The following is a 56628-nucleotide window of genomic DNA, read 5'->3' on the forward strand; positions in this document are numbered from 1 at the left end:
TTGGGGGCGGCATCTTCGAGGCGGTGCCGTTTGGCGGAGATGAGGGCGAATTCGACGGCGACGAAGAAGGCACTCAGTGCGATGAGAGCGACGGTGATGGCGATGACGATCCAGGGGTTGCTCATCGGTTCTCCTCCGCGGTTTCAGTCCCGGCCATCTCGGTGAGGTCGAGGCGTAGTCGTAGTAAGGCGGGGACGTGCCGCTTGACGGTCAGGACATCGATGACCAGTGAATGTCGGGGTTGTTCGTCGTCGGAAATCAGGTCGGCGGGATCAGGTGGCAGTTCGACGCGGATCCGGGTTCCCTCGGGTGGGAGTTCGCCGTGATGGGCGATGGTGAAGCCGGCGATCGTTTCGTAGTCACCACTCGGGAGGTCGTGTCCGATGGTGCGCTCGATCTCGTCGAGGTGCACGCCACCGTTGACGGTCCACGATCCGTCCTCGCTGGGGAGTTCGCGTGGAAGATCGGGGTCGTGTTCGTCGGTGATTTCGCCGACGAGCTCTTCAGCGATGTCCTCGAGGGTGATGACACCGGCGAATCCGCCGTATTCGTCGATGACGCAGGCAAGTTGGTTCTTGCTGTCGGTGAGTTCGGACAAGGCCTTCGGAAGGGGAAGTGTGGTCGGGAGGATCAGTGCGGGGCGGGTGAGTGCGCGCACGGTCAGATCAGTGGTCGGCGTCAGGTCGAGAACATCCTGGAGGTGGATGACTCCGACGATGTCCTCGGAATCTGCCCCCACGACGGGATATCGGGAGTGCCCTCGCCCCATGAGAGTGAGGATGTGGTCGAGGGAGTCGTCGGCGCGGACGGTATCGACATGGGTGCGGGGGATCATCGCGTGCTCAACTGGGCGCGTGGGGAAATCGAGAATGCGATCGAGCATCGTCGACAACTCGGGCGGCAGAGTCCCGGTTTCGCGGGACTCGGCGACGATGTGCTCGAGATCGCGGGCGGAGGCGGAGTGCTCGACGTCGTGCACCGGCTCGATCTTCAGTGCGCGAAGTAGCAGGTTCGATGCCTGGTCGAAGATCCAGATCAGCCAGCCGAACAGTTTCAGATAGAGGGTGGTCGAGCGAGCCAGCCACCGGGCCACCGGTTCGGGACGGGCGATGGCCAGGTTCTTCGGGAACAGCTCACCGAAGAGCATCTGGACCAGGGTGGAGAACAGCAACGCCAGCACCGCACCGATCCCGAGCCCCACTGCGGTGGGGATGCCGATGCCGCCGAAGATCGTTCCGAACGATTGACCGATAAGAGGTTCGGCGACGTAACCGACCAGCAGACCGGTGACGGTGATGCCCAGTTGAGCTCCGGAGAGCATGAATGAGGTGCGGCGGGTCACCGCAAGGGCCCGCTTTGCACCAGAATCGCCGGCCTGGGCGAGAGAATTGAGCCGGGATCGGTCCACGGCCATGTAGGCGAACTCTTGTGCAACGAAGTAGCCGGTGACTGCGGTGATCAGCAGAACGACCAGGACGCCCAGCAGGAGTGTCAGGGCGATCATCATGAGCCGGACACCTCGCCATCACGCGCGGTGACGTAGTGGGGTGTGTCCGGCCTGGGTCTGTGACTGTCCATGGGTCTCTCTGTCGATGCGGAAGAAGCCTTGTTCTTTAATCTACGTTTACCTTGCCGGGAAAGTTCCCAGCGCCATGCGGTTTCCCCGAAAAAGTCGCGGTGAACGAATGACGTACCTGACCCAGGCAGGCCGATAGCCGATCGATCATGCGTTCACAGCATGGTCGTCTCCCCGGGGATCGCGCCCCGGTTGGTGTGGGCGTCGGTCGAGTCCGAAGCGCCGCTGATCGGCGGGTATCCAGGACTCCGGTGGTTCGTACGGCGGAGATGCAGGTTCACTGATGTCAGGCGGGCGGGCTGCGTGTCGGGATTCGGTGTTGTTCACCCAATGTTCTGCGGGCGCTTGGTTCGCCGAGGTTTTCGATCCACTGCGACAGCCGAGACTTTCTTTCATGGCTACCACGAGATCGGTTGTCGACGCACTGATCGCCCGACACCCCGTGCTGACGGTGCAGCAGGCTGCAGCGATGGTCATGGAGGATTCCGTGTCGATCAATGGGCGCCCGGTTCGTCACCCCGGACAGCTCGTTTCCGAATCCGATCGAGTTGAAATTGTACGTTTTGGGGGCCGCACCGCGTAGCTCGACCATCACATGGTCCAGGGTAGTCAGGAAGTGGGTGGGCAGTGGGTCGTCTGCGAACGAGGCTGTCACTCCTGATCAGCAGTACGTCGGGAGTATCGATGAGGGCAAACCCGAGCAGTGTCCCGATCGTCGGGACTAACGCGCACAGGAGTTTTCACTACACAAGCACGTTCCGTCCGCGACACTGTTTCCATCGCTTGCTGTGTACGTCGTCGTCACAGGAGTGCCGTGACGCCGTATAGGGCGACGGCTGAAATCGTTGCTGCTGCAGGAAAAGTGGTAACCCAGGCGATGAGCATGTTTCCCGCTACGCCCCACCGGACGGCGCTGAGACGTTTGGTCGAGCCGACACCCATGATCGCCGACGAAATCACATGTGTTGTCGATACCGGCGCCCCCATGCCGGCAGAAGCGACGTAGAGCACCGAGGATGCGGTCAGTTCCGCTGCAAAACCCTGGGGAGGATCCAATTCGATGATCTTGCGCCCAAGAGTCCGCATAATACGCATCCCACCTGTTGCGGTCCCGAGGGCAAGAACAACTGCCGTCAGCAAGAAACACCACCACGGAATCGAGTAGTCGTCTTGTCTACCCGAGACGACAAGAGCCAGGACCACGATGCCCATGGTTTTGGCTGCGTCTTGCATCCCGTGGCCGAAGGCCATGGCCGCCGCAGAACATGTCTGGGCCTTTCGAAACCCTCGACTGGTCGATGCCGGAGATGCGTGTCGAAACAGCCACATGATGCCTGACATGGCCATATATCCCAGGATGAAGCCGACGATCGGCGAGACAACCATCGGGATCAGCACCTTTTCGATCACACCACCCCACAGCACAGTCATCCCGCCGGCCAGCGCGGCCCCGACCATCCCGCCGACAAGAGCGTGCGAGGACGATGACGGTAATCCGTACCACCACGTGATGAGATTCCAGCCGATCGCACCGACCAAGGCGCACCCGAGTATCAGTAAGGCGTGAGTGCTGACGTCGAGCTCGATTATTCCCTCTCCCACTGTGGCAGCGACTTTGGCGCCGAAGAAGGATCCGAGAAGGTTGCCGATTGCGGCCATCAGTAATGCTGAACGCAATGTCAGTGCACGCGTGGACACTGATGTCGCAATAGCATTGGCCGAGTCGTGAAAACCGTTGGTGAAGGTAAATGCCATAGCGAGTGCTATGACCAGGAGCAGCATCAGCACAGCTGGTCACGATTCCTTGAGGACGATGGTTTCGATCACATGCGAGACCTTTTCGAAAGCATCGGCTGCGTCTTCGAGTTCGTCGGCGATGTCTTTGAGTTTCATGACGGTCAGGGCATCGAGATGGCCGTCGAAGAGGTTGGCGAGACATGTTCGATAGAGGTGATCGGCCGTATTCTCGAGTTCATTGATTTTGATCCAGTAGCTTTCGAGTCCCTGCATCGATGCCAGTTTGGGCATCGCTTCCGCCGTTATCTTTGCGCACGCGTCGAGGGTGTCGATCACGTCGCAGAGATGGTGCGGTAGTTCGCGCACTCCGTACAAAGACACGAGATGCGACGCCGCTTCCATGTGGTCCATCACGTCGTCGAGAGTTGATCCCAGCGTGTAGATATCAGAGCGGTCGAACGGAGTGGCGAAAGTTGAATTCACGGTTCGGAACAGCTCGCGCTTTATGCGGTCGCATTCGTGCTCGAACTCGACCATGCGTTCGGCAATGCTGGCGGTATCGGCTTGTGGGCTGGCCAATTCGGTAAGAGTTTTGGCCCCGAATTCCAGATATTGTGCCGTGGAGATGAACAGTGCGTAGAACAGTTCGGACTTGGGTTTGAAACCGGAGAACATGAATGTGTCTTTCGCGTCGCTGCAGGGAAGACCAGGGCAGTGGCAGCGTGGATGAGGGACACGGTGCCACTGCCCTAGTCAGTTCAGGGGGTTTGCAGTTCGTTCAGCGCTGATGTGCGCTCGACGATCCACGTGCGCATCTGATCGATGCTCGACTGCAGCGTCTCTGCGGTCAGTTCGTCACTGGTGGGGATGGACGTCGCGAGTGAGTCGAGAATTTCGGTCGCGCGGCCGCTTTGGTACATCTGCTCGAACAGGTTCCAATACGTCTTCTCGTACAGCTCGGCGAAAGCAGGCGATTCGAGGAAACGCTTCTTCAGAGAGTTCGTAGTACCGAGTGGACCCCCGGGAAATCCCTGTTGACCAGGAGCTGTCGCATCCGCGCCTTGTCGAGGGGCGCCGCCTTCCGGCATGCCTTCTGGGGCTTCACCAGCCGGTATGGCCCCCGGCCCCGCGCCGCCCCCGGGTCCTCCGCCGCCGGCTGGGCCCATAGCGATCGAAACACTGTCATGAGGGCCGGTGGCGGCATCACCTTGCATGGCGAGGTTGAGATCCCAGGACACCACGGAGATCCTCTTGGTGTCCAGGTCGTACCAGAGGTAATAGTTCTGACCGGGGCCGCTCATGTCATCGCCGTTGACGATGAGGTTTTGCGTGGCAACGTATCGAGCGAAGGATTCGACGTCGATCCAATCGGAGAGGTGCGCGTCGAACTCTTCCGAGCTGGCTGCATCCATCCACTTCAGAAAGCTGATGACCGGTTGTAGGTTTCCGTTGTCGACGGCATTGATTTGTTTGAACTGGCCCGCATAGGCGGTCTGGTCATCGCCCACGTACGCAAATCGTGAGCTCGCATCCGCCTTGTAAAGGTACCCGTCCGACTCGAAGAGTGAGTTCGCATAAGTGTCGTCCGGATGTTCGAGTACCAGACGAGTCGACGTCGCACTGTCATTGATCGAATACGCCGTGTACGCGTAACGCTGCGTCGGTTGATCACTATCGGCAGTCAACGACAACGCCATCGCTTCGTTGACCACCGGCGATCCAGGCCGGACCGACAACTCGGTCATCCCCTGATACGCGCGGCCCTCGGAGTTCTCATCGAAACTGATGAGCAAGGGAAGTGACGTCGGGTCATCGGCCGAGGCCGTCGACCCCATTCCCGCCATCATGTCCTGTGGGTCGAAATCTGTTGGTAGTTCCAGTCCCTCAGGAATCTCGAATCCGTCAGGCGGCGTGAACCCTTCCCCTCCTGGCATCACCCCATCTCCTCGAACACCCATGAGGGTGGAGTTACCCTTCAGCCGCACCGAGGCATCGTTGACGAAAGTTCCGTCGATGGTGATGTCCGCGGTGATCCATTTCTTGTCGCCACTCTTCCGGAACGAGGAGATCATGTCGTTATACTCGGAATCGGTTATCTCCAGTGACAATTGATGCGAGACCGAGGGGTCGAACAATTCCACGGTGCCACTGATGTTGTCGGTGATCTCGGAGGCGATGACAGATGTGTCACCAGTGATGTAGGGACGAATTCGTGTCTCACCGAACACGAAGGCCAGGACGGAGACGAATGCGACGAACACCACCAACAGCTTCCAATGCTGACGCAGCGTCTTCGGTATCCGATGTTTGAACTTGCTCCGCGGCGGCGAAGAGCCGGTGCCCGTCACAGTCATCAGATGTCCGTCTGGTCGTATCCGGTCAGAACGGTCACGCGCTGACCTGCATTGACGGCGCTCAGTGCAGATATCAACTCTGCAGATTTATTGCCCTTCTTCATTTGCGCGGTGTAGTACAGCTCATTGAGCGCACCCGATCGCGCCGAATCAGTAGAGACCAACTCGAACTCCGAGCAGTGTTTGATGAGTACGTCCTCGACGTATGCGACGTATTCCTGTCCAGGCGGAACCTGAACCTTGACAACCTGACGCTGGACATCGAGCTTGAACCAGTTGAACTTGTACATGATCAACATGACAAGACACACCGCTACAGTCGCAGCGATCGCCAGAACATAGAAGCGGGTGCCCGTCGTCATACCGATCGCCATCGCCAGGAAAATGAACCCGACGTCCCGGGTTTCCTTGATCGCGTTGCGGAATCGGATCACCGACAACGCGCCGACCAAAGCGAATGCGCGAGCGACGTTGGACCCGACGACAAGCATGATCAGCGAAACGATCATGCCCACCATGACCAGTGTCTGCACATACGATTGGCTGTACGAGACGTTCTTGTGTGTGTATCGATAGACCCAGCCGATGATGGCGGAGAGAACGAACGCCAACGACAACGATACGATGATGTCGAAAGTGGAGAATGTTCCACTCAGGTCCTGTATCTCGAAGTTCATGGTTTCCTGTTTCGGTGTTGGGAGTGGATGCTCAATAGTGCTGTCGGATCACGCGATACGTGTGCGGTGCCGAAGTAGATCTTCCGGTGCGCGACTGTCGAAACCTGCGGGCATCGCCAATTCCGGTGCACCGCTACGTGATCGAGGGGCCATGTCGAAGGCCTCGATCGATTGACAATATTTCGATACTCGAATGATGGACATATTCATTCGCGCCGTCATATCCGTAGCCCAATAAGGCACTCGTTCATTGGCTTTGAGTTCCACGATCGCGAGCTTCGGAGGGATGATGAACCTGTTCTCCGCTCCCGAAGCGAAGTGGAAGTCTCGGTCCCGCCCGTGCACCTTGTGATCGATGGTCACACGCAGCCCGAGATCGGCTTCCGTACCGACGTACGCCTCCCGCAGATACCCAGTGGTCACTATCGGACGAAGATCAAGATTTCCCATCAGCGTTGTCACTTCGTTGACGAATGGACGTTGCGAAATATCGACATCGATTTCTTCTCGACCGTCGAGCCACCGCTGCGCGGTCCCGTACGGCAGCGCGATCCGTCGCTTCTGCGTAACTCGATTGACCCGCTGCTTGATCTCGATCTGGACCGGTGTGTCATCGACACAGTCCGACGGCTCTCCGTAGAGACGAAGTCGCACTTTGCGTCGAAACTTCAGCCCCTCGATCTTTTCCCAGTAGAACAACAGATCAGGTGTGTCGTAATACAGCGATGTCACCGGATACCCGCCCTTCGGCGAGTAAGGGTCGGTCTCCATTCGTGCCACTAGCTCTCGGCGCAACTCCGGCACCTTCAACTCGTCGACGAAGTATTTGATCTCGTAGCGGTTGAACGAGTGCAGCTTGCTGGCGGTCTGCTGAAAACCATTGGAGGGGAGAGCAGTCGGAATGTTCACCTCTTGCTGCCTCGAGGGAGGATCTCGGAACCGGTCGAAAATGCTCATGCCTCAGGTTCTCCTGGATTGGAAGTCGGATATCTACGTGGTGGAGTGCTCGAAAATGTGGTGCCGTCGGATCTGTAGGCCTTGTGCAGATCCCGTACGGAAATCAAGGGCGTCGCCGTCTGGTTGTCTTTCATGGAGGTCGTTTCGGCGTCGAATAGACCTTCCTCGGATTCGTGAGTGGAAGAATCCCCCACGCGTGGACACCGTCGTACCGCAGGCGCGGTACACGGATTGATCTCCTCGTGGGACGTGGACACCTCGATCCTCTGAAATGATGAGGTGGCCGCCATGCGGGTGGGATATCCGGCGACCGATAGGAGACGGACATGGTCGCGCGCAGCGCCTCGGACGGGCATCGCGGTGTGAGGGGGTGGATCGTTTCGGCCGCCACGGTGGTCCTCGTGATTATCCCTGGCGTGGTCCCGCCCCACCCGGGTGCGGGTTTCGTGTGGTCACCTGACGTCCTGGCCCTCAATGCGGTGGCCGCGGCGATCCTGATGGGCCGACACCAGCGGCCGCTCGCGGTCCTGGCCGCGGTGATCGGCGTCGTCGCAGTGAGTGTGCCACTCGGACTGTTCAATCCGGGCCTCGTCTTGGCGGCGGGAGTCGCCGTCTACACGACCATGCTGTACGCGACCCGGCGCCGTGGTTTCGTACTCACCGCTCTCGTTGCCCTCGCCATGCTCGCTTTCGTCTTCGTCGACGGATACAGCGGCCTCCAGAACGTCCTGACCGTGCTGCTCGGTGGTGCTATCGGCGATGCGGTTCGCACGCAACGCGACTACGTCGCGTCCGTCACCGAACGTGCCGAGCGTGCCGAACGAACTCGCGACGCGGTGGCCGGGCAGCGGGTCGCCGAGACCAGGCTGGCGATTGCTCGCGACCTCCACGACGTCGTCGCGCACCAGATCTCGGTAATCAACCTCCATGCCGGCGTCGCTGCGTCCTCGCTACGTAACCGACCGGCCGACGCCGAGAAATCGCTGGCTGTCATTCGCAGCGCGTCGCGCACTGCACTCACCGAGATCGGCGACCTCATGGCCACCCTACGAGACCCCACCACCGCGATCGGCCCGTTCGGCCTGTCCCAACTCGACGATGTAGTGCGTGAATTCGCCAGTCATGGAATGGAAGTCGCTGTCCACATCGATGGCGATCCGTACGAACTGCCGGCGTCGATCGATGTGACTGCACTGCGCGTAGTCCAGGAAGCGCTCACCAACGCCCACAAGCACGGCACCGGACACCGCGCTCACGTGCTGATCGGTTACCTTCCTCGTGCGCTCCGCATTACCGTCAGCAACCCGACCGCCTCAGACGGAGCAGGGGCCCGGCACCTCGGAATGAACCAGGGGCTGATCGGTATGAGGGAACGGGTCGACTCGGTTCGCGGCGCCCTCCGTTACGGGGCCGACGGAACAGGTAGGTGGCTGCTTGTTGCCGATCTACCCACAGAACCCGCCCATGACGACCAGGACACACCGGACGACCTGGACGCACCGGACGACGTGGCCGCACAGGGAGACACACAATGATCACCATTCTTGTCGTCGACGACCAAACTCTTATCCGGTCTGCGATCACCACCCTTGCCACCCACAGTGTCGGCCTCACCGTCGTCGGCGAAGCAGGCGACGGTGAGCGCGCGATCGAACTCGCTCGCCGTCTGCGACCGGATGTGGTGCTCATGGATATCCGGATGCCAGGTGTCGACGGGATTGCCGCCACACGGACCATCTGCACCGACCCGAACCTCGAGTCGGTGCGGGTACTGATACTCACCACTTTCGAGGAGGATCAGTACATCGTCGGAGCGCTGCGCGCCGGCGCGAGCGGGTTCATCGGCAAAGGGGCCGATCACGACCAGATCATCGCCGCGATCCGCGCTATCCACCGCGGCGATGCTCTGCTCTCACCGGTCGCGACGCGTAGCCTGATCAACCGGTACGTTCACCCCGCCGCCGACAGTGAACGGGTGCCGCCAGCGCTCGCGCACCTTACAGAGCGGGAGATGGAGGTCCTTACTCTCGTCGGCGCCGGCCGGTCCAACGACGAAATCGCCACTGGCCTGGTGATCTCACCGCACACCGCCAAGACCCACGTCAACCGCATCATGACCAAGCTGCAGGCCCACGACCGGGCACAACTCGTCATCGCCGCCTACGAGAACGGTCTGATCCGACCGCACCTCAATTGACGCTACCCGCAGCGGCGGGACAACATGCGCCCCGAACGGGGACGCCGGATGTATGCCGAACAACCTTATTAGCGAACGCATCACCGGCAGCAGCCCGTCGGGGCAACGCCGAGGGAACCCGCACAAGGGAGGTGCACCCGATCTCCAGCTCGCAGAGTGATGGACACCCGCCCTGATCCACGCCATCCGCCCCCGTACCAACCCTTGTGCGGTTCGGCGAACTTCCCGAAGTACTGACAGTTATGAGCTGCGGCGAGCGGATTGTTGTCTGGGTGTCCCTTATTGAGTAGCGATGCGCGTATTGAGTAGTGATGCGCGCGAAACGGTGCAGATGAGGTCGGATCAGTGGCCACCCACAGGACGGATTCGCCTGCACCGGAAAACTATTAGGATTCTGACGCATGACTTTCCACTTTACTGGCCAGCGGCAAGACACAGATACTCACACGCGAGGAATGCCCGACCCTGTTGTACGCCCGCAGGTCTCGACCCAGCCCCGTATCCTAGAGCGACACACAGAACGGAAGTGAGTGCGATGCCACACAACCCATCCTCCCCGATCGGAATCGTCACCGGCGCGGGCTCGGGGATAGGACGGGCATCCGTCGCCCTGCTCCGCCAACTCGGCGCAACCGTCGAAGCCTGGGACAAGGATCAGAGCACTCTCGACGCTCTTCCCTCCGACGAGCACCTTCTCACCTGCCTCGTTGACGTCACCGACGAGACAGGCGTGACCACAGCAGCTGCCGAAGCAATCGCACGTCACCGGCGCATCGATTACATTGTCAACTGCGCTGGAGCCTATCTCTACGCCTCACTCGAAGACACAACCACGCAGCAAATTCGAAAACTCCACGACCTCAACGTCATCGGACCCACGCTCGTCACGCAAGCATTCTTGCCTGCTCTACGCGCATCGCACGGGTCCATCGTCAACGTTGCCAGCACGGTGGCACTCAAGCCCACAGCCAGCAACTCGCACTACGCAGCCTCGAAAGCAGCACTTGCCCAGCTCACCCGATGCTGGGCCCTGGAACTAGGCCCAGACGGAGTGCGTGTTAACGCCATCGCACCAGGCCCCATGCCCACTTCACTCTTTCGTAGTGCTGGCATGACCGAAGCACAAGAAACAGAACTTCTCAGCACCCGAACAGCCACACTCCCCCTCAGACGCGCCGGCACCCCGGAAGAAGCCGCGATCTGGATCGCTCGCCTCGCTCTCGAAGACAACTGGACCACCGGCGCCGTCATTCCCGTTGACGGAGGCATGTCCTTGTGACCCACGGAACCCGCTATTGGGCCTCGACCTGGGTGCGGTTTGCGCGTTAGGACTCGGTTTCGGGGTACTGCCCGAATTACCGGAAGTCCCATTCCCGGAGCAGCGGGCCTCGAAGTTGGCTGCGATGTCGGGAGCGACCTCGGCCCCGGCGGCCGGGAGAGTGGCGCCCCCGGCGATGACCGCGGCGCCGGCCGCGTTGAGAGCCAACCCGGTCGGTAGTGCGATACCGGTGTTTCTCACACTGCCCGACGTTGTCGACACCAACGCTGGAAGAGGATCTGCACGGCGGTGCGGGTGGGTGGGCCGAATCGCAATCCGCGGAGCAGTCGGCGGTAGGAGAAGCGGTCGTCCCAAACGCGCAGCCGGCCGTTTGCGAATGTGTAGTGGCCGTCTACGTCGAGGTGCATGGCAAACCATCCGATGCGGATGATCTCTCTTCGCCGGGAGGACACGGTGTTGTGGTCGGTGGTCATCGTGAGCACTTCCACGACCTCGTACCTGGTGATCAGGCGAGAGACGATCGTGAGCGCCCGTTCGACGCGTTTGCTTCCACGCACGCTGGGCAGGCCGGTGTTGCGCCATTCGATGTCGGGATCGACGAGTGCGCGCACGGCATCGGCGTCCATTTCCTCCAGTGCGATCAGCAGGTCCACCACCCGCGATGTCAGTTGATCGTCGTTCAACAGGTACTCCGGTCGTCTGGAATTGTGTTTTCTCATCGGTGGATTCATGTGGTGACCGTCAGGCAGGGACTGTTGCTCCGCGAAACGCACAGGAGCATCTTGCCGGCGGCGCGCTCGGCTGAGCTCAACGAATTGTCACGATGATCGACGTCGCCGTCGCTGACGTGGACCATGCAGGTGCCGCAGAAGCCCTGACGACATGAATAGGGGGCTTTCGGGTTCACACGCAGGACCGCGTCCAATGCGGTCTGGTCGGCGGCGACATCGATGACCTGACCGGTGCGAGCCAGTTGGATGCGGAAGGGTCGTCCATCGACGACCGGTGCGGCGGAGAAGCGTTCGGCGTGCACTTCCACACCGGGCTCGTTGCGCACACAAGCTGTGATCAGGTCCATCATCGGGACCGGACCGCAACAGTAGATCGCGTCGCCGCTGCGGACATTCGGCGGGAGAAGATCGTTCGCTGCGGGTAGGCCGTATTCGTCGTCGGTGCGGATGGTGACCCGATCACCAAACGGCGACAATTCCTCGAGGAACGGTAGTGTGCGGCGCTCGCGACCGACGTACATCAGCGACCAATCCAGGCCCATGCGCTCCGCCTCGCGGACCATCGGCAGTATCGGTGTGATGCCGATGCCACCCGCCACGAAGTGAACGCGCTTCGCGCGCTCGATTCGCCCGGGTTCGACGAACCCGAACGCGTTGCGTGGACCGCGAACGCCGACGACGGTACCGACTGGCAACTCGTCGTGCACCTCGTTCGATCCGCCACCATCAGGAATCCGGCGTACCGCGATCCGGTAGCAGCGTCGATCGGCGGGATCGCCGCACAGCGAGTACTGACGTATCCGTCCCGAGGGCAGGTACAGGTCGAGGTGTGCCCCGGGATACCACCGTTCGAGGTCGCTGCCGTCAGGTGCTCGCAGTTCGAGACTGACCACGTCGTTGTCGGTGGCCACCGTCGTGCGCTCCGACACCGTGAGTGTTGTCTTGTACTCGTCGATCCGGTTTTCCGTTGGCTCGTCGCGATGAATCAAGACCGCCAACTTGACCTGCGTGGAGACCAGGACATCCAGAATGCGCAGGATCGAGTCGCGGCGCTTGCCGCGGCATAGGTCGACCGGGATCTCGTGGGGGGCCTGCCACCGCTGTGTGAGTTCGGGCGCGTTGGGTGTCATGTGTTGACCCGCTTGGCCGCTGGCGATTGCGCGACGTAGGCGAGGGCCTGGGCGGTGGACCCCACACTGTCGGGGTGAAATCCCGGCACGAACGTCGACACACCGCTCCAGAACCATTTCGATACACCAGGCACCAGTCCGCGGCGTCCGGCGCGGACGAATTCCAGTAGCAATCGCGGATAACCGATGTTCGGCGTGTTGGGGTCGTTGCGGCTCAGATACATCGCAGCACGGAGCAACCACCCCAAAAAGATTGGCCACGTGATGATCATGGAGATACAGCGGCGAAAGTAGCCGACTCCGAAGTACGTGGCGACCTCGTGTGCCACGGCACGATGCTCGACCTCTTCGGCCCCATGCCACCGATAGAGGTCAAGCATCTGCGGATCCGCGCCGAATTTCTCCAAGTCCGCGTTCAACGCCCAGTCGCCCACGAACGCGAACATATGCTCCGAAGACGCGCAAATCCCGAGACGCTCGATCAGACGCTGCCGGATGGCCTGCGGATCGGAGTCGTCACCGATGCCCAAAGTTCTACGGAAGAAATACTGCATCTGGCGGTTGAACGGGGCCGGGTCGATCCCGTGCCGTGTGAACACCTGATTCATGACCTCGTCATGCGCCTCTGCGTGCAGCAATTCTTGGCCCATGAAACCGAGCATGTCCTCGCGAAGCTTCTCGTCGTGCACGTCCGGGAGAGCCTGCTCGAAGGCCTGGATCATCATCCGTTCGCCCTCCGGGATGACGAGGTTCATCGAGCCGAGGAGGTATGAGGCGATCGGCTCGTTCGGCAACCACACCAAAGGCGCTTTCTCCCAGTCGAAATCGACTCGCCGCGGACGGATCGCTACCCGGCCGGGCGGTGCGATCGGACGCTGTGTCAGTCCACTCGTAATTCGCATGACCACTCCTCACTCATAAGTACGCAGCAGTACTTATGAATGAGCATGGCGATCTACCCGTGGCTTGTCAACACCGGACTACGAAGGGTCGGACGAGAGGTCCAGTACCCGTTCAAGGAAGGACATGATCGGCGCATGAAGATTCATGTACGAATTCGACCCGTCAACCACCTGGCGGTAGAACAACTCGTTGCAACCGCCGATCGCCGCGAGAAACACTTCACGCCCCGGGGCTTCTGAAGACTTGGACGAGTAGCCGACGAGCAATGCATCGGCGAGCAGTTCCACGTACTCGTTGCGCTTCGCCACCCCTGCCGGGCCGGCCACAGGTAGGTCCACCACCCAAGCTCGCACGAACTCCGGTTCGGACGAACACGTCTCGAGATACTTCTCGATTACAGCCGAAAGCTGTTCGTGTAGAGACAAATTGGTGGTCGAGCTTTGTGTCGAGGTGATGTTGGAGACGATCACCTCGATGCCTGCGTCGATCGCTGCGATCAAGCACGCTTCTTTGCTCTCGAACTGCTTGTAGAAAGCTTGGCGAGATACCCTGGCACGCCCGACGACGTCGGCGATCGTGGTCGAGGCGATCCCCTTCTCCGCAGTCGACGAGATCACCGCACGCAGAATGCGATCACGTTGCGCGTCTTGGACCTCGCCCGCAGCGAGGCGGCCGCGGCCACGCGGCAATCCGGGGAGGTCACGATCGAACGATCCGGCCAGCCTGCGCATACCGAAATCGTAGCCCGCCTGGCGCCATCGGTTCTCTCGCTCACCACGTCTGTGGACCAACCGACATGCGAGTGGACCGATGTCGAGTGGAATTGCCCCCGTGGTGCTCTGAGGCAATCTCCCATCGCGACACGGTTGCGTCCAGTTCGTCGTTTCTCCGTGGTGGGGCTGCTCCCTGTGACGAGTCCAGCCGTGGTGCGGCGGAGGGCATCGAAAAGCCTCCTGCATCGACGAAGGCCGTCCGCTGTATTGCATGGTCGTGGAGTGTTGCCTCGTGGAGTGTGAGCACGGGTGTGACACAAGCGTTCAGGCCGTCGAAGACCTCGACCCAGGCGTCGCGATCCTGTGTGGCGAAGGTTCTGCCGAAGCGTTCGGACAAGTCGTCCCAGTTCGATTGGTCCCAGCGATTCGGCAACGAGGCGGGATCCAATCCGAGTCCGAACACGAAGCGGTCGTAGTACACGTCTTCGAGGGCCCCTACCGCCATGTACCTGTGGTCTGCGCACTCGTACGCGCGGTAGAACGGGGCAGATCCGTCGAGGAGGTTGGTTCCACGACGGGCTGACCAGCGGCCGGCATGCTGCCACGATCGGACGAGCGCAGTCAACGAACTGGCGCCGTCGACCATCGCTGTATCCACCACCTGGCCTCGGCCAGTGCGTTCTCTTTCGTGCAGCGCGGCAAGTACTCCTACGAGCAGGAACATCGATCCGCCGCCGAAGTTCCCGACGTAGTTCAGCGGCGGTGACGGCGGCCCGGAAGCCGGTCCGAGCTGTTCGAGCGCGCCCGAAAGCGCAAGGTAGTTCAGGTCGTGCCCGGCTTCTCGGGCCATCGGTCCCTTCTGGCCCCAGCCACTCATTCGGCCGTAGATCAGCCCCGGATTGCCCTGCAGGCAGATCTCGGAGCCCAGGCCGAGCTTCTCCATCGTGCCGGGCCGAGAGCCCTCCATCAGGACGTCCGCTCGGCCGATCAGCCTGCGCACCTTGGCGAGATCTTCGGTCTTGGTCAGATCTGCAGTGATTTCGGTCCGCCCTCGGAGCATCCCCGCATTCGCATCGTCGATTCCGTCATCTGCTCCCATCGAGATGGGGCGCACGATGCGCACGACATCGGCGCCAAGATCTGCCAACATCAGACCGGCGTGCAGTAGCGGCCCTATGGCCTCCATTTCAATGACCCGGATACCCGACAGCGGCCCGCCGTGCACTCCGCCCGTGGCTTCGTCCTGCATGATCACCCTCGCGCGGTCGGAGTCGGGACCGACTCGGAGCGTGCCGGCTCGGTACGAAAATCTGCCGGGTCGACTCGGTAGGTCATGGCCCAGTAGTCGTTGATCCGCCACGGAAGGACCGACACGACGCGACCGTCCGGGTTTCGGTACCAGTTCTCCATTGCCGGATGGGTCCAGACCATCTGTGCGTGCTGTCGGTCGACGGCCTCGTTGTATCGATCGTTGACCTCGGCCCGGCACTCCATCGCGCCGAGGTTTTCCGATTGCATCAACTTCAAGGCATCCATGATGTAGCGGACCTGACATTCCAGGATCGTGATGAAGCTCCCCCCATGTCCCAGGCCGGTGTTCGGTCCGGTCATGACGAAGAAATTGGGGAAGTCAGGAACTGTGATCCCCAGGTAGGCGCGCGCGTCGTGCTCGCCCCAGATTTCTCCGGTGGACCGGCCGGATCGACCGACGATGTCCATCGGGTAAAGAACGCGCACACTGTGGAAACCCGTCGCCATGACAATGACGTCCAGCTGGTGCTCGACGCCGTTCGTGTCGACGAGTCCAGAAGGTGTCAGGGCGTCGACTCCGTGGGGCACCAGTGTGACGTCGGGCTTACGAAGCATCGTGAACCAGCCATTGTCCAGCAGCATCCGCTTACCAAAGGGCGGATAGTCCGGAAGAGATGCCTCGATCAGATCTGTTCGATCACCCAGCTGATCGCGGAGATAGCGTTCGTAGAACTTGCGATGACCATGGTTGGTTGCATTGATCGAGGCGCTCGGCTCTGGCCAGTTGGGGTCGACCTGGAGGGACGAGTACACCTTGTCGTTGAAGATCCACGACAGGCGCGCCCGGTACCACTCGCGATAGCCGGGGATGTTGTCCATCAGCCAATGGACGCCGTCGTCGATGGTCGTGAAGTAGTCGTCGTTCGGTGCGATCCACTGTGGTGAGCGCTGGAAGATCGTCAGCGATCCGACACGATCCGCGATGGCCGGCCCGATCTGCATAGCACTGGCTCCGGTACCGACGATGCCCACTCGCTTTCCACGGAGCGACTCGGGATCGTCGAGTTCGCTCGGCCACTCGGCGGAGTGGAAGAGGCGACCACGGAAGGTCTCGATTCCCGGTAGATGCGGGATCTTCGGACGATTGAGCAGACCGACCGCGCTGATCAGGATGGGAGCCTCGAGGGTCTCCGGCGACTCGCCCGGTCGCTGGACGGACACACGCCAACTCTGTTTCGACTCCTCGAACTCGGCGCGCGTCACCTCATGACGGAAGCGGACATTGCGCCGGATGTCGTTGGCCTCCGCAAAGTCCTCGAGATATCCCTGAACCTCGTCGCGCTTGCCGAAGTGGGTCGACCAGTTACGAGGGAACGACGAGATCGAGTAAAGGTGGCTCGGTGTATCAACTCCTGCGCCCGGATAGCGGTTCTCCCACCATGATCCGCCGACGTCGTCGTTCTTCTCCAGGATCACGTGAGGGATCCCAGCGCGGCTGAGCTCGACGGAGGCCAGCATCCCCGCGATGCCGGCGCCGATCACGATGGCGTGGAGTCGCTCGTCGCACTTGGCGGTGGCAGGCTTGATCTGCGGACCATTGACTATCTCCGCCATCATCGGCGCGAAGTCCGGCGGTACGGTCTCGCTGCAGGTGAAGTTGAGGATTCGCTCTACTTCCGAGCTGTCCAGCGTCCGCCGGGACGGCTCGTCCAGCGTCCACCAGCGTTCCACTGCGTCGATCAACGCGCTCCGGATTTCGGACTGAACCTCCTCCGGAAGTCCTCCCGTGGAATTGTCATCCATGCCCCGACTGCGCGTGGGTTGATAGCGGGGTGCCACCCACCGCTCATCGGCGGTCAGCTCCAGCAACACGGCGAGCATGGTCGGAACATTGCCCCGTAACACCGCCGAACGCAGGTGGTCACGGTCCAGGTCAGTGACGATAGTCATGCCATGCAGGCTAACAGCCGTTAGCGGCACAACCAAGTGCGATCTTAATATTCCGATTATTGCTTGAAAACTTCGCTTGACCCGCGAGGATGCCGATGACAGTATGAGCCACATCATACTAACCGCGGTAAGCATTCAGGAAGTTGAGGAACCATGGATCTGTCGACAAGTGTCGAATCGGATGCCACTGATATGCGACGGAGTTCAGGTCCGCTTGTCCGATCCCTCACAGCGACCCAGTCGTCACCGCTAGGGCGAGCGACGTTAGGCGACCAGCTACGCCGCCACTCGCAGAGTCGATACTCGAAGCCGGCGATCGTGTCGTATGCCCCAGGTGGTCGACGCACCGTGACCACCTACGGTGCGCTCAATCAGGATGCCAACCGGGCATCCCACATGTTCCTCGGACTCGGTGTTTCCCGCGGTGACCGGGTCGCCGTGATGGCCCGCAATCGCGTGGAGTCGATAGTCGCCTACTACGGTGCTCTCAAAATAGGGGCGGTGTACTCCGGCATCAATGTCCTTTTCGGACCGAACGAAGTGGCTCAACAGATCGGGCACCTCGAGCCCGCGGTTGTGGTCGTGGCCGCGGAATTCCTGCCGGTACTGGAAGAAGCGCTGGCGGGACTCGGTACCCGCCCCGAAATCGTTGTTCTCGACAGCACGGACGAGTTCGGCGGCCACTGCTTCGATCAACTCCTCGAGTCCTCGTCGCCGACAGAGCCGGATTGTGATGTGGACGAGCACGATCTCGCAATGATCGTGTACACCAGTGGAACCGAGGCGGCTCCGAAGGGCGTCATGCTGCCGCATCGCAACTACCTGGTCTCCACCGCACCCGCGTACACATGGGGACTGCGATGCCTGGACGATGACGTCTGGCTCTACGTCATGCCATTCCACACTATTGCCGGAATCGGCTCCCTGACCTCGCTCCTGCTATTGGGAGCGACGCTCGTGCTCCCGGCCAGCCTCGCGCCTGCCGACGCTTTGCACATGATCAAAACGGAGCAGATCACCGTCCTGGCTCAAACCCCGACCTTCTTCATCTCGCTCGCAGATCATCCTGACTTCGGTCCTGAGACTGTCGGGACCATCCAGCGCTGCCTGACCTACGGAGGTCAGGTCTCGCCGCGAACGGTGGACGCATGGCACCACGCGGCGCCCGCATCGGTGTGGGGCACCTACTGGGGTCAGTCCGAGTTGACGCAGTTGGGCTCCGTCGGCTGGTTCAAGCGACTCGAGGACATTCCCGATCAGGATCCGACCTGGATCGGCAAGCCTGTAGGCCATCTCGAGGTCAAGGTGGTCGATGCCGACGGAAATGAAGCAGAGCGAGGTGAACTCCTCTGTCGCACGCCGTCGGTGATGCTGGGTTACTACAAGGATCCCGAGAAGACCGCCGCTGTCCTCGACGGTGGTTGGGTCCACACCGGCGACATCGTACGTCGCGATTCGGAGGGCAACATGTTCTTCCTCGATCGCAGCAAGGACATGATCAAGACGGGCGGCTACAACGTGTCCTCGCAGGAGGTCGAGCGAGTACTACAAGCCCACCCCGAGGTGTCGCGCGCCGCCGTCGTGGGACTTCCGGACGCCTACTGGTCCGAGGCGGTCACCGGCTTCGTCATCGTCGTAGACGGCAGCGATCTCACCGGCCAGGAGTTGCGAGACCACTGCAAGGCCGTGCTCGCAGGCTATAAGGTTCCAAAGGCGATCACGATTGTGGACGAGCTGCCCACGGACCCTCAGGGGAAGCTGCTCAAGAGAGAACTACGCCGCCTGTATGCAAAGGACTGAAACGCTGAACATCGATCCTGCCAGCAGCGCGACACCCGGATCCGGTCGACCACGGCTTGAAGGTCTTCCAAGCAGACGTGACGACATACTGGCCGCGGCGGCCGAATACTTCGCTGATCAGGGCTACCACTCGGCCGGTATGCGTGGCATCGCAGATTCGGTGGGAATCAAGGGCGCGAGCCTCTACAACCACTTCACCTCGAAAGAGGAGATCCTCTACGCGATCGCGCTCAAGATGACCCGGGACCCGGTCGACGAGCATTTACTCGTCCTCGACGAACCTGGAACACCGGCCGAGCGTCTCACCTCGCTGATCGATGTTCATCTGCGGCATCTAGCGATGAACAGGGTCGAGCATCTGGTCAGCCTACGAGAGATCTCGGCGCTTACCGACGAACACCGTCTGAGGGTGCTCGAGTACCGCAAGTACTACCAGAGGCGTGTGCGCGATGTGATTGCTGCCGGGGTCCGCGCCGGAGAGTTCGAAATCGCCGACCCACAGCGTGCGGCTGTTGCGGTGCTCGACCTCATGAATGGTGTGAGCTGGTGGCTTCGAGACGACCACGATATCGAGGCGCTGGTGGCAACCTACGTGGATTACATCGTCGTCGGAATTCTCCGTCACCGTCCCGGAACGCAGAGTGGTAACGGCGGTACGTCCAGCCGACGGTGACGGCCGTTCAGCTCGAAAACAGGTGATCCCCCTCCACCCGACGTGGAGGGGGATCACCTGTTTTCGGGCTCGATCAGAGTGCCCGCCGCAACAAAGGAACCAAAGCGTCCGGATTCGCAATGGGGTTCGGGTTGGTCCCGCACCAGATGTCCTTGAACGTGTACGTAGCCAGACTGGGGAGGTCGTTTTCGGTCAGCCCGACTTCTCCCAGCGATCTCGGCATGCCGAGCCGCCGGATGAGCGAGTCCGCCAACTCGTGAGCGGGCGTTTGCGGCGCACCCAAGGACGCACTGATCAGCGCCTGGCGATGCTCGTTGACCTCGCGGTTGTACTCGAGTGCGAAAGGCGCCATGACACACGAGGTGTACCCGTGCGGGACGTTGAACGAGCCGCCGAGTGCATGCCCGACGGCATGGCTGACGCCCATGTCGAGGCCTGCGACGATCGCGACCATTGACGACCATGCACCGACCTGGCACATCAGCCGCGCATCCACGTCGTCGGTGTTCTCCTTCACTCGGACGAGTCCTTCGGAGAGCAGTCGTATGGCATTCATCGCCATCCCGTCGTAGTACCCGTTCGATTCGAGCGAGCCCAAGGTCTCGAAGGCGTGGTCCAGTGCGCGAACCCCGGTCGACAGCCACAGCCACTCCGGCGTGTGCAGCGTGAGTGCAGGATCGAGGATGACAGCCTTCGGGGTCATCGCCGGATGCAAGTAACCCTCTTTGACGTTGCTCTTCTCATCCGTCGACCCGGCCAACGCGTTGAACTCACCTCCCGCCAGGGTCGTGGGCGCCACCACTACCGGGATCTTCGGGGCGGAGAAGGTGGGGGCGGTCACCGATGTGTCGGGATTGACCTGCAGGTGGTAGGCGTCCATTTGCGATGCCTCGCGAACTCCGTGCTCCAGAGTGATTGCAAGGATCTTCGCCAGGTCCGTCGCCGATCCGCCGCCCACGCACAACAGCATGTCCGGATCGGCGTCGGCAGCAACTCGGGTGGCAGCAATGACGTCTTCGCGCGGTACATGGGGTCGAACCGCATCGAACAGTCCCACGAATCGATCACCCAGTGCCTCGATCACCCGAGCGATCTCGTCGGTCTGCGAGTTGAGCGTCCCGCTACATACGACGAAGACGCGGGTCGCCCCGAGCAATTCTGCTTCCTGGGCTGCGGCCTCCGCGACCGGAGCGCCAATGCGGACTCTCTCCATGGACGGCAGAGAGACAAGTGATGACTGCACGGCAATACCATCTTTCTTTCTTGATCCTCAATCCACTACGACGTCGTCAAGAGCGCTCAGCTCTCCCTCGGTCTGTTCAGGAGTGGGATAGAGCGTGGATCCGGCGCTGGGAAATGTCTCGCACCCCGTCGCAGGCTAACAGTGGTTACCCTATAGGAGATTTGTGGCGCACGCCACAATCGATTGTGTGCTTGGCTGGCGAAACCATGGGGCGAGGTGAGTTCCTGGGAGACATTGCAGGCTTGATCTGCACCTATCTATCAATCCCCACGGCTTAGATGAAGAGCGCTGTTGCATCTCCAGTGCCAGACAAGGATCGGTTACGGTGGATTCGATCCGCAAATTATCGAACTACCTAACCGCTGGTTGTCTGTTTCTGGAACCAATTGCGTGATGGCGCGAGGGTTGAGTACTGGGATGGTGTAGCCATCACTGACACTCTGGTGACGGACGCCGAATCCAGTGCGGCACCCTTCCCAACACTCAGGTGCATGGTGTCGACGGCGCGACATGCATCGACTTCGCCGTGGAGAAGCGCCTCGAACTTTCCTTGGTCGGAACAGCGGCACTGAGGTGAACAATTATCGCGAGGCGTGCCGCGGGTCGATCCGGCTGCAAAGGGACTTGGCATATCGGGGACGAAGGTTTCTTCTTCCGAGATTCACTCCGCCGAAGCTGACCATTGCAGTCGGTCCGGCAAAGTTAGTCGAGACCCTCGGCTTCTGCTGGGGCTTCGAGACTGGGCATACTCACGGTAAATCCGCTGCCGCCGCACGACGCGAACTGTTTCTTCGACTGGATGGACCGTCAGCTAGAGGACATGATTTTCGGGGTTCGATTACGTCCGTATCGAAAGGAGGTGCTGCGTTGTCTGCGTGAGCAAGGGGGCACCGAAGAGCAGAGCACGATGATGTTGCGTCACTTCGGTTCTAAGAGCGCGGTGCCACATCGGCAACCGCCCTTCTGCTTGCCGCGCCACACTCGCCGGAGGCTCTGGTTGTGTCACTCGCCCTCGATCAATGGATCTTCCAGTTCGAGAAGCGCGACCTCGTCCGGATGCAAGTTTTCGTTCGGATCCACGGATCGGGTCAACCGGTCGTTTGGACCCAATTCGTCTGGCGCCTGGATGATCTGAAGACCTTGTGCCAAGATCTCGACTCGTCCACGGTTCTCGTTGCTCGTGAGATCTGCTGCGAAAGCAGCAGCTACGGCGTCGCGTGCCAGAGCCTCCGCCAGGTCCCAATCATGGATGTAATCCTCGACCGAAAGGTTCGCTTCTCGCCGGCTCAGCGCGGCCGAAGTGCATCCTTGAAAGTAGAGAGCGACCAACTCCTGAGCACCGTCCCATTCCGCCTCCAGGCCGAGGGCTACCGTGTTCTCCCGCAACGCGGATCGAAGGTCGAGCGCGTCAGCTGCTCTCATCGGGGGTGACGCGCGCACCTTGCTCACGTACTCCTCGAACCCGATCGCGGCGACAGTCCCGACGACATCGATTACTGCGGGCCAATTCGGCCCCAGATGGCTGGCGAGGTCGACGTCCGTGATGGTTGTCGACTCGATGTGCCGGACAAGCGAATCGAGCGAACGATCTGCGTCGTCGTAGAGTCCATCTCGTTGCGCCTGACGAAGCCACTCCGCTTCTGCGACTATCGCATCTCCGGGAATCGAACCGGCGTTCTCGAAAGCTTCATCAATGGATAGCTCAGTACCGACAGCGACTTGGGGCCCCCAAGCCGCTCCGTTGACTCGCAAGAGCTGCGCAGCAGTCTGTACCACGTTCGTCAAACGAACCGACGCGTCAGAAGAGCGACGCAACGCAGCCACATCGGGCCTCGACGGGATGGGTTCACACGCTGGATTGTGCCGTCCACGTTCCGCTTTCGTGATGGTCTCTTCGATATTCGCAGAGGATGGGCGTGCAGCGAAGATCTTCGATACACCGATAGCACCAGCAGTAGCCACAGCGATGATCAATCCCGCTGCAACGAATTTCGCCCTCCGGGTCGGTACCGCATGCATGCTCTTGATTCCCCTTCGGTGTGCCCCAGACGATGCGAGCGAAATATCGGATTCTATCGCGAACGCTATCGGGCGCGTGAGACTTCAGTGTTCGGTCAAGCGCAAGATTGTTGCGGGGATCGGGGCGCCATAGGGAGTAGGTGCCTTGAAAGGGTTGCCAGACGACTTCGACGATCGCACAGTCGGGACGGGCACGCCGGGCTCTCGTCCTTGCTGTATGCAGTCGAAGCCAAGAAATGTCGGTGGACGTAATGGGGGAGCTGCTGCGGGCCGACGGTGATGTTTTGGTAGCCCCATGGCCACAACGTCGAGTAGATCGTGTTCGGTGCCGATCGAAATCCTTGCGGTCGTCACTCTGATGACCCCAAGCAATTCGGAGTACACCTCCTTTCCTCGTCCTGGCGTCAATGATCGTCTGGACGCATCCGAAACGATCGAGCGCGATGACACGCCGCGAGGCGATCTGGAAGAGCTCACCGTCACCGCACGACGCATCGAGGACGAGGTATCGGCGGCATGCGGGTCGGCGAGCGCAACGGCAGCGATCATGCGCGAAGAACTGGCCGACGGTAGCGCTCAGCGGGTTCGGGACGTAGTCAGGCGCTGACAGGATCCAGGAGGCCGGTAAGCCGTCCGGCAATCAGTGCTTCGGACTCTGCGACAATACGTTCCACCAATTCACCCACTGTGGGGATGTCGTGAATCAATCCTTGCACAGTCCCCGCCGTCCAGATGCCAGCCTCCGGGTCGCCGCTGTCGAACACCGCTCTGCCCCGCGCACCGGCAACAAGATGTCCAACGTCTTCGAAATTGCCGCCACTGGAGAGAATTTCGATAACTTCTAGGCTGATGCTGTTGCGTGCTACGCGAGCGGTATTGCGCAGTGACCTGAAAATCAGCTCGGTGTCCACCTCGGAGGCAGCAACTATCGCCTCTTTGATGTTGCGATGAATCGGAGACTCCTCGGTACACATGAACCGAGTGCCCATGTTGATGCCGTCGGCGCCAAGCGCCAGGGCGGCCACTAATCCCCGCGCATCGGCAAATCCGCCGGACGCGATCATGGGAATGCTGATCCGCTCTGCTGCTGCAGCGATGAGAACGAGACCAGGTACGTCGTCTTCCCCTGGATGCCCGGCGCATTCGAACCCGTCGATGCTGATGCCGTCGACACCGAGGGCTTGGGCTTTGACCGCGTGGCGGACGCTGGTGCACTTGTGGAGAACCTTGATGCCTGCGCCGTGAAAGTGTGGCAGATGGGTTGCTGGAGACGAGCCGGCCGTCTCGACGACTTTCACTCCGCAATCGATGATTACGTTCCGATACTCGTCGTAGGGCGGGGGCGTGATCGTGGGGAGAATTGTGAGATTGACTCCGAACGGTTGATCGGTGAGCTCGCGCGTTCGGGATATTTCTCGGGCAAGATCGTCAGGTGTCGGCTGTGTCAGAGCAGTGAGCATGCCGAGCGCGCCGGCGTTTGCAACTGCCGCTACGAGTTCTGCTCTCCCCACCCACTGCATGCCGCCTTGGACGATGGGGTGACTAACTCCGAACGTCTCGGTAAATGCGGTTGTCAGCACTGGACATCTCCTCGATGATGCATGGATATCGGTTTGTCAGTTACGTTGTTGCCAAGCCGTTTTCGGCCAGAGTGACGCATTCAGCCCATCGACGACGCCCACTCGTTCAAGGCCGGGACCTGCGAGGGATCAGTTCGTGCCATCGGCGGTTCGGCGCGATAGGGCATGGCAGGCGTCAAATATTGCTCGCCACGTTCGTTGGTGCCGGGGATGAAGGTACGGTTCGCAATCACATCGTCGGCGCAGATTACCTGGTCGTAGTCACGCACAAGCGCGGCAACCACTCCGGCTGCGGTGAGATGCTCTACCGCCTCGGCGGCGCTGCGGTGGCACAGCTGCTTCTCGATCGTGGCGACGAGGACTGCACGGTTTTCCACGCGCAGTGTGTTGGTAGAGAACCGCGGGTCGTCGGCCAACTCTGGTAAGTCGATCGCCTTGCACAGTTCGATCCAGGCTCGCGGTTGGTAGCCGCTGATCACCAGCTCGCCATCGACGGCACGAAAGACGTCTGCGGCAGGTGCGACGCTAGGTTGTCCGTTCCCTTTGCGGCTCATAGCCTTTCCAGACACTTGCCACTCGATCCAGTTGGCGGTCTGCAAGTGGATTGCGACGTCGAGCAGGGAAACTCGGACGGAGGAGCCCTTGCCGGTGCGATCGCGCCGCAGTAGCGCTGCCAGTACCGCTTGGGCGACGACGTAGCTCGTTGCATGATCTATGACCGGTGCGCCCACACGCTGTGGCGGGCCATCCGCCTCACCCGTCACCGACATCAGTCCGCTCTCTGCTTGCGCAGCGATGTCGAGCCCGGCGCGGGTAGCGGACGGGCCTTCCGCCCCGTACCCGCTCACCGAGACGGCGATGATTTCCGGTCGCAGGCGTTGGAGTTCGGCAGAGGAGAATCCCAATCGATCGAGGGTTCCCGGGCGAAGATTGTGCAGCAAGATGTCGCTCGATGCGATCAGATCCCGAGCTCGCTGCAGATCGGCGGAGTCTTTGAGGTCGAGGCAGATTGAACGCTTTCCACGGTTGTACCCGTAGAAGATGCCGCGCGCGTAGTCGGCGTCGATTTGTCGGGCCGGTTCACCACCTGGAGGCTCGAGCTTGATGACCTCGGCGCCGAGATCGGACAACTGCTGCCCGGCGCTGGGTATTGCGATCAGTTGACCGATCTCCACTACTCGGACACCTGCCAACGGCAGGTCTACTTGGTCGGTCATCGAATGATCTCCACATGAGGCGAAGTGACATCCTCAGCGGGCTCCAGGCAGCGCGCCAACAAGATGCCTTCGGTGTGGTTGCAGGGGTTCAGTCGGTTTCTGTCGCCTTCTACTCCCCCGATTCGGATCGTCACGGTTCCATCGTCATTGCGCTCGAAGTGTGCGTCGTTGAGGTTGACGGTGTGGTCGCGGTACTCGAAGGACTCGAACCAGTGGTTGTACAGCATCACTCCGAAGTAGGTGCAGTCGGGGATGGTGAACGTAATGTCTACGGCAGTAGCGTCTTTCAGTGACCACCAGCCGGCAACGTATTGGTTGGAGCTGGTGCCGTAGAAGTCTCCCCACCCTCGCTGCTCCGAGGTCACGCGAATCTCGTTGGGAGACTGACTGAGTGTTTCGATGAGCTGAAGACTGCGTCGAAGGCTCACGTCCATGCCACGAGCAAGTTTCGTGAGGCGCTGGGCCAGCCACGCCGTGTCGAGATCGGGGCGTGCACCAGGCGGCGGACCGAGGCGCTCGATGTGGAGAACGGGATCGATCTCCGCCTTACGCGTCTTGTGATACACACGCACTACTACGTCGAAGCAGCGCTCATCCAGCCGAATGCCGCTGCGCCCCTCAAGTTCTTGTGCGACGAAGATCTCGAAGTTGCCGTCCGCATCACACACCTTGTCGTCGATGACGATGTTGTCGGCGACCCTGTCGGTCCCAGACGCGCCCACACGATTGGCGAGGACGGCGACGTAGGGCACTGTGCCACGGTTACCGTGAATGCGATATGTCTCGTTGGGGTCGATCATCGCAGTCCAGTAGTCGACGTCGATGCCGTCTCCCCAGAACTTTCGCATCGGTGACATCAGGGTGAAGAGTTCAGGCCGGAGTACGTCTTGGCGCTCGATGTTCATCTCGGCGAGGTATCCGAACAGACGAAGTGCGTGCCGTACGCCTTCGGCGCTGTCCAGCGGCGATCCTGTGGCGGCAGCTGTCGAACCGAATGTCGCAAGACTGTCGGTGACTGCAGACCAAGCCTCGGTGAGCTGCCGGCGATCGTGCTGGGACTCGGATTGTGTTGACTGGTCAGCGAGTTGTGTCATCGTTTCTTCTCTTTCGTAGTAGACGAACTGGATTGTGTATGGGGGGCGTTGGTCAGCAGAGGGGGTCGAAAGGGACGTCTGCGTCGGACTTGCCCGAGGTCTGGTTGTTCACCCATGCGACGTTCTGGGTCCATCGGTCGGCTGAAATCTCGACCGGCCAGAGGGTCTTCTGCGAAGCCCACACCTGGTTGGCTTTGTCAGCAGGAACATTCATTCGCTCGGTGAGAAGTTGAGCTCCTGCTTGCTCGTTCGCGGGATCGGCTATCCACCCTGCTGCGGCCTCGAGCGCCGCACAAACGGGGGCAGCAGCATCGGATTCAGCGAATGTGGCTGTCGTGACGAGCACCGTGCCCAGGCCGTATGAACTCACGCCGTCAGAGCCCACCGGGTCTACTTCTGTAATCGCCGTCATCGGAATTCCTTGAGCATCGAATACGGCTTGGCTGGCAGCGGTGAGAACGGCGGCATCGATGTCGCCCTTTCGCGCGAGTGGTATCTGACTCGCGGTGGGTGCCGCTGCGATGAATTGCACCGTGGATGCGTCGATGTTTCTCTCTGCGAGAAGCTGATTGACGAATTGCTCGGCCGCGCCGCCACGTGACGGTATGGCGATCCGCTTGCCGGACAAATCCTCGATGGTGGTGATGCCGCTGTCTTTCGTCACGGCGATGGCAAGATCGATCGACCCGTACGGGGACAGTGGCCGCAGACTCTGCCCTTGCTCTATGGCCGGCACGACGGTTCCGGGTGCACCGACCGCGAGATCGGTTGTACCGCCGATGAGACCGCTGATGAGTTCGGGCCCGTTCTTTCCGTCGATGAGCTCGACGTGGAGGCCTTCCTTGTCGAACATTCCTTGTTGGACGGCGACGTAGACAGGTAGGGACAAAGCACTCGCAGGGTAGACCCCGATGGCGACGCTACCGTCGTTCGGACGCCCTCCCCCTCCACACGCGGAAAGCAGTAGGGACGCTGCAATGACTGTGCCGACAAAAGGTCGAAGTTTCATGGGATTCCTGTTCCTTGATGGCTGGGCGCATCAGAAATCAAGCTGAGTTGGCTGGGCACATCAGTAATCAAGCTGAGTTGGCTGGGCACATCAGTGGTCGAGCTGACCACGCAGCCGGTTGAAGATTTCGATGTATCGAGGTTCGGCGGTGAGGGTTTCGAGTTCGCGGGGGCGTTCGATGTCAATGGAGACGTCGTCGATCACCCGGCCGGCCCCGAGCAGCAGAACGCGGTCGGAGAGACAGATGGCTTCGCCGAGGTCGTGGGTTACGAAGATGACCGTCCGGCCTACCTGGGATTGCCAAAGCTCGAGGAATTCTCGCTGTACTTCGACTCGGGTCTGCGCATCGAGGGCGGCAAACGGTTCGTCCATCAACAAGATGTCCGGATCCAGAGCCCACGTTCGGGCCAACGCGACACGCTGGCGCATCCCTTGGGAGAGTTGCCAAGTCCACAGCCGTGACGCCTCGGACATTTGAACGGCCGCAAGCCAGCGCGCGGATTGAGTTCGTCTCTCCGCCTTGGGTACTCCCCTCAATTCGAGACCGTACTCCACGTTCTTCTGCGCTGTTCGCCACGGGAACAGCGCATCTCGGGCCATCATGAAGCCCATCCGAGAACGAGCGTCGAATGGCGTTGTGCCGAGGACCTCGGTCTTCCCTTCTGTTGCGTCCACCAGTCCAGCGAGCGCGTTGAGCAGGGTGGTCTTGCCGCAACCACTCCTGCCGACCAGGCTCACGAACTGTCCGCGAGGGATTGTGAGGTCGAGATTATCGACCACAGTTTTCGCCGACCCGTCGGGCGAGGAGAAGGATATCGTCAGTCCGTCGAGTTGGACTGCGGGTGTAATCACGTTGGTATCCATGATGATTCCTGTCATCGTCGAGCCGGTGGCTGCCACCGAAGGAGGTAGCGCTCGGCGAAGTTCATGGCCTGGTTGAGGACGACTGCGACGATTGCGAGAAGTATGAGGATCGCGTAGACCGCTTCCATCCGGAATTGGGCCGAGTAGATCGACACAAGCTGGCCCAGCCCGTCCCGTGACGAGATCAGTTCAGAACCCACGACGCCAAGCAGTGAATAGATCAGCCCCAACCGAAGACCGGCAAAAATGCCAGGTGTCGCGACGGGGAGGAGAATGTGCCAGAACACCTGTGTCTTACTGGCATTCAGGACAGTGGAAAGTCGGAGCCATTCGTCGTCCACTGACTTCACACCGGCTCGTGCACTCGAGCAGACGATGAAGAATACGAGTGTGAACGCGAGAGCGACCTTCGCCGTCATCGTGATCCCGAAGATGACGATAAGCAGAGGTGCCAGCGCAAGACGTGGCATGGCATTCGCCGCATCCAGAAACGGACTCATGATGCGTTCGAGGGTCGGAAGCAGTCCGAGAGAGAGCCCTACCGCCACCCCGACTGCGCTTGCGAGGATCCACGCGATCACGACGGCAGTCATCGTGGCACGCAAGTTCGTCGAAATCTCCCCCGACTGCACTGCTGCGGTGAAGTAGTTCCAGGCTTCGCCTGGCGTTTTGGCCAGAACTGGCTCGATCCAACCTTGCGATGCGACGAGCTGCCACGCTCCGAGTAGGACCAGAAGCAGTGCGGCCTGGGCCAGTCGTACCCCGATGGTGCGTCGTGTACCGGATCGACGCTGTCGAGCGGGCTTCGTCTCAGAGCGTGCCCGCCTCGCGGAACGGGGTGACGTAGCGCCGGATGGCGAACTGGCGGTGATGGTTTCGGTCATTTCGGCGCCTTCTCCGTAGTGCTCACAGGCGGCGATAGGTGCTCGACAAAAGCAGACGGGTGCGTCTGGTCGAAGCTCCCCGGGTTGTTGCTCACTGCGTTCATATGTGAAGCAGATCACGGGATTCTTCTTCCCGTCTACGCCACATTCGAGAGGTATGCCATAGGGTTTACCTATGGCTGACGGGCGCAAAATCGGGCGCGCGCGAGGACTGCCACGAGAAGGGAACCCCGAATGGACCGGCGTCATCTGGAATACTTTCTCGCCCTTGCTGATCGGGGCAGCATTTCCGCTGCGGCTCGCGGACTGGGGGTCAGCCAGCCGACAATCTCGGAGGCTCTCGCCAGAATGGAGAAAGAGTGCGGCCTGACGCTCGTCCGCCGTGGCTCGCGGGGAGTCACCCTGACCGACGCTGGACGCGATCTCACAGGTCCGGCGGCTCAAGTACTTCGGGCATACCGGGATTTGGATCACGCTTTGCATCCATTGAACGTCGTGCAGCGGGGTCGGCTGACGGTCGTGTGTCCGCGAACACTGGCGCGTGATCCAGCGGCCACGGCCCTGGGTGCGTTCAAAAGCAAATTTCCGAACGTTGCGGTGACGATGCTCAGCAATGACACCGACGGAATCGGAACGGTGGTCGCCTCGGGTCAGGCTGATATCGGCCTCGGGGTGGACGAGGTGTTCGACGAGGGCGTTGAACGTATCCTTCTCGGCCGGCAACAAATCGTTGCGCTGGTGCCGGCCGCACGAAGTGAAGGCGAGGGGGCAGCGGCGTTGACGGATCTGTTGCGAATCGGATTGATCACCAGCCCGCGTGACGATGTCACTCGGCGACTGTTGGCGGAACGCCTGGGCGAAGGCACTGTGGACGAGGCGGTGGTTGCGGAGACTATCTCTGTGGCCTCGATGATCCCACTTGTACGCGCGGGAGTCGGCGTCGCCTTCCTTCCCGAATCTGTCGCCGATACAGTCGGAGAAGGTGTGGTGCTGTGTCGTACTCGGCCCCCGCTCACTCGTGATATCTGGATGTTCCACGGTTCGACGCCATCGCCTGCGGCACAAGCGTTTATCGAGACGACCAGCCGATTACGTGACGAAGGTGGAATGGGGAACGCCGGGTGAGCAACTTCGGAGAGTCCGCGACCCCGCGAATCGATCCGCGGCAGCTACAAGACTTCCTCGCGGTCGTCGAACACGGCAGTATCACGGCAGCAGCGGCAAACCAGTTCACAGGAACATCGAGCGTCTCTCAATCAATTGCGCGACTCGAAAGACGCGTCGGAGGACGGCTTTTCAATCGGGGCCGGGCCGGCGCGACGCTGACTGCGCGCGGACGGAATCTCATCGATCCAGCACGCGAAGCGCTGGCCGCGCTCGATCGACTAGTGGTCGAGCGCGAGTTCTTACTGTCAGCAGTCCCCCACCTCAGTGTTGCCACGACAGCGAGCCTTGCGGACGATCCCACAGCGGTGCTGCTCGGAGCGCTGCGCACGGAGGTGCCGAACCTGAGAATCACCATCTCGGTTCCGCCGGGGTCATCTGTGGCCGATGCGATTCACCCGGTCATGGCCGGCACCGCTGACGTGGCAATAATGGAGTCGCCGCCCACCGGCGTTCCCGGGACTCGAATGGTGCGCCTTCCGGACCACAAGTTGCGCCTTGTCTGCCCGCCCGGCACCCCGCCACCGGTGGACGGGGTATTCATCGGCGAGGACCTCATGCGCATCGGCTTGGTCGTCGCACCGCGGTTTGAAACTTCCGATGTCTATCGCCATCTGCGGTCGATCGAACCGCGAATCGACCACGCCTTCGTGATGAGGTCACAGCATCGCGATGCCTTCGCGGATTTCGCATACGAAGGGATCGGTGCTGTCATCCTCGAACTCTCCAGTGCTGAGCGAGCATCCGAACGGGGCTGCACTGTGGGTGAGATACTCGAACTGCCGCCACGGAAGATCGCAGCCGTGGCAAAGGACGGCCAGAACACGCAGGTCGTCGAACATTTCCTACGGCTGTGTGCCGAGCAATCCGCGCGGAAGCCGTAGGCCGAGGCGATCTCGACTTTGCGCTCTGGGTATTCGCGTCGGCCGGGCGTCCACCGAGAACGATGATTTTTGTCTACAGACACAACACTTCTGGGATAGTCCGTTTCCTGGGACAAAGCCGACGGGTTGCCTTCCCGTGAATATGTAATACACGTCACTCCGGATCAACTTCGAAAGGTTGACTTTCATGCGAAAGTCTCTGAAACATTTCGTGAATGCTGCAGCGGCGGTTGCGTTGTGCGCGACACTAGGACTCACGGGCGCAACCGGAACAGCGGCTGCCGATACGCCCGGCATCCCGAGCGTCGGGCACGACTGGGCGAGTGCAGGGCCGTACACGCCGAATGTCTCGATCGGGCTGGTGCACACTCTGTACTACCCGCGCCAGCTCGGCGCGCGCGGCGAGAAGCACCCTGTTGTGATCTGGGGGAACGGGACCGGTGTGCTCCCCGGTGCGTACACCTCCTTGTTGCGCCACTACGCCAGTCACGGATTCATCGTGGTCGCCGCCAATACACCGGCAAGCAACTTCGCCATCACGATGCGGTCGGGAATCGACCTCATCGCAGACAAGGCGGCCAGCCCGTCGAGTGTCTTCTACGGCAAAGTCGACCTGGAACACATTGGTGCGGTGGGGCACTCGCAGGGCGGGTCTGCGGCGATCAACGCGGCGATCGACGACCGCGTCGACACCGCCGTCGCGATCCAACCAGGCCCGCTCAATGATGTCGATCTCATCGACGAGCCGGTTCTCTATCTGGCCGGCCAGGCCGACGCAATCGTTTGGCCGGCGATCGTGCGGGCGATGTACGAGGACGCCGACCACGTGCCTGCCGAGTATCTGGAACTGCGCGGCGCCACGCACTTCGGTACGGCGATCACCGGTGGCGATATGCGCGGGCCGAGCACGGCGTGGCTGCGGTACTGGCTACTCGACGATCCGAACGCTCGCACCGAGTTCTTCGGAGCGAGCTGCGGATACTGCACTGACACCCAGCAGTTCTCCGACTTCGACCGCAACGATCTGGCCCTGCAGATCCCGGGGTGACGGTAAGTCGGGAGTTGTCGAAGACGAACGGCCTGTCCGTTCAGATCGGCGGAATTGAGGAGCTCAAATGACGACGTAGCCGTACATCCGTTCGCCCTGAGCCACAGCTCTGGTCGCTAGTTCGGCGAAGGCGGTCAGGAACGGCACTGAGTCCTCCGACGGTTTACTCGTCTCGTCGATCGCCCAGGCCGCCGCAGTGGCGGCGACACCTTCAGCGTTCAATTCTGCTAGTGCATCGCGTAATTCGTCGGTAACCGTGAGCACGAGGGTGTCGCCGTCGTCGCTCATTGCGACGAGTTTCCCGCAGCGTGGACCTTTGGCGACCTCGTTGTAGGGGCGAGCGGTGAGGGCTGCTTCCAGTCGGCCGAGCGCAACAACTGGATCGACGCCTTTCGCCTGCAGAACTGGAGTCCCATCCGCAGCCAACTGAATCCGCGGGCGAGAGGCATCGTTCGCCTCGATCACCGCTGGTTCCAAGTCGACGAGTCCCTCGAGGGCGGAGGTGGCGTGCTCATCCGTGCGCGCGGTGAAGTAGTCGGTGATCGCAGACATGGCGCGATCATCCCACACACGATGCATCCCCACGTCCCGGAGTCCTTCCGCGACTTGACTGATCACCGTCAGGCGGAACAGGTGTGTGCTTCCTCGATCGCTTTCGCGAAAGCGCGGAGTCGTGGGCTTTCGAGATCGGTACGCCACACGAGGCCCAAAGCAGATTCGGGTAATCCGTTGATCGGTACGAATGTGATGTCCGAGCGCTGGCTGTATGTAGCGGTTGCTGCGCACAGGATGAGGCCGACCTGACTGAATGCGACCTGCGACAGGCCTTCCTGAACGGTGCTCGCCCCACCCTGCGTGGGAATCGTGGCTCCGCCCGGCGTCGTGCTCGGGGAATTCACACGCTGCCAATAGTCGGGGGCGGGGCCGGTGATGGGTACCAGACAGATCTGCGCCAACTGTTCGGCGTCGATCACGCCCAGTTCACTGAACGGGTGATGGACTGAGACGGCCAGGGTCTGGGGCTGTCGAGAAAAGACGAGCCCGGTCGTCAGCTCGGGCTCATCTACGGGGAGAAGTGCCACTGCCGCATCGATTCGCCCGGCGAGTACATCACTGAACGGATCACCCAGGGGTAATTCTTTGATGGTCACGCAAGTTTGCGGATGTTGTATCTCGAAACGAGAGACAGCAGCCGCGATCGAATCGTAAATTGCTCCTTGGAAACCCACCCGAAGCGGCGTCGGCATGTTGCGTGCTCTTGACTGAGCGTCCTCGATTACTCCGACAAGCGCACGATGCGCGGGAGCCAACGACGCAAGAAACTCGGCACCGAATTCAGTCAGGTGTACGCGGCGACTGGTGCGCGCCACCAGGCTGGTGCCGATACGACGCTCCAACCCGCTGATCAGCTGACTGACTCGGCCCTGGGAGATGAACAGTCGTTCGCCGGTGCGACCGAAGTGCAGTTCTTCAGCGAGAACGAGGAAACACTCGATCTCACGCATCGGAGGCTCCGACATTTTCACTCCGACCCTCGACTCATTCGACCACTCCATCATGGCTCATCGATGAATTGAGCTAATGGTTGGATGAGCGATTCGCCGTTGATCCTTGGGCGTGCGGGAGCTTCTCTGGTTACATGCCACATTCCGCGCCCGGGCAAAACAGCCCCGCGCCCACGTCCTCAACCCACGCACACACCATCGAGAACCACTGGGCTGCGGTCGCCCTGATCGCAGCGTCCACCTTCATCGTTGTCGCGGCAGAGATGATGCCGGTCGGGCTACTCACCCCGATCGGTGCTGACCTGGTGGAAAGCGAAGGGACCATCGGGCTCTCACTGGCCATTACCGGATTGGTGGCAGCGGCCACTGCCCCGTTCGTGCCCATCGTGACCCGGCGCTTCGATCGTCGGTCGACGCTTATCGTTCTGATGCTTGTAGTCGCCGCGGCGAACGCCCTCGCGGCTCTCGCACCAAGCTTCGCTGTCCTCGCTGTTGCTCGCGTCCTACTCGGTGTGAGCATGGGCGGAGTCTGGGCACTCGCCGCTAGCCTGGCACCCAAATTGGTGGGTTCCAGATCCGTCGGGTTGGCGACCACGATCATCTTCAGCGGAATCGCGGTTGCCTCAGTTCTCGGTGTCCCTGCGGGGACGTATATCGGAGCAGCGGCCGGGTGGAGCGTGGCATTCTGGACTCTCAGCTGCGCCGCGACGCTGATCGCGCTCGCCATGTTCGCTGTCCTACCCGTGATGCCAGCTGATCAAGCTTTGTCGCTCGGCAGTCTCGTGGTGGCTTTTCGGAACCCGGGAGTCCGGGTCGGAATCGCGATTACCGCGCTCATCGTCACCGCTCATTTCGCGGCGTACACCTATGTGCGTCCGGGGCTGGAGTTCTTCGCAGGATTGCACCCTGCGCAGATCGGCACGATGCTCTTGATCTACGGGGCTCTGGGCGTTGTCGGCAACTTCATAGCCGGGCCATCTGCCACCAAGTCTCCGAAGACTGTGGTCGTCATCCTCAGTGCGGGAGTAGCGATCACCCTTGCCCTGTTCCCGATCTCGGCTACCACCTTGATCACAGCTGCTCTGCTCATGGCGGCTTGGGGCCTCTTCTACGGTGGTGTATCGGTGAGTACTCAAACATGGATCGCACAAGCAGCTCCCGTTCACCGAGAGGCCGCTGCGGCTCTGTGGGTTGCAGTCTTCAATGCAAGCATCGCCCTCGGCGCGTTCGCGGGTGGACGCATTCATGACCACTCCGGTTCCGAAACGGTCTTCTGGATAGCCGCGGGAATCGCCACTCTCGCAATGCTGCTCGCCACATTCCGCAATCCCGTCGTGGCAAAGCATGAACTGACAACCTAGCCGCCTACACAAAACCTTCATAGAGGCAGGAACACAGATATGCACCAGACACCCGTTTCGACATTCATGGATGTGACCGAGATGCTCGAACGCTACCGGGACAAATCGCTGTCTCCGGTGGAAGTGCTCGAGTCCACCATCGAACGTATCGAGGCGCTCAACCCGACCTTGAATGCAGTGGGACACACTTTCTTCGATGCGGCACGGGCGCAAGCGAAGTCAGCGGAACGCCGCTACGCCCGCGGTTCGGATGTCAGCCTTCCGCTCGCCGGTGTTCCCGTTGTGGTGAAAGAGGATGAACCGGTACAAGGCCAACCGTGGACTCAAGGGTCCAAGGTCTATGAGGACCTGATCGGCACCCACACTTCGACTTTCGTGCAGCGGATCGTCGACGCCGGTGCCATCGTCCACGCGCGATCGACGGCACCCGAATTCTCCTCGGCCGCGTTCACACAGTCCGAGTTGTGGGGCGTCACTCGCAATCCGTGGAACACGAAATACTCCTCCGGCGGGTCTTCCGGTGGATCGGCAGTCGCACTTGCCGCCGGTATGACGCACTTGGCTACCGGTTCCGATGTTGCAGGATCGATCCGAACTCCGTCGTCACTCAACGGAATTGTCGGGTTCAAGCCACCGCATGGCCGTGTCCCCGTCGATCCGCCATTCAATCTCGATCGCTACTGCCACTGCGGTCCGATGGCTCGCACCGTAAGTGATTGCCTCACACTGCAGTCGGTCATCGCGGGACCGACCTCCACTGACATTGCCTCGCATGTACCGGCATCGCCGTTGCCCGGCTTCGCAACGCATTCGTGCGCAGGAATGCGTATCGCCGTGATCCCCGCGTTGGGTGACTGGCCGGTTGATCCGGACGTTGCCGCCAACACCGCCAAGCTGGTGGACACCATCACTGCGCTGGGCGCACGCGCGGAGATCATCGAAGTCGACCTGTCACGCGCTGCAATCATGCGTGCGGCCGCCATTCACTACGATCACGTGTTCGGTGCATCGATCTCCGCCGAAGCGTCCGCGCACCCCGACAAGGTCACCGAGTACGCGAAGGAATTCGCCCGATGGGCACGCCGCACCCGTGGTGACGCGACTTTCCTCGATGGACTCGCGATCGAAGCCGAACTGTATTCGTCGATCGGATCCCTGTTCGACACCTATGACGCGTTGATCACTCCGGCAGTGGCGACGGAGGGCTTTCTTGCCGGCGACAACTACGTCGGGAACGGAATCAATGTCGCTGGAACAGAATTGGAGTTCTACCTCGAGGCTGTCCCGGCCATCACCTTCAACATCCTGAGCAGCTGCCCGGTGCTGACAATCCCCACCGGTTTCGCTCGGAACGGAATCCCCACCGGTACACAGATAGTCACGCGGCCGTACGACGACCACACGGCCTTTGCGATAGGGCTCGCCCTCGAGAAGGTCCTGCCCTATCCCGGCAATCACCCGGACTGCCAGGCCTTCTCGTGAGAATCTCGGGCAGGCGGGTGAATCACGCCACGCAGAATTCGTTGCCCTCTGGGTCGGCCATGCTCACATGGTGACCTTCGAATCTTTCCAATTCTGAGGCGCCCGCGCGTAGTAGTCGTTCGACCTCGCGAAGGATTGCCGCCCACTTCTCAACTGGGGTCCCGTCTCCGGATACCCGGAGATCGAGATGCAATCGGTTCTTGGCGACCTTGGATTCAGGAACCTGTAGTAGACAGAGTCGGGGAGCCACTCCGAGCGGGTGGTGCAACCAAGCGCCGCCCATCCCGTCGCCTTCGTCGTCGAAAGTGGCCAGCCACTCCTCCCGGGTCGAAAAAGGCTGCGGTGGTGGCTCATCGACGTATCCAGCGGCTATCTTCCAAAACGTAGCCAAGCGGTCGGGGTCTGTGCAATCCATCGTCAGATCGACTCGAGTGAGCATCTGTCGATGTTAACGCCCAAGACAATCGAGTGTCGGGAGGTAGGAAGCTTGCGGCATTCTTCGGAACCAAGATGCTCGCCGCTATTTCCGCGTGCGCCGTGGGCAGTCCACCGGTCCGTCGGCGGCTCGATTGTCAGCAGCAGCAGATACTCGACCAGTCGCTTGTAGCGTCGATCCCGTATTGGGCCCTGTGCCAATGTGCAGGAGGACGTCACCGCAACCGCTGTCGGGGGCCGCGTTCGGGAATGTCGAACAAGCCGATCGTTCGGATCGCTATCATTCTGGCTACGCCCGCCGACCGGGCCGGGATCTCGAGGAGACGCGTGAACCACACCACGACCGAATCTACTGCCGTGCCGCCCGCGTCGTGGTTGCCGATGAAGTACCCTCGGCGCGGCGGTTTTGCCGCCGACGTGGCACCTGTCGATCCCGCAGCCGGTGCCGAACTCGATCGACAATTCGACAGCGACGACCAGTTTGGCGAATTCAGTTCAGCGTATTTGGTCAATGATCCTGATCCTGACGAGCTCACCCTCGCCGCCCGGAAGTATCAAGCCGGTGAGATCTCCGCTGTCGGTGCAGCTGCTTTGTACTGCATACTCGGCCGCTACGCAGATAACGACCGGCAACAATCGACACTTCTCGTGGACGGGTTGGTGGCACGGCACGGGTTGGTCTTCGCGGTCGAAGCACTCTTGGAATGGGCCGACCTGCGGTTCGTTCATGTTTCGGTGCCTGTGTCAGAGCTGGGACCCGACGCGGTAATTGTAGTGGCGAACATCGGCGGTGAGTCGCCAGCTGCGGGATACAAGATGCCTGAGTATGTACTGCGCGAGCAGCTCGGGCGGACGGACGAACCTGATGCGCAAGTGGTCCGAGAGCACATGCTCGACCGTATGCGCGGCCTGTTGGCGACAGCCTCTGACGAGGACTACGCCGCAGCCCGAGAGGTGGCGTCGTCGATGCGCACCAACAGCACCCGCCGTTTGACGGCGTCGTACATCTTTCCGACCGAGGAAGGATGGTCGGAAGAACTCATCATGGGAATGCGCGCTCGGTGGTATCACTGGAACACTCAGCTGACGGTTTCGTCGAACACGGTACAGCAGCTCGAACGGGTGACCGACTCACACGCAATGCGCAGTTGGCTCGAGGACGACGCGATGGTTGCCGCAGTAGTTGACGGCATAGGTGCAGGTCTTACCGGACTGTTGGTCGACGCGTTCGACAAACCAAACCAGTACGGACACATGAGGGACGAGGCGACACTGCTCCGAATCCTCTGGGCGCTCTCGGCGATACCCACCGACGAAGCGTTCACTGCTCTGGTCGAACGTCGCCACGTGAAGAGTGCGTTGCCCGCGGTCCTACACGCAATGCAACATTTCCCACGTCGAGCATTGAAGATATTGGCAGGGAAGGATATCGACCTGTTGGACCGTCACGTGCGGGCGAATCCCGACATCGCCGCCGAGCTGTCGCCTACACTTCCCGAGCCTGCACGGCGAAGGATCGCCGAATTGTCGACGCCGACGCCCGAGGCCACGGATCTTCCGCCCATTCTCGTCGCGCCGCCATGGTCGAACAGAAAGAAAGCGCTCGAGGTCGCGGTGATCGGTGATCTCGTTGCTCCTGAAATCAGCCGAATAGTCTGGCTTCCAGGTGAACTCGAACAAATCAAGAACACTCCGAGCGACTACTCCTACACCACGTGGGAAAATTACAAACAGTATGTGCAGGATGTATCACCGCGTTCCACCCATGACTGGAACACCTGGGTGATTTTTCTACTGGCCCCAGACGAAATCGCGCGCCCGTTCCTGACGGACTGGCCCGGAACCTCGCTCAAGGATCCACTTCGGGTTGTCGCTCGCTACGAACTCGATGCGCTGCCGCTGATGCTTCGCTTCACGCGCGCTCATCCAGGTGCCGCGGCGCCATACTTGATGCCATATGTCGATATCGATGTCGCGCGCGTGCATGCGACGATGTTCGCCACCAGGAAGAATCTCCGCAAACCTGCGATGGCGTGGCTGGTCCGACACGCTGAAGATGCAGTGGCACTACTCGTTCCAGACGCAGTGGGTCCGGCAGGTGCTCAACGTGATCATGCTGCCGCCGCCCTGCGTGCGCTCGCCAGAACAACCTCACGCGAGACAGTGGTCGACGGAGCGAACCGGTACGGCCCCGAAGCCGGGCAGGTAGTCGCCGGCATTGTCGATCTCGACCCGCTCGAGATGTTGCCCAAGCGGATACCGAAAACTCCGGTTTGGGTGGATGTCTCTTCACTTCCGCTGATTCTGAACGAGAATCGATCAGCCGCACTGCCGACGTCGGCGGTGTCGACGATCCTGACGATGTGCGCAATCGGAACCGCGGACGCTCCTTACGCCGGACTCGATGTAGTAACTGCGTACTGTGACCGATCGTCGCTCGCCGAGGCCGCGTGGGAACTATTCGAACGATGGTGGGGTGCCGGCGCTCCGTCGAAGGACAACTGGGTGATTCTTGCGCTGGGTTGGCTCGGCGACGATTCGACCGTGGCAAGATTGGCACCCCTCGTCAGACGGTGGCCAGGTGAGAATGGTGCAGCACGAGCACAACTCGGTCTCGATGCACTTGCTGCACATGGGTCAGCCCGCGCGTTGACAGAACTCGATCACATCTCCCGAAAAATGAAGTTCAAGTCGTTGAAGAACGGAGCGGCACAACGCGTCGCAGAGTTGGCCGACAGTCTCGGGCTCGATCGAGAACAGCTGGCCGACCGGATCGTTCCTGATCTCGATCTGACGCCGGACGGCACTATGAACTTCGACTACGGGACGCGGATGTTCACCGTCGGTTTCACGGAGGCTCTCGTGCCTTATGTGCTCGACGGAGGAGGTAAGAAGACGTCAGGACTGCCCAAACCCACCAGAAATGACGACGTTGTTCTCGCCGAGAGTGCGAAGAAGCGATTCACCGAGCTTAAGCGAGAGACGAAAGCTGTTGCTGCCGAGCAGATCAAACGCCTGAACCGTTCGATGGTTACCGGGCGCCGCTGGACTAGGACAGAATTCGACGACTTCGTGCTCGGCCATCCGCTGCTGATTCACCTTGCACGGCGACTGCTGTGGGCATCGTTCGATGACAGCGGTCTGCCTACAGTCGTGTTCCGGGTCGCGGAGGACAGTACCTTGGCCGACATCGACGACCAGACCGTCGAGCTACCGGAGGGCCGTATCGGGCTAGTACACCCCGCGCACATACCCGATACGGTGGGCGCGTGGTCCGACGTGTTCGCCGACTACGAAATCTTGCAGCCTTTCCCACAGTTGGGTCGTGCTGTCCACGATCCGCTACCCGATGACGTCGACGGGAGTGGTCTGAGTCGATTCACCGGAGTAACCGCCAGCCCCAGTCAGGCACTGCGGTTGACGTACAGAGGATGGGAACCGGTGTGGGAGAACCCAGCTTCCTGGGGACAAGGCCTGCTGTACCAGCTCAGCGATGACGTGTCTGTTCTGCTGGGGTTGGAGCCCGGGATGGGGACGGGAGACCCTTACAACGGGTACCCCGATCAGAAGCTCGTTTCGGTGGAACTCCGTGGGGGGACTTTGAACGATGTCGATCGTGCGACGGTCTCCGAACTCATCGCAGACTTGGCAGGGTTCGCCTCGTGACTTCACGAGTCCAGCGCCCACCGGCTGAGGAGCGGTTTGCCGAGGAACTTGCGCGTTTGGCCGAAGAAGACACTGGGCCGCGACCACCGGGGTGGCGTCTAACCCTCACGTCGGCGCGGACGTTCGTCATGGGCGACGTCGAGCTGGGAATAGCGCCGAAATACGTAGGCAACGCATCGCTCGTCGAACGCTCACTCGTCACCTTGGCGACGACACGTGGATTGATGCTGGTGGGAGAACCTGGTACTGCCAAATCGCTACTGTCAGAGCTCATCGCCGCTGCCGTGAGCGGGGATTCGACTCTCACGATCCAGGGCGGTGCCGCCACGACCGAGGATCAGATCCGGTATTCGTGGAACTATGCACTGCTCGTCGCGGAAGGCCCCTCGACTCGATCGATGGTTCCAGCGCCGATGATGCGTGGAATGGCCGAGGGACGCGTCGTGCGGTTCGAGGAGGTCACGCGGTGTCCGCTCGAAGTGCAGGACACTCTGTTGTCGTTGCTGTCCGAACGGGTGCTGGCAGTCCCGGAACTTTCCGGAGACGACGCAATGGTCTATGCCCGTGAGGGTTTCAATGTGATCGCCACCGCAAACACCCGCGACCGTGGCGTCAACGAGATGAGCGCCGCACTCAAACGGCGCTTCAACTTCGAGACCGTGCACCCGATCGCCGATTTCGACACCGAAGTCGAACTCGTGCGAACAGAATCGGCGGCCTTGCTGCGTGCTTCCGGTGTAGCCGCAGAACAAGATCCGGCAGTGTCCGAGTTGTTGGTCACGCTGTTTCGTGACCTACGTACAGGATTCACCGCGAACGGATCGCCGGTCGAGCGACTGTCATCGGTGATGAGCACGGCTGAAGCGGTGTCCCTTGCGCATGCCACCGGTATTCGTGGGTGGTTCTTGCGAGGAGACGCCGGTACCGTCACCGACCTCGCCGAGTCCCTGGCCGGCACGGCGACGAAAGACAACAGTGAGGATGCTGCCCGGTTGCGCCGCTACGTCGAGAAAGTAGGGTCGCAGCGGACGAGTGCGGCATGGCAAGAGCTACGCCGGGCGCACGCACGTCTGACCGGACCGTGAGCGTCGCTGTGGTGGACGCTGGTCGCGACGTCGTGGTGATCGGGATTCGGCACCACAGCCCTGCGTGTGCTCGGATCGTGGCGGAGACCATTGAACGCTTGCAGCCGACGCATGTCTTGATCGAGGGACCCGCAGACTTCACCGATCGAATCGATGAACTGAGACTCGATCACAAGTTACCGATCGCGCTGTACTCCCACGTGCGACGAGGAGCGCACACACGTGTGACATGGGCTGCCTTCACCGATTGGTCTCCAGAATGGATCGCCCTTCGGTCGGCCTCCAAGGTGTCGGCGGAGGTTCGGTTGATCGATCTTCCCGCCTGGCACCCCGCTTTCGACGGGCCGCCGGACGAGTACAGTGTTGCTGCAACAGTATTGGCGGTCCGACTGGGACTGGACACGGTCGACGCGATGTGGGATCACGTCGTCGAGTCGCGCGCCGATACGCTCACTGTCGAGGAACTGACTGCCGTCCTCGACGACTACTTCGATGCGATCCGGGTAGGTGACGCCACAGTATCCGAGCGCGAACAGTACATGGCATCGTGGATACGGGCCGCTCGCGAGCGCCCCGGAAGCGGTGCTGTCGTTGTCGTCTGCGGCGGGCGTCATCGGCCGGCGATCATGTCCGAACTGGCTCGCGGTAGACCGACCGACGGATCCTGGCCCGCCGTTCCGACCGCGGGCCCTGATGTCGACATCGGCAGTTACCTGGTCCCCTATTCCTACAGTCGTCTCGACCTGGAATCACCATGGTGGTACGAGAAGCTCTGGCAGAAAACGGCATCGGCCGGGGAGGTTGCAGCCGCGGCGATCGTCCGTGATTTGCGATCCCGGAATCAACGCGTCTCGACAACGGATTTCATCGGATTCCGTACGCAGATCCTCGGACTCGCCGCTATCCGTGGTCACGCGCTGCCGACGCGACGAGATGTATTAGATGCTGCAGCAAGTACATTGGTGGGTGAGGCGTTGGCGTCGCCGCTGCCTTGGACACTCGCAGGGGAACCTCTGGGGCCCGAACCCGACCCCGTCATCTCGGCCTGTATGCGCACGATGCGAGGTGATCGGCGGGGCAAACTACACCGTGATTCACCGGTACCGGGATTGGTTTGTCACGTCGATATGCTGCTCGAGGAGTTCGACCTCTTGCCCGGCCCTGTTGTACTCGACTTGGCCGACGAGCGTAGTCGTCAGCGTAGTCGTGCACTACATCAGTTGCGTGTGCTGGGAGTGCCAGGATTCGAGCGAACTGCAGGTCCAGGCAGTGGTTCTGCAGTGGTGTCGACAGAACGGTGGATGATTGTCGACTCCGCAGACCGCCTCCCGGTGCTGGTCGAGGCTGCAGCCAAAGGCCATACTCTGGTAGAGGCAGCTGGGGCCAACCTGGAATCTTCGCTGACTTCGGCTGCGGCTGATGTCGAGCGTCTTGCACACATTCTGTTCGATGCAGTTCTTTGTGGACTCGACTCGGTGGCTGACCGAACCGAGTCGATCGCATCCGAATCATTGAAGGGCGTAGGAGATCTCGGGGGCACAGGCCTGCTGCTTCGAGCCGCTCTGGACCTGTGGCGGCACGATTCACTCTTCGGGAGCCGAGGGTCCACCCTGCTCGGGGCGATAATTGATTCGGCGTCGTCGCAGGTCGTTGCGCTGGCGCACCGAGTTCGGGCCACGACCGGTGGCGCTGATCTCCTCCGGATATCAGCTCTCGCAGCGTTATCTGATGCGATGGAGTATGCGACGGAGATCCTCTCGACTGATCCGGCCGACGAACTGACCGCTCTGGCTCGTGACAATGGTGCCGCGGTCGACATCAGGGGATCGGCCCTGGGAACGTCCTGGGATCGAATTCCCCCCGATGCAGCAGTCGACGCCGTTCGATCGATTCCTGCAGAACACCTCGGTGATTGGTTGTGCGGACTGTTCGGAGTAGCACGTGAGCGTTTTCTGGACGCGGAATCCAGCGACACAGTGTTGACCGCCGTCGATGAAATCGTGAGCAGACTGTCCGAACACGAGTTCCTGACAGCACTTCCCGCGCTACGGCAGTCCTTCGAATTCTTCCCTCCCCGTGAACGCGACATCATCGCGCGCCGCCTGACAACGTCGACACCAGAGGCTGCAGTCGTGAACTCCCTGGATGTCGGAAGGCAGCTCGACGCCCGGGTGGACGACGCGCTTGCCCAGATCGGTATGCGATGAACATCGAACGATGGCGGCTGATTCTGGGTGATGCGTCGGCCGGAGTACTCGGTGATCCAACGGGCGATGCGGCTGAACGCGACGACGCGTTGGAGTGGCTGTACGGCCGTGACCCGGCTCGCAGCGCGCAGGGCGTTCGCGCTGGAACTTCCCGACTGCAGGGGACCGACTCCGTAACGACTGGAGACAACCCGGGTGGCGGAGATACGCCCGGTTCCCCGGGTGCGGTTCCGCCGAGTCGCAAGGATGGGCGGTATCGCCCCAATGGGCTCGGCGAAACGACGGTGACGGCCGTGGACTGGCTCGACGACATCCATCGTCTTTTTCCTCGCGAGACAGTTCATCGACTCGAACGCGACGCCGTGGAGAAATACGAAATCACCGAAGTGGTGACAGATTTGGAAGCGTTGCAGCGTATCGAGCCCAGCGTGACTCTGCTTCGAGCAGTGCTGCGTACCAAACACCTGATGGATCCCCGAGTTCTGGCGATGGCAAAAAAGGCTGTCGACAATGTCGTACGCGAGTTGATCGAGAGGCTCTCGGTGGACGTCCGCAGGACCTTCCACGGCAAACGTAGCCGACACAGAACAGCGTTTCGTAATTCGCGCAATTTCGACTTCGAGGCAACGGTTCGCGCCAATCTGCAGCATTGGTCACCGCAAACACGCAAGATTGCTATCGAAAAGCCTTTGTTCACTTCGCGAACTCGTCGGCACACGGATACGTGGACGTTGATTCTGTTGGTCGACCAGTCCGGATCGATGATCGACTCTGTCATCCACTCGGCGATCACCGCTGCATGTTTCTGGAATGTCCCCGGATTGAGGACTCACCTCATTGCATACGACACCAATGTCGTCGATCTCACGTCCGAGGTTCTCGACCCGGTCGAGCTCTTGATGGGCGTCCAATTGGGAGGCGGGAATGACGGTGCAAAGGCCGTCGATTATGCCGCGCAACTGGTGGATACGCCGCAACGAACGATTGTTGTCATCATCTCCGATCTGTACGAAAGTGCACCGGATCGGTTCGTACGGAGCGTTGCCGGTCTCACTGACAATGGTGTGCGTGTCCTGGCGCTTGCAGCGCTCGACGATGCTGGTGACCCTGATTACGACCGTGAAATTGCCCGTCGCTTGACGCGACTGGGTGTACACGTCGGTGCGATGACTCCCGGAGGGCTGGCCGAATTCGTGGCCGGTTGTATTCGATGACGCCCCGGCCTGATCTGGCTGCGCTCACCGACGATGCGCTTGCGCTGGTCGCCAATCGCGGGCTCGTCAAACGAGCCGCGCGTATGTTGGCCGAGGAAACGCCCGAACTCTTGGTGACGAGCGAACGGATCCTCGTCCGGTACGTCGACGGTGTCGAAACCAGTCTTCCTGCCGGCGTTCCATTCTCGGAAGCGTCGTGCACGTGTGGCGCAAGCTCGGTGTGCCGGCACCGTGTCGGTCTTGTTCTCGCTTATCGGGCGAATCACGGGTCGAGCTTCGATCACATAGACTGGACGCCAGGGGAATTCGATGACGAGGCGCTGGAGGCATTTCTCGGAGCGGCGGTACTGGCACGGGCGAATCGGACCAGGCGGGAGGGCTACCAGGCAACAGTGCATCGAGCTCGAGGTACAGATCCTGTTGTGCGAGTTGAACTCCCACATTGCACGGTCCGGTTCTTGGTTCCACACGAACTGAGTCACGCCCATTCTTCGGCATCTGCGCACACGACGGCAGAAGCGATAGCACTTGCCGTGTGGGCGGTTCGGGCGGCGGACGAATCCGGAACCGACCATGTGCACGTGGGTCGGAGTTCAGTCGTGCGAGATGCTGATCGAAGTGCTATGGCAAGGGCCTTGGCGCGGACGATCCTCGTGGACGGTCTGTCCACCACAACGGCGGTGCAACACGCCACTGCCGTCAGAGACGCCCGCACCATTGAGGCAGGTTCCGCAATCTGGTTGGCCGATGCGTGCATAGAACTGACCGACCAGATCGAGGCCTATTCGGTGCGGCATGCCGGGCACAGTCGCACACGAGTGGCGATGATCATCGCCGAGATTCATGCGAGGGTCGAACTCGGTGAATCGGTCGATTCATCGCTTGCCGGGACAGCACTAGGGACCGAGACTCCCGGTGAAACTCCGCTGCGTCGTTCACGTCTGATCAGCCTCGGCGCGAGGGTGACGGCGACTGGCGATTCGACTACCGCCGATATCTACTTCGCCGAACCAGATTCGGATGCAGTCTTTCTCATGAGTCACGATTGGTCGAGTGAATCCGACGAGGCACTCTCCGGGTATGCGATCTCGACTCGCCGAATTGCCGGTTCGACGGTCGCCGCTTTGGCTTCATCGACAGTGCTCACAGAATCAGCGGTTCGCCGTGCCAACCACAGAATCCGCCTCGGGCGTAAAGGGATCGGGCGTACTTCCATTCTCCCTCTCGGCGTCGACGCGTGGGAAAAATCGATTGACGTGGTGGACGACTACGCCGAGATGCATCGCCGGTTCATCGAGCGCCCGCCGTCGTTTGCCCGAGCCCGGCTGACTACCGATGGCGTCGGTGTGATGCGAATAGATTCTGTAATCAGCACCGATTACGCTCCTGCAGAACAGATGTGGACAATGCGGGTCGGAGATGGGCGTGGCAACCTGGCGCAGGTGAGCGTCGTACATCGAGCGCATGCGCCCGGTGCAATCGACGCGATGGTCCGGGCAATGTCGGCCCGGCCGAGGGCCGTGAGCGGTCGGCTGACTGTCCGAGCCGGTGCGTTGTGGATGACACCATTCGCTGTTGCATGCGACCTCGGCGTCATCGTTCCCGATCTCGAAGAAGGCCTCGGCAGTGCGACGATGACTCGCGCAGTTGCGACGGGCGGTGTGGACGCCATCGACAGTGCGCTGGAGGGGGCTCTATCCGTACTCGCGGACATCGCTCACCGCGGGCTGAGAAATGCGGCTGAGCCTACTATTTCTGCGCTTCGTCGTTGTGCAGCGGGGGTAGTCATGGTCGGTATGGCTTCAACGGCGCGAGCCTTGGAGTGCGTAGCCGGTGCGATTTCGTTCGGTGAGCTGGAGACGTCGGCAGATGCGTGGGTTCATGCTGTGATCCGGATCGTCACGGCCATCGAATCACGTTGAGACACTCGGCTTTGCCTCGCTGCGACCCTGTCGGCCATCAGCCTGCCTGCAGGTTTCAATTCTGAGGGGCTGCCAATGGGTATACAGGTTCTGGCTCGCAGTCATGCCGATCTGGACCTGTTGCAACTCGCGCACGGCTTCGGCAGCGTTGACACTCGCTCTGGTGAAGGGTTGACCAGAATGTAGTTAGGTGCCATATTAGTTGCATGGCAGTGGACGGAACCGATCACGACTCACCCACGTTGGATCAGGCGCGGCGGCAGTTGGAGCATTACGGCCTCGGGTCCGATCCGCAGGCGGTGCTGGTTGCGGTGCGGCTGATTTCGGCGGGCGCGCGGCTCGGTCGAGCAACCGAGGTTCACTTCGCGAGGTATGGACTGTCGACCGGCCGTTACCGATTGCTTGCGGATCTGGAAGACCACGACGGGGAGAAATCTCCCTCGCGACTGGCCGCTGATCTCGGCGTCTCGCGAGCCACGGTGACCGGGCTGGTCGACGGCCTCGAGCAGGAGGGTTTGGTCGCTCGGCGTCCGTCCGCCGAGGACGGGCGTGGTGCGGTGGTCGTCCTGACTGCTCGCGGCGCTCAGCGTTTACGTGACATGGCGCCCGAACACTTTGCTCGTCTCGAGGAAATGGTCGACGAGCTCACTGTCGACGAGCGTGCGGTTTTTCTGGACCTGCTCTCGCGGGTCGTTCGCGGTATCGGTGCGCTGACTGCGGAGTAGTCGGCTGGGATTCCAAGCCGTCGGGTAGCGATTCGAATCGTCGTCAATTCTCGACAGAGGCTTCTCCTTCCATGCCCAAATAGTTAGCCACCTAATTATAAACGGAAAGTTGGTCTCCTTCATGTCCGGACACACCCCGCCGATCCGTCGCGAAAACAAAAGGGAGATAACCGATTCCAATCGAATCGACCCGGTTGCCGATCGTCGCGCCGCACGATCATTCACCCTGTGGAGAGAGGTGCTGGTCGCCTACCTTGCCCCTGCGCTGATGGCGGGTGCGGGCGGAGTCGCCGGCCAATCGGGCCTCACGATGGCGGCATTTACGTCCATTGCGGGCACGTCGGCAGTGGTGGCGTTGCTGATCGGCTCCTGGCTGCAGCGTCGCGGGAGGTCACGACCGTGGACCACGGCCCTGCCTCGCATCGTGGTGGCGGCAATTCTTGCCGTCGGAGCCGCTGTGATTGCTGGTCTCGTCGGGTGGTTCGCCTCCCGTTGGCTACCAGCTCACACGAGCGTGGTCGACACCGCTCGGCTTGCTCGCCTGCAACTCGATCTACCGATATCTGCCGCTGTGGCTGCCGTCATCGTCAGCTGGCGATGGCGCCGTCAGAATCCCTGACAGACAACACATGTCAAAGATCCCCTGCTTCGCGGGGAAGACCGAAAGGAACACGATGATCGTCATCATGGGAGCGTCCGGAACCACAGGCGGCGCGTTGCTACGCAGTCTCGCATCCTCGGGTGTGCCGAGCCGAGCGTTGTCCCGCGACCCGGACAGGCTGCGCGCCCACCTCGGCGATTTGGCCGACGGTTTGGTCGAAGTAGTGCGGGCCGATGCCGCAGACTCAACTTCGCTACGCACGGCTTTCGAAGGGGCTGAACAACTTTTCCTCGCCATGGCCAACGGACTCGAACAGGTCGAGCTCGAAACGCGTGTGATCGACATAGCCGCCGAGAGCGGCGTCGAACACATCGTCAAGATCTCCGATCCCGCCGCCGCGGCCGACTCCCCCATCGCTCTCTCCCGCGGCCACCACGCCGTCGGTGAACACCTGCGCGCATCCGGGATCCGCCACACTCTGCTCCGCCCCTATGCGTTCATGCAGAATCTGTTGCTCCTGGCTCCGGCGGTGGCTGCGCAAGGGGTGATTCTGGGCGCGATGCGGGACGCGCCGTGCAACTGGATCGACTGCCGAGATATCGGTGACGTCGCCGCGGCCGTGCTCACACGCGCCGACCTCGCCGGCGGCACCTACGTCCTGACGGGCAGCGAGGCAGTCGGCTACGGCGGCATCGCCGATTCTCTGACCCGCATGCTCGATCGCCCCGTCCAATATATCGACCTGCCACCGCACGAACTGCGGCAAAACCTCGTCGATCATGCCCACATGCCTCCGTGGCTGGCCGAGCACATTCTGGAGATCCAGCAACTTGCCGTCTCGCGCCCGGAGTCACCCACCGACACGGTGGCAAGTGTCCTGGGGCGTGAGCCACGAAGCCTGGATGCGTTCCTGCGTGAGCATCTGGACCGCTTCCGCTGATTCACGCTGCGAGAGCAGCGCCGCCAGAAGTCACGCGGTTGATCAACGAGCCCACCGAATCCTGATCGGACCTCGTACGGATTCCGGGTCGACGACTTCGCCGCCTTGGGTGATCTGCACTTCGCCGTGGGCCACCATGTGGCGGGCAGCCTCTCGGACGGGGTCCATCAGCGGACGCCAATTGTCGGGTGCCGCTGCGCGGGCCACGTCGGAGGGGCAGATGCTCGACTCGGCCGATCGGGCACTGAGTAGTTCGCGGATCTTCGCCGCCAGTTCTTTCTCTTCCACCGTATGACCTCAGTTTTCGGTCGTGACCGTAGGCCTTCAACAGAGTATGAACCTTCGGTTCGGCGAGTTGTGGCGAAGGAATGGTGCACATCGATAATTATTGACGGCGTGGAGAATTCGAGTGCAACGCGCCGCGACGTAGTCCGAAAGTCGTATTCGGCCAGATCCCAGGAGTACACGGACCTCTTCGGCTCGATGGATTCGACGCACATATCTGATCGGGACCTGGTGACCAGCTGGGCCGCCACTTTGACCGGCCCCGTGCTCGACGCCGGGTGCGGGCCGGGGCAGTGGACAGACTTCCTGGCCCAGAGCGGGCTGGCTGTGAGCGGGATCGATCTCGTGCCCGAGTTCGTCGAACGAGCCCGCAACCAATACCCGGATCTCTCCTTCGAGGTCGGGGGCTTCGAGGCATTGGACGCGAAAACGAATTCACTGGGCGGCGTGCTGTCCTGGTACTCGCTCATTCACCATCACCCGCAAGATATCGAGGCACCGCTCGCTGAATTCGCGCGCGTGATCCGCCCAGGTGGTGGGTTGCTGGTGGGCTTCTTCGAAGGCGTGACCGTAGAGCCTTTTGATCACGCCGCGACGACTGGTTATCGATGGCCGGTGACCGAACTTGCCGAGGTGCTGGTCACAGCGGGCTTCGACGTGATCGAGACCCATACCCGGACGGGGAGCGGCTACAGGCCGCACGGCGCAATCACTGCCAGCCGGCGCGGCGGCGAATAGCGGATCGAGACAGAGCTAGCAATCCTCTTTCATTCATTTCGTGTCAGTGGTGTGCTGGATGAGTCACTCCCCGGCTTTTTCAGCACCGGATCATCCACAGTTGAAAGAAGGCGCCATGACCACGATCCATCTTCACAAGACGACCACTGCGACGCCCGAACAGGTCCTTGCCGGCCTGACCGACTTCGGCCCGGGCCGTGAGGAAATCTTCGGCCGCAGTGCGGACAGCTACCTGAAAGTGCACCAACAAGGACCCCACGATGCTGATGTCACCGAGGGCTCCAGTGGTATCTGGGAGCGTCTGCACTACGACTGGACCGACCCGCACCGCGTCGTGATGACAACCACCGACTCCAACCTGTGGGGCGGGGCGTCGAGCCATACCTACACGCTGACCCGGCAGCCAACGGGTCTGACCGATGTCGACGCCGTCGTGGTCCGGGACGGCAAGAACCTCAAGGGAAAGCTCCTGGCGTCGGTACTCGGACTCGTCGGCACCCAAGTGCTGGGAAAGTCGTTCACGAAGTCCATCGATGCCATCGAAGCTCGCAACGGTGGCGCGAGCGGCGGCAACACACAGTGACAAGAACCTGACGGACTTGTCAGAGCGCTTCGAGGGCTTCCGTCATCTTCTTCACCGTCTCTGGTGCCACTTTGGCTTCGAATCCCGCCTTCAGGAGAGGCGACGCAATCTTGGCGGCACCGTTGAACTCGACGTTCGCGTGATATTCGATCTCGGTCGAGTTCGGACCCACCGAAGTCAAGGTGATGTCGTCGGTACTGGTGGCAGTCTTGTTCTTTCCTTCGAGAACAACGTGATTCAGCTCGTCGGTCACCAGCGTGTACGTCAGTTCCGTGGTGACGCCGAATAGCTTGGACACGTTGTGCCACTGGGTTCCGACGCCGACAGGACCGTCGGAGATCTGCGTGCAGCTCTCGGTGCCCGGATCCCACGTCGGCGCATTGGCGAAGTCGCGGAGAAACGCCGCAGCCTTTTCGATCGGTACCTCGGCGGTGAATTTGCGGGTGACGTCAACCATGCGGTGGGCCTTTCGGTTCATTTTTCGGCGGTAGTGCCGCGGTGAGAGTTCGTTCCGACGCCCGGGCTACCCAAACTCGACAAACGGTAACCGTCTTCAGAGGACTGCGCGGTCCAGTGGACGCGGAAGCGGATCGAGTGCGCCGGTCTCGCGCAGGCGCTCGTACGCCCGAACGACCCCATCGACAGCCCCGATCTGTAGCAACACGCCGCCGCCCGGTAACGCGGCAACGCCTGCTGCCAGGTCATCCGGGATCGCGTCAGCGCGAGCGGACGAGAGGTAACCGACTCGGCCGATCACGGGATCACCGACGCGATAGTCGGACTCGTCTTCGAGAGCATCGAGGATGTTGTCGTCGGTGACGTCTCCGAAGTCCGGTTCCCACTCCGCGGCGAGCATCCGAAGTAGGTCTGTCTCAGGAACTTCGGCGGTGTCCGGCGCGCTGACGGCAAGAATCATCGACTGAAGGACAATCTCCGGTTCGCCGCCCGCCAACCCGGAGAGTTCGAGCCCCCATTCGGGCCCTCCACTGGATGCGAGCCTCAATCCGATTCCCAGACGATCCGACCAGTCTTCGGCGGCCTGCGCGTTCTCGAGGACCTGTGCCAACTGGTCGACGGTCACGGCAGTAGCAGGTCCAGCGGAATGGATCTGTTGCCACGACCCGCCGACCACCTCGGGCAACAGGGATTCGACTTGTTCCAACGTCCGACGCCACCGGGAGGCCACGGCCTGCACCGATTCCGGCCGTCGTCCCCAGAAAACTCGAATAGCGCGTCGTGTCATCGAGTCCTCCGGTAAGGATCGTCCATGGGCAGCCATATTCCGTCTTCGTGGATTTCGAGATCAGTGACGCCGCGGGTGAGAGCGTCGACGGACGCGAGAACTGCAGGGCGCGTTTCGTTCTCACGGCACAGGAGTGACCACGTCCAGATCGCCGCGGGGTCGATCACCGGACGTGCAGTGAGATCGCTTGGCAGCGTGATGGTCTGCCCTTTGGGCGAGTTGACGACCGGACGGCCGACGGCACGGACGTGATCGAAGAATGCCGGACCGGTGATACCACCGTCGTTGATGCGCAGGATCTGTGCGCCGGTATCGCGAGCGAATTCTTCGGCGTAGACGTTCCACGAATACCAGGAGGTGGTGTCGTCGTCGACGAGTACGACGACGTCGCGTGCCCGCACCGGTGTGGTGTCCTCTCCGGTGGAGACCGCGTACAGCCGATCCGCACCGAGCAGTCTTGCGCTCAGAGCATGTTGGGCGACATCGGTTTTCCGCACCCAGGCGATCGCCAGGTCGAGGCTGCCGTCCGCTACCCGCGCGGCCTGCGCGTGCGAAGGCACCACCCAGGCGTCGACGTGCAGTTGCGCGACCCCTGAAGTGCGCGCGATCAGATCCGTGGGGAGCCAATTGACGTAGCCGATCCGGACGGGCTCCGCTCCGGACAGACGCTCCGCGCGGCGTCGCAGATTCTCGGCACTCTCGAGTAGCGCACGGACATCAGGGAGCAAGGCCGCGCCGGCTGGCGTCAGAGCGACGGAACGGCGGTCGCGGACGAACAGCTTGACGCCGAGGTCGCGCTCGAGTGCCATGATCTGCTGCGACAATGACGGCCCGGCTATCAGTAGCCGCGCCGCGGCTCGGCCGAAGTGCAATTCCTCGGCGACGACCTCGAAATATCTCAGCTGACGCAGCTCCACGATCATTCATGCTACGTGCGGTGGGAGGTTGTGCCTATCAGTCAGGAGCAAAGCGGTCGTGGCGGTCCGGCGCGGCCGGGGCACACGATAAGACCATGACCACAGTCCACAACGGCGTCTCCCCGCGAGCGCACGCTGTCCAAGCTGCCGCTGCGCTGGCGGCGAGCATGGGAATCGGTCGATTCGTCTACACACCGATCCTGCCGTTGATGCACACGCAGGCCGGTCTGTCCGCCTCGCTCGGCGCCACCCTGGCGACGGCCAACTACGTCGGGTACCTCATCGGCGCGCTCGCGGGAATCCTCATTCCCGGCGTGGTGCGCTCGGCAGCGGTGATGCGTACGTCGTTGGTGGTCCTCATCGCGACTTTGGCGCTCATGCCCACTACCCACGACGGATCCATCTGGTTCGCCCTGCGGCTCGTCGCAGGCATTGCCAGTGCCCTCGTCTTCATGATCGCCGTCAGCGCTTTGCACGCGCACCTTCGGGGGCAGTCCCAATTTCTGGCCGGATGGGGATTCGGCGGAGTTGGGTTGGGTATCGCCCTGTCCGGGGTCCTCGTGTTGGTCGTCCGCTTCATCGGTACCTGGAGTACAGCCTGGCTGGCATCTGCGGCCCTTGCAGTGGTGTGTGCGGTCGCAGCCTGGGGATTGACGCCGGAACCGCGTCCGGTCATCACACCGGACGCGCCGGGAACTCCCAGTTCCCAACGCGGGTTCACTGCCTTGTTCATCAGTTATTTCCTGGAAGGCATCGGCTACATCATCGCGGGCACGTTCCTTGTTGCCGCAATCGATCTCGCCGCTCCAGAATGGGTCGGCAGCGGCGCTTGGATAGTGGTCGGTCTGGCCGCATTTCCCTCGTGCGCCCTGTGGGCTTGGCTCAGCCTGCGTTGGTCGAGGCCGGCTCTGCTTCTCGTTGCCCTGTTGATTCAGGCGGTGGGCATAGCGCTTCCTGCTGTGATCGGAGGCGTCGGCCCCGCACTGATTTCAGCTTTCCTGTTCGGTGTCACCTTCCTTGGTATCGGGTCAATTGTGTTGGCAATCGGCGCGCACCTGCAGTTCCCACGCGCCGTGGCGTTGCTGACCGCTGGATACAGCGTCGGTCAGATTCTCGGCCCACTCGTTGTCACTCCGTTGCTGCGAGACGGGTATCGCGACGCTCTGCTGTTGGGTGCGGCCGTCGTTCTGGGCGCAGCAGTGGCCGCCGCGGTTTTGCGGTTCCGATTCCCTTCCGATCTCGATGCGGACCCTCGGACGGCCACCTCGACTGAGGAGGTAGTTTTTGATGTCAGATGACGAAACCGCCGGAGCACTATCCGACGTAGGACTGGAGATGTTCGAATGAGCGCACTCACAACCGATCTCGACCTGAAGGTCCCTGTCATCGCAGCGCCCATGGCCGGCGGCGCTTCCACACCGGAACTTGTTGCTGCTGCCTCTCGCGCAGGCGGTCTCGGATTCCTCGCCGCCGGGTACAAGACGCCTCAGGCTCTGTCCGACCAGATCGACGCCGTGCGCGCCGAGGGAGTGTCGTTCGGTGTCAACGTCTTTGCGCCCAACCCGGTGCCTGTCGACGTCGATGCCTACCGTGCCTATACCAGGGTGATCCAGGTCGATGCGGATCGCTACGGCATCACGCTGGCTGACGGTGAGCCGGTCGAAGACGACGACTACTTCGAGGACAAGATCGATCTGCTCCTGGCCAGCCCGGTTCCGGTGGTCAGCTTCACCTTCGGCTTTCCCACACCCGGCGTCATCAAGGCGCTGCGCGCTGCCGGTTCACTTGTCGTCCTCACTGTGACTTCGGAGGCAGAGGCGCTCCTTGCCGTCGACGCCGGCGCCGATCTGCTTGTCGTGCAATCGTCGGCTGCCGGCGGCCACTCCGGAACGCTCACTCCCCTGCAGGTTCCGGCAGAAACACCGATCACCGAACTGATCGCACAAATCCGTCATCGCACCTCTGTTCCGCTATTGGCGGCCGGTGGACTGGCGACCTCCGCCGACGTCGCTGCAGCCTTACGTGCCGGAGCGGACGCGGCAGTGGTCGGTACCGTACTGCTGCGCACCGAGGAGAGTGGTGCCTCGGCTCCGCACAAGGCAGCTCTGGCCGACACGTCACGCGGGAACACGGTCGTCACAAGAGCTTTCACGGGACGTCCTGCACGAGCACTTCGGAACGAGTTCATCGATCGCTACGACGCACGGGCGCCCATCGGGTATCCGGCCATCCATCACCTGACCAACCCGATGCGCAAAGCCGCTGTTGCGCAGGCAGATCCCGAGCGCATGCACCTATGGGCCGGCACCGGCTATCGCCACGCGACGGAGGAACCAGCCGGGGTAGTGCTTTCGCGATTGGCTAACCTGTGACGGCGCGGACACCGGAAGCCGCATTGCCCGAGGTAGTGACATACGACGGGTTGCCCGGGTCCGCCGGTGGTGCACACTCGCTTCGAGTCAAGCGTCCCGATGTTGCATTTCAGCGGCTGCAGACATTCCTGGAATCCTGCACCGAACCAGTGTCGTTGCCGTCGTGGACGTTCGAGATCTACCAGAGGGGGCCATCCGAGCCGACCGCGCAGTTGTCATCGTTCGCTACCGAGCTCTTCGGTGGGCCCCGCTACAAAGCGCAAACCCATACCGAATGGAACGTCCCACCTGGTTCTGTCAACGAAGCGCTCGATGCCCTCGTTGGTTGCGATGCGGTCACAACCCACGGACGTTCTGTGGCGGCACTGACCTACAGCGCGCCCGTACGCCTGATCGACCCCAACACCCGCGCG

Annotated in this window: 53 protein-coding genes (1 of these 53 only partly in view); 25 read left to right on the forward strand and 28 right to left on the reverse strand. The window is 61.4% G+C overall.

What is annotated here, in order from left to right:
• A partial coding sequence (locus AC2ETI_RS28530; protein WP_483634746.1) for a CNNM domain-containing protein occupies positions 1–125 on the reverse strand: 125 nt, incomplete at its 3' end.
• Positions 122–1507: a hemolysin family protein gene (locus tag AC2ETI_RS28535; RefSeq protein WP_483634709.1), complete on the reverse strand. Its 1386-nt coding sequence runs from the start codon at positions 1505–1507 to the stop codon at positions 122–124. The genes AC2ETI_RS28530 and AC2ETI_RS28535, both read right to left, overlap by 4 nt.
• Before the next feature lie 463 nt (positions 1508–1970).
• Here AC2ETI_RS28535 and AC2ETI_RS28540 point away from each other — a divergent pair, with 463 nt between their 5' ends.
• On the forward strand, positions 1971–2159 hold the full coding sequence (locus AC2ETI_RS28540) for an RNA-binding S4 domain-containing protein (RefSeq protein ID WP_019746039.1): 189 nt from the start codon (positions 1971–1973) through the stop codon (positions 2157–2159).
• Positions 2160–2377: 218 nt separating this feature from the next.
• Here the strand turns inward: AC2ETI_RS28540 and AC2ETI_RS28545 are convergent, their stop codons facing one another.
• The 5 genes from AC2ETI_RS28545 to AC2ETI_RS28565 form a co-directional block, all read right to left on the reverse strand.
• The gene (locus AC2ETI_RS28545) at positions 2378–3358 is read right to left on the reverse strand and encodes an anion permease (RefSeq protein WP_483634747.1); all 981 of its coding nucleotides are present in this window, start codon (positions 3356–3358) and stop codon (positions 2378–2380) included.
• 12 nt (positions 3359–3370) lie between these two features.
• Positions 3371–3988 (reverse strand): DUF47 domain-containing protein, encoded by a 618-nt coding sequence (locus AC2ETI_RS28550; protein ID WP_483634710.1) that lies wholly within the window; start codon positions 3986–3988, stop codon positions 3371–3373.
• Positions 3989–4071: 83 nt separating this feature from the next.
• The gene (locus AC2ETI_RS28555; RefSeq protein ID WP_483634711.1) at positions 4072–5667 is read right to left on the reverse strand and encodes a CotH kinase family protein; all 1596 of its coding nucleotides are present in this window, start codon (positions 5665–5667) and stop codon (positions 4072–4074) included.
• Positions 5667–6344 carry a DUF4956 domain-containing protein gene (locus AC2ETI_RS28560; protein ID WP_019746034.1) on the reverse strand — a complete coding sequence of 226 codons (678 nt, stop codon included), beginning with the start codon at positions 6342–6344 and terminating at the stop codon, positions 5667–5669. The genes AC2ETI_RS28555 and AC2ETI_RS28560 overlap by 1 nt, the downstream gene beginning before the upstream one ends.
• Positions 6345–6392: 48 nt before the next feature.
• Entirely contained in the window at positions 6393–7301 is a 909-nt protein-coding gene (locus AC2ETI_RS28565) for a polyphosphate polymerase domain-containing protein (RefSeq protein ID WP_029537254.1), read from the reverse strand.
• A 326-nt stretch (positions 7302–7627) separates the two neighbouring features.
• On the opposite strand from AC2ETI_RS28565, the gene AC2ETI_RS28570 reads away from it, so the two are divergent.
• The 3 genes from AC2ETI_RS28570 (at position 7628) to AC2ETI_RS28580 (ending at position 10777) form a co-directional block, all read left to right on the forward strand.
• A complete protein-coding gene (locus tag AC2ETI_RS28570; protein ID WP_483634712.1) occupies positions 7628–8836 on the forward strand; it encodes a sensor histidine kinase in 1209 nt (402 codons plus the stop codon).
• Positions 8833–9498: a response regulator transcription factor gene (locus AC2ETI_RS28575; protein ID WP_019746031.1), complete on the forward strand. Its 666-nt coding sequence runs from the start codon at positions 8833–8835 to the stop codon at positions 9496–9498. Before AC2ETI_RS28570 ends, AC2ETI_RS28575 begins: the two co-directional genes overlap by 4 nt.
• 535 nt (positions 9499–10033) lie before the next feature.
• Positions 10034–10777, forward strand: coding sequence for an SDR family NAD(P)-dependent oxidoreductase (locus AC2ETI_RS28580; protein WP_019746030.1), 744 nt, complete (start codon positions 10034–10036; stop codon positions 10775–10777).
• Between the two features lie 236 nt (positions 10778–11013).
• On the opposite strand, the gene AC2ETI_RS28585 is transcribed toward AC2ETI_RS28580, so the two are convergent.
• From AC2ETI_RS28585 to AC2ETI_RS28610, 6 genes are all read right to left on the reverse strand, one after another.
• Positions 11014–11496: a limonene-1,2-epoxide hydrolase family protein gene (locus tag AC2ETI_RS28585; protein ID WP_283307783.1), complete on the reverse strand. Its 483-nt coding sequence runs from the start codon at positions 11494–11496 to the stop codon at positions 11014–11016.
• A gap of 8 nt (positions 11497–11504) precedes the next feature.
• Complete coding sequence (locus AC2ETI_RS28590; RefSeq protein WP_483634713.1) at positions 11505–12638, reverse strand: PDR/VanB family oxidoreductase; 1134 nt, start codon at positions 12636–12638, stop codon at positions 11505–11507.
• Entirely contained in the window at positions 12635–13540 is a 906-nt protein-coding gene (locus AC2ETI_RS28595; RefSeq protein WP_021333229.1) for a metal-dependent hydrolase, read from the reverse strand. Before AC2ETI_RS28595 ends, AC2ETI_RS28590 begins: the two co-directional genes overlap by 4 nt.
• Before the next feature lie 78 nt (positions 13541–13618).
• Entirely contained in the window at positions 13619–14272 is a 654-nt protein-coding gene (locus AC2ETI_RS28600; protein WP_047888644.1) for a TetR/AcrR family transcriptional regulator, read from the reverse strand.
• 40 nt (positions 14273–14312) lie between these two features.
• Positions 14313–15503 (reverse strand): CaiB/BaiF CoA transferase family protein, encoded by a 1191-nt coding sequence (locus AC2ETI_RS28605; RefSeq protein ID WP_317559073.1) that lies wholly within the window; start codon positions 15501–15503, stop codon positions 14313–14315.
• A gap of 2 nt (positions 15504–15505) precedes the next feature.
• The gene (locus tag AC2ETI_RS28610) at positions 15506–17455 is read right to left on the reverse strand and encodes a flavin-containing monooxygenase (protein WP_483634714.1); all 1950 of its coding nucleotides are present in this window, start codon (positions 17453–17455) and stop codon (positions 15506–15508) included.
• 192 nt (positions 17456–17647) lie between these two features.
• Between AC2ETI_RS28610 and AC2ETI_RS28615 the strand changes: the two genes are divergently transcribed.
• Together AC2ETI_RS28615 and AC2ETI_RS28620 are read left to right on the forward strand one after the other, a co-directional pair.
• A complete protein-coding gene (locus AC2ETI_RS28615) occupies positions 17648–19255 on the forward strand; it encodes a class I adenylate-forming enzyme family protein (RefSeq protein ID WP_031331410.1) in 1608 nt (535 codons plus the stop codon).
• The gene (locus tag AC2ETI_RS28620) at positions 19242–19928 is read left to right on the forward strand and encodes a TetR/AcrR family transcriptional regulator (protein WP_483634715.1); all 687 of its coding nucleotides are present in this window, start codon (positions 19242–19244) and stop codon (positions 19926–19928) included. The genes AC2ETI_RS28615 and AC2ETI_RS28620 overlap by 14 nt, the downstream gene beginning before the upstream one ends.
• Positions 19929–20001: 73 nt before the next feature.
• Here AC2ETI_RS28620 and AC2ETI_RS28625 read toward each other — a convergent pair whose 3' ends face one another.
• A complete protein-coding gene (locus AC2ETI_RS28625; protein ID WP_031331412.1) occupies positions 20002–21171 on the reverse strand; it encodes an iron-containing alcohol dehydrogenase in 1170 nt (389 codons plus the stop codon).
• Positions 21172–22173: 1002 nt separating this feature from the next.
• Positions 22174–23190, reverse strand: coding sequence for a hypothetical protein (locus tag AC2ETI_RS28630; RefSeq protein WP_283307795.1), 1017 nt, complete (start codon positions 23188–23190; stop codon positions 22174–22176).
• A 325-nt stretch (positions 23191–23515) separates the two neighbouring features.
• Here AC2ETI_RS28630 and AC2ETI_RS28635 point away from each other — a divergent pair, with 325 nt between their 5' ends.
• On the forward strand, positions 23516–23797 hold the full coding sequence (locus AC2ETI_RS28635) for a hypothetical protein (RefSeq protein WP_483634716.1): 282 nt from the start codon (positions 23516–23518) through the stop codon (positions 23795–23797).
• Here AC2ETI_RS28635 and AC2ETI_RS28640 read toward each other — a convergent pair.
• The 6 genes from AC2ETI_RS28640 to AC2ETI_RS28665 form a co-directional block, all read right to left on the reverse strand.
• Entirely contained in the window at positions 23787–24770 is a 984-nt protein-coding gene (locus AC2ETI_RS28640) for an NAD(P)H-dependent flavin oxidoreductase (protein WP_483634717.1), read from the reverse strand. The two genes, AC2ETI_RS28635 and AC2ETI_RS28640, sit on opposite strands and share 11 nt — an antisense overlap.
• 80 nt (positions 24771–24850) lie before the next feature.
• Positions 24851–25987, reverse strand: a complete 1137-nt coding sequence (locus AC2ETI_RS28645; RefSeq protein ID WP_290286708.1) for a CaiB/BaiF CoA transferase family protein — start codon at positions 25985–25987, stop codon at positions 24851–24853.
• Complete coding sequence (locus AC2ETI_RS28650; RefSeq protein WP_134999350.1) at positions 25984–27081, reverse strand: hypothetical protein; 1098 nt, start codon at positions 27079–27081, stop codon at positions 25984–25986. The genes AC2ETI_RS28645 and AC2ETI_RS28650 overlap by 4 nt, the downstream gene beginning before the upstream one ends.
• Positions 27082–27133: 52 nt before the next feature.
• The gene (locus AC2ETI_RS28655) at positions 27134–28090 is read right to left on the reverse strand and encodes an ABC transporter substrate-binding protein (protein WP_483634718.1); all 957 of its coding nucleotides are present in this window, start codon (positions 28088–28090) and stop codon (positions 27134–27136) included.
• A gap of 90 nt (positions 28091–28180) precedes the next feature.
• Complete coding sequence (locus AC2ETI_RS28660; protein ID WP_225989415.1) at positions 28181–28954, reverse strand: ABC transporter ATP-binding protein; 774 nt, start codon at positions 28952–28954, stop codon at positions 28181–28183.
• A gap of 11 nt (positions 28955–28965) precedes the next feature.
• Positions 28966–29838, reverse strand: coding sequence for an ABC transporter permease (locus AC2ETI_RS28665; RefSeq protein WP_134999352.1), 873 nt, complete (start codon positions 29836–29838; stop codon positions 28966–28968).
• Between the two features lie 234 nt (positions 29839–30072).
• Between AC2ETI_RS28665 and AC2ETI_RS28670 the strand changes: the two genes are divergently transcribed.
• The 3 genes from AC2ETI_RS28670 (at position 30073) to AC2ETI_RS28680 (ending at position 32934) form a co-directional block, all read left to right on the forward strand.
• Positions 30073–30963, forward strand: coding sequence for a LysR family transcriptional regulator (locus AC2ETI_RS28670; protein WP_019746013.1), 891 nt, complete (start codon positions 30073–30075; stop codon positions 30961–30963).
• Positions 30960–31886 (forward strand): LysR family transcriptional regulator, encoded by a 927-nt coding sequence (locus AC2ETI_RS28675; RefSeq protein ID WP_317559078.1) that lies wholly within the window; start codon positions 30960–30962, stop codon positions 31884–31886. Before AC2ETI_RS28670 ends, AC2ETI_RS28675 begins: the two co-directional genes overlap by 4 nt.
• Before the next feature lie 187 nt (positions 31887–32073).
• A complete protein-coding gene (locus AC2ETI_RS28680) occupies positions 32074–32934 on the forward strand; it encodes an alpha/beta hydrolase family protein (RefSeq protein WP_195790996.1) in 861 nt (286 codons plus the stop codon).
• 63 nt (positions 32935–32997) lie between these two features.
• Here the strand turns inward: AC2ETI_RS28680 and AC2ETI_RS28685 are convergent, their stop codons facing one another.
• Both AC2ETI_RS28685 and AC2ETI_RS28690 read right to left on the reverse strand, forming a co-directional pair.
• On the reverse strand, positions 32998–33486 hold the full coding sequence (locus AC2ETI_RS28685; protein ID WP_195790995.1) for a hypothetical protein: 489 nt from the start codon (positions 33484–33486) through the stop codon (positions 32998–33000).
• Positions 33487–33554: 68 nt separating this feature from the next.
• Entirely contained in the window at positions 33555–34454 is a 900-nt protein-coding gene (locus AC2ETI_RS28690) for a LysR family transcriptional regulator (RefSeq protein WP_080910231.1), read from the reverse strand.
• Between the two features lie 119 nt (positions 34455–34573).
• Here AC2ETI_RS28690 and AC2ETI_RS28695 point away from each other — a divergent pair, with 119 nt between their 5' ends.
• Both AC2ETI_RS28695 and AC2ETI_RS28700 read left to right on the forward strand, forming a co-directional pair.
• Positions 34574–35800, forward strand: a complete 1227-nt coding sequence (locus AC2ETI_RS28695; RefSeq protein ID WP_483634719.1) for an MFS transporter — start codon at positions 34574–34576, stop codon at positions 35798–35800.
• Positions 35801–35839: 39 nt separating this feature from the next.
• Positions 35840–37282, forward strand: a complete 1443-nt coding sequence (locus tag AC2ETI_RS28700) for an amidase (protein WP_483634720.1) — start codon at positions 35840–35842, stop codon at positions 37280–37282.
• A 22-nt stretch (positions 37283–37304) separates the two neighbouring features.
• On the opposite strand, the gene AC2ETI_RS28705 is transcribed toward AC2ETI_RS28700, so the two are convergent.
• Positions 37305–37721: a VOC family protein gene (locus tag AC2ETI_RS28705; RefSeq protein ID WP_483634721.1), complete on the reverse strand. Its 417-nt coding sequence runs from the start codon at positions 37719–37721 to the stop codon at positions 37305–37307.
• A gap of 323 nt (positions 37722–38044) precedes the next feature.
• Between AC2ETI_RS28705 and AC2ETI_RS28710 the strand changes: the two genes are divergently transcribed.
• From AC2ETI_RS28710 to AC2ETI_RS28745, 8 genes are all read left to right on the forward strand, one after another.
• Positions 38045–41383 (forward strand): DUF4132 domain-containing protein, encoded by a 3339-nt coding sequence (locus tag AC2ETI_RS28710; RefSeq protein WP_483634722.1) that lies wholly within the window; start codon positions 38045–38047, stop codon positions 41381–41383.
• Entirely contained in the window at positions 41380–42468 is a 1089-nt protein-coding gene (locus AC2ETI_RS28715; protein ID WP_003943024.1) for an ATP-binding protein, read from the forward strand. The genes AC2ETI_RS28710 and AC2ETI_RS28715 overlap by 4 nt, the downstream gene beginning before the upstream one ends.
• Positions 42423–44675 carry a DUF5682 family protein gene (locus tag AC2ETI_RS28720; RefSeq protein ID WP_283567326.1) on the forward strand — a complete coding sequence of 751 codons (2253 nt, stop codon included), beginning with the start codon at positions 42423–42425 and terminating at the stop codon, positions 44673–44675. The genes AC2ETI_RS28715 and AC2ETI_RS28720 overlap by 46 nt, the downstream gene beginning before the upstream one ends.
• A complete protein-coding gene (locus tag AC2ETI_RS28725; protein WP_080910234.1) occupies positions 44672–45889 on the forward strand; it encodes a VWA domain-containing protein in 1218 nt (405 codons plus the stop codon). The genes AC2ETI_RS28720 and AC2ETI_RS28725 overlap by 4 nt, the downstream gene beginning before the upstream one ends.
• Positions 45886–47811 (forward strand): hypothetical protein, encoded by a 1926-nt coding sequence (locus AC2ETI_RS28730; RefSeq protein ID WP_182261869.1) that lies wholly within the window; start codon positions 45886–45888, stop codon positions 47809–47811. The genes AC2ETI_RS28725 and AC2ETI_RS28730 overlap by 4 nt, the downstream gene beginning before the upstream one ends.
• Positions 47812–48017: 206 nt before the next feature.
• A complete protein-coding gene (locus tag AC2ETI_RS28735) occupies positions 48018–48536 on the forward strand; it encodes a MarR family winged helix-turn-helix transcriptional regulator (RefSeq protein ID WP_003943230.1) in 519 nt (172 codons plus the stop codon).
• A gap of 121 nt (positions 48537–48657) precedes the next feature.
• Complete coding sequence (locus tag AC2ETI_RS28740) at positions 48658–49155, forward strand: hypothetical protein (protein WP_483634723.1); 498 nt, start codon at positions 48658–48660, stop codon at positions 49153–49155.
• 10 nt (positions 49156–49165) lie between these two features.
• Positions 49166–50077: an NmrA family NAD(P)-binding protein gene (locus tag AC2ETI_RS28745; RefSeq protein ID WP_257207242.1), complete on the forward strand. Its 912-nt coding sequence runs from the start codon at positions 49166–49168 to the stop codon at positions 50075–50077.
• A gap of 42 nt (positions 50078–50119) precedes the next feature.
• On the opposite strand, the gene AC2ETI_RS28750 is transcribed toward AC2ETI_RS28745, so the two are convergent.
• Complete coding sequence (locus AC2ETI_RS28750; protein ID WP_019745995.1) at positions 50120–50365, reverse strand: DUF3253 domain-containing protein; 246 nt, start codon at positions 50363–50365, stop codon at positions 50120–50122.
• 108 nt (positions 50366–50473) lie between these two features.
• Between AC2ETI_RS28750 and AC2ETI_RS28755 the strand changes: the two genes are divergently transcribed.
• Together AC2ETI_RS28755 and AC2ETI_RS28760 are read left to right on the forward strand one after the other, a co-directional pair.
• On the forward strand, positions 50474–51100 hold the full coding sequence (locus tag AC2ETI_RS28755) for a class I SAM-dependent methyltransferase (protein ID WP_019745994.1): 627 nt from the start codon (positions 50474–50476) through the stop codon (positions 51098–51100).
• A 115-nt stretch (positions 51101–51215) separates the two neighbouring features.
• The gene (locus tag AC2ETI_RS28760; protein ID WP_020971317.1) at positions 51216–51683 is read left to right on the forward strand and encodes a hypothetical protein; all 468 of its coding nucleotides are present in this window, start codon (positions 51216–51218) and stop codon (positions 51681–51683) included.
• A gap of 19 nt (positions 51684–51702) precedes the next feature.
• Here AC2ETI_RS28760 and AC2ETI_RS28765 read toward each other — a convergent pair whose 3' ends face one another.
• The 3 genes from AC2ETI_RS28765 to AC2ETI_RS28775 all read right to left on the reverse strand — a co-directional run bounded on the left by AC2ETI_RS28765 (position 51703) and on the right by AC2ETI_RS28775 (position 53843).
• Positions 51703–52140 carry an SRPBCC family protein gene (locus AC2ETI_RS28765; RefSeq protein WP_007735601.1) on the reverse strand — a complete coding sequence of 146 codons (438 nt, stop codon included), beginning with the start codon at positions 52138–52140 and terminating at the stop codon, positions 51703–51705.
• 96 nt (positions 52141–52236) lie between these two features.
• Positions 52237–52926 carry a hypothetical protein gene (locus tag AC2ETI_RS28770; protein ID WP_019745991.1) on the reverse strand — a complete coding sequence of 230 codons (690 nt, stop codon included), beginning with the start codon at positions 52924–52926 and terminating at the stop codon, positions 52237–52239.
• The gene (locus AC2ETI_RS28775) at positions 52923–53843 is read right to left on the reverse strand and encodes a LysR family transcriptional regulator (RefSeq protein WP_019745990.1); all 921 of its coding nucleotides are present in this window, start codon (positions 53841–53843) and stop codon (positions 52923–52925) included. Before AC2ETI_RS28775 ends, AC2ETI_RS28770 begins: the two co-directional genes overlap by 4 nt.
• Positions 53844–53938: 95 nt before the next feature.
• Here AC2ETI_RS28775 and AC2ETI_RS28780 point away from each other — a divergent pair, with 95 nt between their 5' ends.
• The 3 genes in view from AC2ETI_RS28780 to AC2ETI_RS28790 are tightly spaced (at most 45 nt apart) and all read left to right on the forward strand, a layout consistent with a single transcriptional unit that may run on beyond the window.
• Positions 53939–55141: a YbfB/YjiJ family MFS transporter gene (locus AC2ETI_RS28780; RefSeq protein WP_378670022.1), complete on the forward strand. Its 1203-nt coding sequence runs from the start codon at positions 53939–53941 to the stop codon at positions 55139–55141.
• Positions 55142–55186: 45 nt separating this feature from the next.
• Positions 55187–56215, forward strand: a complete 1029-nt coding sequence (locus AC2ETI_RS28785; RefSeq protein WP_483634724.1) for an NAD(P)H-dependent flavin oxidoreductase — start codon at positions 55187–55189, stop codon at positions 56213–56215.
• On the forward strand, positions 56212–56628 hold the 5' portion of the coding sequence (locus tag AC2ETI_RS28790) for a hypothetical protein (protein WP_483634725.1). Its footprint extends 288 nt past the window's final position; 417 of the gene's 705 nt are visible here — the first part of the coding sequence; its start codon is at positions 56212–56214; its stop codon lies off the right edge, out of view. Before AC2ETI_RS28785 ends, AC2ETI_RS28790 begins: the two co-directional genes overlap by 4 nt.

This window comes from Rhodococcus sp. MurmanLake-1 (assembly GCF_056945715.1).

Bases quoted from the DNA above. Each gene is read 5' to 3' on its own strand.
- AC2ETI_RS28535 (WP_483634709.1), bottom strand. From the start codon at position 1,507: ATGATGATCGCCCTGACACTCCTGCTGGGCGTCCTGGTCGTTCTGCTG.
- AC2ETI_RS28540 (WP_019746039.1), top strand. From the start codon at position 1,971: ATGGCTACCACGAGATCGGTTGTCGACGCACTGATCGCCCGACACCCC.
- AC2ETI_RS28545 (WP_483634747.1), bottom strand. From the start codon at position 3,358: ATGCTGCTCCTGGTCATAGCACTCGCTATGGCATTTACCTTCACCAAC.
- AC2ETI_RS28550 (WP_483634710.1), bottom strand. From the start codon at position 3,988: ATGTTCTCCGGTTTCAAACCCAAGTCCGAACTGTTCTACGCACTGTTC.
- AC2ETI_RS28555 (WP_483634711.1), bottom strand. From the start codon at position 5,667: ATGACTGTGACGGGCACCGGCTCTTCGCCGCCGCGGAGCAAGTTCAAA.
- AC2ETI_RS28560 (WP_019746034.1), bottom strand. From the start codon at position 6,344: ATGAACTTCGAGATACAGGACCTGAGTGGAACATTCTCCACTTTCGAC.
- AC2ETI_RS28565 (WP_029537254.1), bottom strand. From the start codon at position 7,301: ATGAGCATTTTCGACCGGTTCCGAGATCCTCCCTCGAGGCAGCAAGAG.
- AC2ETI_RS28570 (WP_483634712.1), top strand. From the start codon at position 7,628: ATGGTCGCGCGCAGCGCCTCGGACGGGCATCGCGGTGTGAGGGGGTGG.
- AC2ETI_RS28575 (WP_019746031.1), top strand. From the start codon at position 8,833: ATGATCACCATTCTTGTCGTCGACGACCAAACTCTTATCCGGTCTGCG.
- AC2ETI_RS28580 (WP_019746030.1), top strand. From the start codon at position 10,034: ATGCCACACAACCCATCCTCCCCGATCGGAATCGTCACCGGCGCGGGC.
- AC2ETI_RS28585 (WP_283307783.1), bottom strand. From the start codon at position 11,496: ATGAGAAAACACAATTCCAGACGACCGGAGTACCTGTTGAACGACGAT.
- AC2ETI_RS28590 (WP_483634713.1), bottom strand. From the start codon at position 12,638: ATGACACCCAACGCGCCCGAACTCACACAGCGGTGGCAGGCCCCCCAC.
- AC2ETI_RS28595 (WP_021333229.1), bottom strand. From the start codon at position 13,540: ATGCGAATTACGAGTGGACTGACACAGCGTCCGATCGCACCGCCCGGC.
- AC2ETI_RS28600 (WP_047888644.1), bottom strand. From the start codon at position 14,272: ATGCGCAGGCTGGCCGGATCGTTCGATCGTGACCTCCCCGGATTGCCG.
- AC2ETI_RS28605 (WP_317559073.1), bottom strand. From the start codon at position 15,503: ATGCAGGACGAAGCCACGGGCGGAGTGCACGGCGGGCCGCTGTCGGGT.
- AC2ETI_RS28610 (WP_483634714.1), bottom strand. From the start codon at position 17,455: ATGACTATCGTCACTGACCTGGACCGTGACCACCTGCGTTCGGCGGTG.
- AC2ETI_RS28615 (WP_031331410.1), top strand. From the start codon at position 17,648: ATGCGACGGAGTTCAGGTCCGCTTGTCCGATCCCTCACAGCGACCCAG.
- AC2ETI_RS28620 (WP_483634715.1), top strand. From the start codon at position 19,242: ATGCAAAGGACTGAAACGCTGAACATCGATCCTGCCAGCAGCGCGACA.
- AC2ETI_RS28630 (WP_283307795.1), bottom strand. From the start codon at position 23,190: ATGCATGCGGTACCGACCCGGAGGGCGAAATTCGTTGCAGCGGGATTG.
- AC2ETI_RS28645 (WP_290286708.1), bottom strand. From the start codon at position 25,987: ATGACCGACCAAGTAGACCTGCCGTTGGCAGGTGTCCGAGTAGTGGAG.
- AC2ETI_RS28650 (WP_134999350.1), bottom strand. From the start codon at position 27,081: ATGACACAACTCGCTGACCAGTCAACACAATCCGAGTCCCAGCACGAT.
- AC2ETI_RS28655 (WP_483634718.1), bottom strand. From the start codon at position 28,090: ATGAAACTTCGACCTTTTGTCGGCACAGTCATTGCAGCGTCCCTACTG.
- AC2ETI_RS28660 (WP_225989415.1), bottom strand. From the start codon at position 28,954: ATGGATACCAACGTGATTACACCCGCAGTCCAACTCGACGGACTGACG.
- AC2ETI_RS28665 (WP_134999352.1), bottom strand. From the start codon at position 29,838: ATGACCGAAACCATCACCGCCAGTTCGCCATCCGGCGCTACGTCACCC.
- AC2ETI_RS28670 (WP_019746013.1), top strand. From the start codon at position 30,073: ATGGACCGGCGTCATCTGGAATACTTTCTCGCCCTTGCTGATCGGGGC.
- AC2ETI_RS28680 (WP_195790996.1), top strand. From the start codon at position 32,074: ATGCGAAAGTCTCTGAAACATTTCGTGAATGCTGCAGCGGCGGTTGCG.
- AC2ETI_RS28685 (WP_195790995.1), bottom strand. From the start codon at position 33,486: ATGTCTGCGATCACCGACTACTTCACCGCGCGCACGGATGAGCACGCC.
- AC2ETI_RS28690 (WP_080910231.1), bottom strand. From the start codon at position 34,454: ATGTCGGAGCCTCCGATGCGTGAGATCGAGTGTTTCCTCGTTCTCGCT.
- AC2ETI_RS28695 (WP_483634719.1), top strand. From the start codon at position 34,574: ATGCCACATTCCGCGCCCGGGCAAAACAGCCCCGCGCCCACGTCCTCA.
- AC2ETI_RS28700 (WP_483634720.1), top strand. From the start codon at position 35,840: ATGCACCAGACACCCGTTTCGACATTCATGGATGTGACCGAGATGCTC.
- AC2ETI_RS28705 (WP_483634721.1), bottom strand. From the start codon at position 37,721: ATGCTCACTCGAGTCGATCTGACGATGGATTGCACAGACCCCGACCGC.
- AC2ETI_RS28720 (WP_283567326.1), top strand. From the start codon at position 42,423: ATGGCAAGAGCTACGCCGGGCGCACGCACGTCTGACCGGACCGTGAGC.
- AC2ETI_RS28725 (WP_080910234.1), top strand. From the start codon at position 44,672: ATGAACATCGAACGATGGCGGCTGATTCTGGGTGATGCGTCGGCCGGA.
- AC2ETI_RS28730 (WP_182261869.1), top strand. From the start codon at position 45,886: ATGACGCCCCGGCCTGATCTGGCTGCGCTCACCGACGATGCGCTTGCG.
- AC2ETI_RS28735 (WP_003943230.1), top strand. From the start codon at position 48,018: ATGGCAGTGGACGGAACCGATCACGACTCACCCACGTTGGATCAGGCG.
- AC2ETI_RS28740 (WP_483634723.1), top strand. From the start codon at position 48,658: ATGTCCGGACACACCCCGCCGATCCGTCGCGAAAACAAAAGGGAGATA.
- AC2ETI_RS28745 (WP_257207242.1), top strand. From the start codon at position 49,166: ATGTCAAAGATCCCCTGCTTCGCGGGGAAGACCGAAAGGAACACGATG.
- AC2ETI_RS28760 (WP_020971317.1), top strand. From the start codon at position 51,216: ATGACCACGATCCATCTTCACAAGACGACCACTGCGACGCCCGAACAG.
- AC2ETI_RS28765 (WP_007735601.1), bottom strand. From the start codon at position 52,140: ATGGTTGACGTCACCCGCAAATTCACCGCCGAGGTACCGATCGAAAAG.
- AC2ETI_RS28770 (WP_019745991.1), bottom strand. From the start codon at position 52,926: ATGACACGACGCGCTATTCGAGTTTTCTGGGGACGACGGCCGGAATCG.
- AC2ETI_RS28780 (WP_378670022.1), top strand. From the start codon at position 53,939: ATGACCACAGTCCACAACGGCGTCTCCCCGCGAGCGCACGCTGTCCAA.
- AC2ETI_RS28785 (WP_483634724.1), top strand. From the start codon at position 55,187: ATGAGCGCACTCACAACCGATCTCGACCTGAAGGTCCCTGTCATCGCA.